The sequence below is a fragment of the Microcoleus sp. AT3-A2 genome, from assembly GCF_036705685.1.
Classification (GTDB): Bacteria; Cyanobacteriota; Cyanobacteriia; order Cyanobacteriales; family Microcoleaceae; genus Microcoleus.
This window is the reverse complement of the sequence record NZ_JAUBVF010000010.1, coordinates 107,683-154,209: the sequence shown is the minus strand read 5'-3', so window position 1 is coordinate 154,209 and position 46,527 is coordinate 107,683. Positions and strand designations below refer to the sequence as shown.

Annotated in this window: 35 protein-coding genes; 15 read left to right on the top strand and 20 right to left on the bottom strand. The window is 45.8% G+C overall.

The window, feature by feature from the left end; translation table 11 throughout:
- The 8 genes from QUB37_RS09145 to QUB37_RS09110 all read right to left on the bottom strand — a co-directional run.
- Window positions 1-1,383: PAS domain S-box protein (locus QUB37_RS09145; RefSeq protein WP_333161140.1), on the bottom strand; the 1,383-nt coding region annotated here is incomplete at its 3' end.
- A complete protein-coding gene (locus QUB37_RS09140; protein WP_333161138.1) occupies window positions 1,380-1,775 on the bottom strand; it encodes a response regulator in 396 nt (131 codons plus the stop codon). The genes QUB37_RS09145 and QUB37_RS09140, both read right to left, overlap by 4 nt.
- Window positions 1,776-2,121: 346 nt before the next feature.
- Window positions 2,122-7,743 carry an AAA family ATPase gene (locus QUB37_RS09135; RefSeq protein ID WP_333161136.1) on the bottom strand — a complete coding sequence of 1,874 codons (5,622 nt, stop codon included), beginning with the start codon at window positions 7,741-7,743 and terminating at the stop codon, window positions 2,122-2,124.
- A gap of 215 nt (window positions 7,744-7,958) precedes the next feature.
- A complete protein-coding gene (locus QUB37_RS09130) occupies window positions 7,959-8,645 on the bottom strand; it encodes a ribonuclease HII (protein WP_333161146.1) in 687 nt (228 codons plus the stop codon).
- A gap of 1 nt (window position 8,646) precedes the next feature.
- Window positions 8,647-11,007 carry an Rne/Rng family ribonuclease gene (locus tag QUB37_RS09125; RefSeq protein ID WP_333161134.1) on the bottom strand — a complete coding sequence of 787 codons (2,361 nt, stop codon included), beginning with the start codon at window positions 11,005-11,007 and terminating at the stop codon, window positions 8,647-8,649.
- 409 nt (window positions 11,008-11,416) lie between these two features.
- Window positions 11,417-11,545, bottom strand: coding sequence for a hypothetical protein (locus QUB37_RS09120; RefSeq protein ID WP_333161132.1), 129 nt, complete (start codon window positions 11,543-11,545; stop codon window positions 11,417-11,419).
- A 945-nt stretch (window positions 11,546-12,490) separates the two neighbouring features.
- A complete protein-coding gene (locus QUB37_RS09115; RefSeq protein WP_333161130.1) occupies window positions 12,491-15,316 on the bottom strand; it encodes a TIGR03960 family B12-binding radical SAM protein in 2,826 nt (941 codons plus the stop codon).
- A gap of 143 nt (window positions 15,317-15,459) precedes the next feature.
- Complete coding sequence (locus tag QUB37_RS09110; protein WP_333161128.1) at window positions 15,460-15,810, bottom strand: STAS domain-containing protein; 351 nt, start codon at window positions 15,808-15,810, stop codon at window positions 15,460-15,462.
- A gap of 383 nt (window positions 15,811-16,193) precedes the next feature.
- Here QUB37_RS09110 and QUB37_RS09105 point away from each other — a divergent pair, with 383 nt between their 5' ends.
- Window positions 16,194-16,391, top strand: coding sequence for a hypothetical protein (locus tag QUB37_RS09105; RefSeq protein WP_015176637.1), 198 nt, complete (start codon window positions 16,194-16,196; stop codon window positions 16,389-16,391).
- A gap of 1,129 nt (window positions 16,392-17,520) precedes the next feature.
- Here the strand turns inward: QUB37_RS09105 and QUB37_RS09100 are convergent.
- Window positions 17,521-20,355: a PAS domain S-box protein gene (locus QUB37_RS09100; RefSeq protein WP_333161126.1), complete on the bottom strand. Its 2,835-nt coding sequence runs from the start codon at window positions 20,353-20,355 to the stop codon at window positions 17,521-17,523.
- A gap of 1,134 nt (window positions 20,356-21,489) precedes the next feature.
- Between QUB37_RS09100 and QUB37_RS09095 the strand changes: the two genes are divergently transcribed.
- From QUB37_RS09095 to argH, 6 genes are all read left to right on the top strand, one after another.
- Window positions 21,490-22,215 (top strand): DUF502 domain-containing protein, encoded by a 726-nt coding sequence (locus tag QUB37_RS09095; protein WP_333161124.1) that lies wholly within the window; start codon window positions 21,490-21,492, stop codon window positions 22,213-22,215.
- 272 nt (window positions 22,216-22,487) lie between these two features.
- Window positions 22,488-23,120, top strand: a complete 633-nt coding sequence (gene nusB / locus QUB37_RS09090) for a transcription antitermination factor NusB (RefSeq protein ID WP_333161122.1) — start codon at window positions 22,488-22,490, stop codon at window positions 23,118-23,120.
- A 121-nt stretch (window positions 23,121-23,241) separates the two neighbouring features.
- Window positions 23,242-24,999: a signal recognition particle-docking protein FtsY gene (gene ftsY / locus QUB37_RS09085; RefSeq protein ID WP_333161120.1), complete on the top strand. Its 1,758-nt coding sequence runs from the start codon at window positions 23,242-23,244 to the stop codon at window positions 24,997-24,999.
- 677 nt (window positions 25,000-25,676) lie between these two features.
- Window positions 25,677-27,164: a PP2C family protein-serine/threonine phosphatase gene (locus QUB37_RS09080; protein WP_333161118.1), complete on the top strand. Its 1,488-nt coding sequence runs from the start codon at window positions 25,677-25,679 to the stop codon at window positions 27,162-27,164.
- On the top strand, window positions 27,154-27,393 hold the full coding sequence (locus tag QUB37_RS09075; protein ID WP_333161116.1) for a hypothetical protein: 240 nt from the start codon (window positions 27,154-27,156) through the stop codon (window positions 27,391-27,393). Before QUB37_RS09080 ends, QUB37_RS09075 begins: the two co-directional genes overlap by 11 nt.
- A gap of 288 nt (window positions 27,394-27,681) precedes the next feature.
- On the top strand, window positions 27,682-29,067 hold the full coding sequence (gene argH, locus QUB37_RS09070) for an argininosuccinate lyase (RefSeq protein ID WP_333161114.1): 1,386 nt from the start codon (window positions 27,682-27,684) through the stop codon (window positions 29,065-29,067).
- Between the two features lie 99 nt (window positions 29,068-29,166).
- Here the strand turns inward: argH and QUB37_RS09065 are convergent, their stop codons facing one another.
- Window positions 29,167-29,358: a hypothetical protein gene (locus QUB37_RS09065; RefSeq protein WP_190738786.1), complete on the bottom strand. Its 192-nt coding sequence runs from the start codon at window positions 29,356-29,358 to the stop codon at window positions 29,167-29,169.
- A 761-nt stretch (window positions 29,359-30,119) separates the two neighbouring features.
- On the opposite strand from QUB37_RS09065, the gene bcp reads away from it, so the two are divergent.
- The 4 genes from bcp to QUB37_RS09045 all read left to right on the top strand — a co-directional run bounded on the left by bcp (window position 30,120) and on the right by QUB37_RS09045 (window position 32,219).
- Entirely contained in the window at window positions 30,120-30,593 is a 474-nt protein-coding gene (gene bcp / locus QUB37_RS09060; RefSeq protein ID WP_333161112.1) for a thioredoxin-dependent thiol peroxidase, read from the top strand.
- A 77-nt stretch (window positions 30,594-30,670) separates the two neighbouring features.
- The gene (locus QUB37_RS09055) at window positions 30,671-31,126 is read left to right on the top strand and encodes an NUDIX hydrolase (RefSeq protein ID WP_333161110.1); all 456 of its coding nucleotides are present in this window, start codon (window positions 30,671-30,673) and stop codon (window positions 31,124-31,126) included.
- Between the two features lie 159 nt (window positions 31,127-31,285).
- Window positions 31,286-32,092, top strand: a complete 807-nt coding sequence (locus QUB37_RS09050) for an alpha/beta hydrolase (RefSeq protein WP_333161109.1) — start codon at window positions 31,286-31,288, stop codon at window positions 32,090-32,092.
- Window positions 32,055-32,219 carry a hypothetical protein gene (locus QUB37_RS09045; RefSeq protein WP_333161107.1) on the top strand — a complete coding sequence of 55 codons (165 nt, stop codon included), beginning with the start codon at window positions 32,055-32,057 and terminating at the stop codon, window positions 32,217-32,219. The genes QUB37_RS09050 and QUB37_RS09045 overlap by 38 nt, the downstream gene beginning before the upstream one ends.
- A gap of 31 nt (window positions 32,220-32,250) precedes the next feature.
- Here QUB37_RS09045 and QUB37_RS09040 read toward each other — a convergent pair whose 3' ends face one another.
- Entirely contained in the window at window positions 32,251-33,162 is a 912-nt protein-coding gene (locus QUB37_RS09040; RefSeq protein WP_333161105.1) for a pantothenate kinase, read from the bottom strand.
- 313 nt (window positions 33,163-33,475) lie between these two features.
- On the opposite strand from QUB37_RS09040, the gene QUB37_RS09035 reads away from it, so the two are divergent.
- The gene (locus tag QUB37_RS09035; protein ID WP_333161102.1) at window positions 33,476-35,584 is read left to right on the top strand and encodes a GAF domain-containing protein; all 2,109 of its coding nucleotides are present in this window, start codon (window positions 33,476-33,478) and stop codon (window positions 35,582-35,584) included.
- Window positions 35,585-35,677: 93 nt separating this feature from the next.
- Here QUB37_RS09035 and QUB37_RS09030 read toward each other — a convergent pair whose 3' ends face one another.
- Together QUB37_RS09030 and QUB37_RS09025 are read right to left on the bottom strand one after the other, a co-directional pair.
- Entirely contained in the window at window positions 35,678-36,466 is a 789-nt protein-coding gene (locus tag QUB37_RS09030) for an RDD family protein (protein WP_333161100.1), read from the bottom strand.
- A 218-nt stretch (window positions 36,467-36,684) separates the two neighbouring features.
- Window positions 36,685-37,548 carry a glycerophosphoryl diester phosphodiesterase membrane domain-containing protein gene (locus tag QUB37_RS09025; protein ID WP_333161097.1) on the bottom strand — a complete coding sequence of 288 codons (864 nt, stop codon included), beginning with the start codon at window positions 37,546-37,548 and terminating at the stop codon, window positions 36,685-36,687.
- Window positions 37,549-37,628: 80 nt separating this feature from the next.
- Here QUB37_RS09025 and QUB37_RS09020 point away from each other — a divergent pair, with 80 nt between their 5' ends.
- Together QUB37_RS09020 and QUB37_RS09015 are read left to right on the top strand one after the other, a co-directional pair.
- Entirely contained in the window at window positions 37,629-38,597 is a 969-nt protein-coding gene (locus QUB37_RS09020) for a stage II sporulation protein M (protein WP_333161095.1), read from the top strand.
- 203 nt (window positions 38,598-38,800) lie between these two features.
- The gene (locus QUB37_RS09015) at window positions 38,801-39,727 is read left to right on the top strand and encodes a hypothetical protein (protein ID WP_333161093.1); all 927 of its coding nucleotides are present in this window, start codon (window positions 38,801-38,803) and stop codon (window positions 39,725-39,727) included.
- On the opposite strand, the gene QUB37_RS09010 is transcribed toward QUB37_RS09015, so the two are convergent.
- The 7 genes from QUB37_RS09010 to QUB37_RS08980 form a co-directional block, all read right to left on the bottom strand.
- The gene (locus QUB37_RS09010) at window positions 39,705-41,012 is read right to left on the bottom strand and encodes a DUF58 domain-containing protein (RefSeq protein ID WP_333161091.1); all 1,308 of its coding nucleotides are present in this window, start codon (window positions 41,010-41,012) and stop codon (window positions 39,705-39,707) included. The two genes, QUB37_RS09015 and QUB37_RS09010, sit on opposite strands and share 23 nt — an antisense overlap.
- Before the next feature lie 12 nt (window positions 41,013-41,024).
- Window positions 41,025-41,414: a VOC family protein gene (locus QUB37_RS09005; RefSeq protein ID WP_333161089.1), complete on the bottom strand. Its 390-nt coding sequence runs from the start codon at window positions 41,412-41,414 to the stop codon at window positions 41,025-41,027.
- Window positions 41,411-41,710 (bottom strand): helix-hairpin-helix domain-containing protein, encoded by a 300-nt coding sequence (locus tag QUB37_RS09000; protein ID WP_333037263.1) that lies wholly within the window; start codon window positions 41,708-41,710, stop codon window positions 41,411-41,413. The genes QUB37_RS09005 and QUB37_RS09000 overlap by 4 nt, the downstream gene beginning before the upstream one ends.
- A gap of 61 nt (window positions 41,711-41,771) precedes the next feature.
- A complete protein-coding gene (locus QUB37_RS08995) occupies window positions 41,772-42,215 on the bottom strand; it encodes a GNAT family N-acetyltransferase (protein ID WP_333161087.1) in 444 nt (147 codons plus the stop codon).
- Between the two features lie 14 nt (window positions 42,216-42,229).
- Window positions 42,230-43,180, bottom strand: coding sequence for a MoxR family ATPase (locus QUB37_RS08990; protein WP_333161085.1), 951 nt, complete (start codon window positions 43,178-43,180; stop codon window positions 42,230-42,232).
- The gene (locus tag QUB37_RS08985; RefSeq protein WP_333161083.1) at window positions 43,177-44,391 is read right to left on the bottom strand and encodes a DUF4350 domain-containing protein; all 1,215 of its coding nucleotides are present in this window, start codon (window positions 44,389-44,391) and stop codon (window positions 43,177-43,179) included. Before QUB37_RS08985 ends, QUB37_RS08990 begins: the two co-directional genes overlap by 4 nt.
- 611 nt (window positions 44,392-45,002) lie before the next feature.
- Window positions 45,003-45,170: a hypothetical protein gene (locus QUB37_RS08980; protein WP_333161081.1), complete on the bottom strand. Its 168-nt coding sequence runs from the start codon at window positions 45,168-45,170 to the stop codon at window positions 45,003-45,005.
- A 37-nt stretch (window positions 45,171-45,207) separates the two neighbouring features.
- On the opposite strand from QUB37_RS08980, the gene QUB37_RS08975 reads away from it, so the two are divergent.
- Window positions 45,208-46,527 (top strand): Calx-beta domain-containing protein (locus tag QUB37_RS08975; RefSeq protein WP_333161079.1); only part of this gene is annotated, 1,320 nt, incomplete at its 3' end.

Genomic DNA, 46,527 nt, shown 5'->3' with positions numbered 1-46,527 from the left:
ATTATACTGATGATCCGTAAAAAAGTCATGCTGGAGTTGACGAGTATTTATACTCATCGCAAAAGTGACATGCTCCCGATCTCGATTGTATTCAGCCAGAGTATGCAGCATCGCAATTCCGGCTTTCACAGCATCATCCGCGCCCTCGCTAAACAAAGCCATAATTGCATCACCAATATATTTATCAATAAACCCTTTATTTTCCACAATTAGTGGTTCCATTCGACTCAGATAAGAATTGATAAATTTGAAATTTTCTGTCGGTGTCATTTGTTCCGAGAGAGTAGTGAAATCGCGGATGTCAGAAAACAAAACTGACATTTCCAACTCCACCGCTCCTCCCAATTTAATATCAACAATACTGTCACATCCCAAAAAAGCTAAAAACTCATTGGGTACAAAGCGACTTGTCGCCTCCGCAATTTCTAATTCTGCATCCAGTGAAAGCTCCAAATTGGAATTGACCTCAAAGAGATCCTGAATGAACTTTTTGCGTTCTGCCTCAGCTTCTTTGCGTTCTGTGATATCTTGAAGAGTGTTGATAGCATAAACAATATTTCCTTGTTGATCGTAGATTGGAGTAGCGAAGATTTCTAAGGGAATAATCTTGTCGCCTTGATGAACTTCTGCATCGTCAGCCCTAGCAATTTCCCCCTTCAACGCGCGCACGATGGGCAAATTTTCCGTAGGATACTTTTGATTTGTGCCTGCTTGGTAGACTTCATAAACCTCTGACAATTGCTCCGAACTCGTATTCGGCACAACTCCTTTACCAAATATCTCTTTTGCTTTCCGATTGACGTAGTAAGGTTTGCCGTCCGCACCCAGCACACCTACACCAATCGGCATTGCTTCCAAAAACTGTCTCAAGCGATTTTCGTTTTCATGCAGTTTGGCAATCAGTGCCGTTTGCTGGCTGTTTAGCTGGGCTAACTCCTGATTTATTTGGTGGAGTTTGGCATTTTGTTCGGTCAGTTGTTTATCTTGAAAATAACTATTTAGCGCTTCTTTAACCGTCAACTTCAAATCTTCAGATTGCCAAGGTTTGGTAATATAACGATATAAGTTTGCAGAGTTGATAGCATGGGCGATAGCCCCAAGATCTGCTTGTCCTGTCAGCATAATTTTTATAGTTTTAGGCAAAATTAGATGAGCCTGTTTTAACAGCTCATCTCCCTTCATTTCAGGCATAATGTGGTCAGAAATAAGTAAAGGAATTTCATCCCCATCCTCTAACAATTCTTCAATTAACTCTAATGCTTCCTCTCCCCCTTCAGCAATTTCGATTATGTAATCCTTGCCGACAGCCTCTTGCAGTTCTGCTTTGAGGCTGCTGAGTATAGTTTTCTCATCATCGACACAGATAATTACCTGCTGGGTCATAGTTTAGATAAACCAGATTTAATAGTTTCTAGCAAATGGTCTTCCGACCAAGGTTTAGATAAGCAACGATGGAGGTTCGCCTGTTTTTTTGCTCTGTCAATTGCTACTTCATCAGCTTGACCTGTGAGCATGATTTTAATAACATTGGGGTAGTTTTTGTGAATTTGAATCAGCAACTCATCTCCCCTGATACCGGGCATTAACCAATCAGAAATAATCAAAATAACGCTAATTCCCTCCTCATTGAGGTCATTGATTAGATCTAAAGCCTCCTCAGCATCCTCAGCCCCTTCATAGATGTAGGTATCCCCAAATGCTGCTGCTAGCTGCGTCCTGAGACTGTCTAACACTATTCTCTCGTCGTCAACGCACAAAATAACTGGTTTAGACATCTATTTTTTCTCGTTTTTAATTGTTTATTAGTAGCAAAAGTAGTCACAGTAGTAAAGTATATTAGTAGGCCCCATTTTATCTTAAGATGTCACAAGTCAACGCCTCGCCAAATCCTTTCTCCCTCCCCAGTCGCCGAAACCAAGAAACTTATATGCGTAGTAGCTTAGCTGAGCATAACGCATCGTACTGCTGTTTTACATCCGTTTCCTGTTGAATCGGAGTTATGAGCCTCAAAACGCTTTGACTTTTGAAATACTCCCAATGGGGTAGATTGCAGCTTAGGCGGAACCAAGTAACACCCGACCTACTTAGTAGCTTATATCGTTGGCGATCGCATTGACCTGCTTATAGACCGCTCATGGGCAGGAAAACATTAAATATAGTTTTGCCAGGAATTGATTCCACTTCAATTTTTCCCTGATGTTTGTCAACAATCTTCTTGACAATATCTAGTCCTAATCCGCTGCCTTCTCCGGCCAATTTAGTAGTAAAAAACGGGTCAAATATTTTTGTTTTTATCTCTTCTGGTATCCCGTTGCCGCTGTCGGTAATGCTAATTTTAGCCTGGTCATCTTGAACCGTTAACTCAATTGTTAGCGTGCCTCGATAATCCATTGCTTGCAAAGCATTATGAATTAAATTCGTCCAAACTTGATTGAGTTCGTCGGGATAGCACAGTATCGGCGGGATTTCGGCATAGTTTGTGATGACCTCAACTCCCTGTTTGAGGAGATTTTGATACAGAGTTAAGATTGTTTCAATACCTTCTTTAATACAGGCTGCTGTTTTTTCGCCCGACTGTTCGTAGCGGGCATAAGTTTTTAAGGCAAAAACTACTTTCGATGCTCTATCTGTGGCTGTGTTGATAGTAGCGATGCCTCTTTTTAATTCGGAAAGTTTGTAGGCGATTTCTAGGATGTGTAAACTATCGGATCTTTGCAACAAACGAACAAAGGCATCTATTTCATTATAAACACCCATAATCACTAGGCGATCGGCTACGGTATCGGCACTCTCAATTCCTAATTCTTCCAGTTGGCTTCTCAAAGCTCTCTTCAATTTGCGTTCTTCTTTGGTTGATAAGCTTGCTTCTTGTTGGAGCGATCGCTGAAGTAAACTCAAGAAATTATGTGCTTCTTCTGGGGAGAGAGATTGAAAAAGTGCGGGCAACTGTTCTAAAGTTTGATTCAAGAACTTAGAAACATTTCCTGCCGAGGAGCGAATTGCACCCAGGGGAGTGTTAACTTCGTGAGCAACTCCGGCAACCAGTTGTCCTAAAGCTGCCATTTTTTCTGATTGAATCAATCCTTCTTGGGTGGCTTCGAGATTGCTTAAAGCTTGTGATAATTCTTGGGTGCGTTCTTCGACTTTGGCTTCTAAGTTGGCATAGAGTTGGGCATTTTCTATGGAGATCGCGGCTTGGGAGGCTAAGATATTTAAGACGGCCAGCCGATCGGGAGTAAAGGCATTTGTAACGAGAGTATTTTCTAGGTAAAGAATGGCGATCGGCTTTCCTTGATGTTGAATCGGCAGACACAAAACCGACTTGGGTTGATGCTGGATGATATAAGAGTCAGCCGCAAAGGTAGCCTCAGCCGTCGCATCATGAATTACCAAGGTTTCTTGGGTGCGCGAGACATAGTTAACGATCGCGATCGGAATTTCGTTAGAGTCAACAAGGGGAGTTGATGCTAGATTGCACGATTTACTGCTCACACATAGAGCCGCGACGAAGAAAGAATCTCTTTCTCTCAAAATCATAGCTCCTTTTTTAGCTCCCACATTCTCAATCATCACTTGCATCAAAGTGGAGAGCAACTTATCGAGGTTGATTTCTCCTGACAGTGATTGAGAGGCTTTGATTACTGTTGCCAAGTCCAAAATCTCTGAAAGACCTGAAGTTGTATTTGCAACAGTTCTAGTCATCATTTGGGTAATTGTTTCTCCTGTCTTTAAGCTGATTTTTTGATTTAAAATAGGTGCAAGCAATTGGGGATAGCATTTTTCTAAATCATCAATTTTTGCCTTGGCTCCCCAGCGTGCATAGGCGTAGTAAGCCTCTGTAAGGTAGACTTGGGCAATTTTTTCTTTACCCCAAGTTAGATAGAATTTTCCTGCCAGCTCATTGCTAAGCGCTTCTTCGTTAATGTACTCATTTTCTTTAGCAAGTTTTATGGCGCGATCGTAAGAATCCATTGCGTCCATATTTTGACCTAAAACTCGATGCCGTTCTGCCTCTACTAGATAGAATTTATGTAAATAATTCATCGGGGCATGATTCGCCCAGTTTTGCATTTTGGCCTGATTGGAAATTATGGTTTCGAGGATTTGTTGTTGTTCAGAAATCTCTACATCAGAATACACCGCCAACTTAGAAAGAGAATCGTAGGTATAAAAAATCGGCACTAATATCGAAGCTACTACTGCATCTAAATACTGTTTTGCTCCGGCAGAATTCTCAACTGCTTGGTGGTACTCACCAAAAAGATAACAAAGGATTAACTTATTTAAGTAAAAATAGTAACACGCCATTCTGTGATTATTGGCAATATGAAGCGGTAACATTTTAGATTCATCACAAGCTGAACCCATTAAACGGCAAGGATTCTCTGTCATTCCCAGCAAGTTTAATACAAGTTGATGGTCAATTTGATGCACTTGAAGAATGCTATCCTGATTCATCTTTGTGAAAGCATCCCTGTAGGTTTGCATTTCTAGTTCAACCCTTGACAGTTCAGTAGAGCCACTACAGTACAAAAGGTAACAGTACCTTTGTGCTGAACAGCCAGCGTGTTCTAAATCTCCAGTTTCTAAACCTCTAAGGTAAGCAGATAACAGGGGTTTAAACGTTTCTTTAATATGATTTTTCCAAGGTTTGGTCAAGTAAGTTGCTACAAAAATAGTCATAGCCTCGAAAGGCTTGGCATCGAGCTTATTGAGCAGATTTAGTGCCAGTTCTCCAAATTGATAGCCCGATTCTAACTCTCCCATGAAGCCGCAGAGAATGACTCCATAATTCGCATAGGAATGAGTATGAGTTGGTGCATTACCATATTCAATGGCTAACTGAATCTGTTTAAAAGTAATCAGGGGCAACAGGAGGGGAGTTACCATGTAGGCAGCAGGACAGAGTTTTAACAGGATCTTACTCGCTGCCAGTTTTTGCGGGTCAGTCATGTCAGGCAAGTCAATTAAGTCTTGAATATGTTTCCCCTGTAAAGCCAATTGCGTCTCTTTAAAAGCCAGGGGAATTTCTGTCGGTTCTGGATCTTGAGGTAGATTTATCCCCAATAGTTTGAGAATGTCTAACCCAAAATTTAAAGATTGTTTGATTTGGTTCTGCGCTCTCAAAGCTTGAATTTTAACTTGATAAATTTTGATTTTATCTAAGAGCATATTTGCGTTTTGGAGGGCAATTTCTGCCAATCGCTCCATTTGCTCAAAATCACCGTTTAGATACATCGCCTCCGTGGCTTCTTCATACAGTGCCAAAGTTAGGTTATAATGGTTATTCCAACAATCAATAGCCAGAAGTGCTATACCTACAGTTAAATACTTTTTAGCAGCCGCGTAAGCCGTTGAAGATTTAGCTTTACGTCCAGCCATTAAATTCAACTGAGCCAGTTCGTCCCGTTCTATTTGAGGGGTAATTAACTCCATCCCCATATTCAATTGGTTGACAATATCAAAAATTTTCTCTTCTATTTCTGCTTCCGTAGGGGCGGTGCCTCCGTCCCCGCCCTTCCTCAACAGCATTTTCCCAATTTCGAGATGGGTGGACTGTTTCTGGGATTCGGGGATCAGAAGATATGCTGCTTGCTGCACTCGATCGTGTAAAAACTTGTAGGGAACCGATAACTCAGGCGTTTGTGCAAGTTCAACTGATTCCGAGTCTTGAAAAAATTTGTACACTTCAGCGATCGGAATAACTAACCCTTCTTGCAAAGCTTTCCACAAATCAGCCGCTGTCTCACTCTGAGATTTTTGATGAACCATTGCCAGGGTTGCTAAGTCAAATTGGTTGCCAATACACGCTGCAAGTTTCAGAACATCCTGGGTATCTCTAGGCAACTTTTGCAACTGAATCGCCATAAACTCGACAACATCATCTGTCAAAGCTAGCGTCCTCACTTGGGCTATGTCACATTGCCAATAGCCACTATTAAAATCAAAAGATATTAACCCATCTTCGTGCAGAGATTTTATAAATTGAGTAGCAAAAAAAGGATTGCCTTTAGTTTTGGTAAAAACCAGCTCTGTCAGAGGAATCGCCCGTTCTGGTGGACAGGAAAGAGTATCGACAATCAGGCGATTCAGGGAAGTTTTGTCTAAGGGTGCTAATGTAATTTGGTTGACTGTTGCCGAGTCTTTGCGAATCTCATCCAATGTCAGCATTAGTGGATGAGCGGGAAACACTTCGTTATCCCGATACGCTCCCATTAACAACAGATAGCGGGTATCTATTTCACTCATTAACAACTGCATTAGCTTCAAAGAAGCCGAATCTGCCCACTGCAAATCATCCAAGAAAATCACTAAAGGATGTTCTTTTGTTGCGAACACTCTGAGGATTTTTTTAAATAATAGATTGAAGCGATTTTGAGCGGCAGTCCCTTCTAGTTTTGGCACTTCTGGCTGCTTGCCAATTAGTCGTTCTAATTCCGGGATAACATCTATAATGACTTGACTATTTTCTCCTAACGCTTCTAATATTTTGACTTGCCATTTATGGATCTCAGCAGCACTTTCGGTGAGTAATTGCTGCATCAAATTCTGAAAGGCTTGCACCCACGACGAGAAGGGAATATCGCGCTTAAATTGGTCAAATTTACCTTTAATGAAGTAACCCCGCTGGCGGACAATAGGTTTATGAACTTCGTTAACAACCGCTGTTTTGCCAATCCCGGAAAAGCCAGCAACTAGCATGATTTCGCAACTGCCTTCGCTGACGCGATCGAAGGCATCTAATAGCGCTTTAACTTCAGTTTCTCTACCGTAGAGTTTTTCAGGAATGACGAAGCGATCGCAAATATCTCTATCCCCCAAGGCAAACTGGCTAATATTGCCATTTTCTTGCCATTGCTGCCAACAATTTTCTAAGTCATATCGCAGCCCAACAGCACTTCGATAGCGTGACTCTGGAGTTTTATTGAGCAATTTCATAATAATTTTATTCACCATCGCGCCAATAGCTGGGACCAGCTCAATTGGAGGAGTAGGAATCGTGGCCATATGACAATGGACTAACTCCATTGAATCGCTAGAGTTAAAAGGTAATTGCCCTGTCAGTAGTTCGTAAAACGTGATTCCCAGCGAGTAAAAATCTGTGCGGTAGTCGATACCCCGATTCATTCGTCCCGTCTGTTCTGGGGACATATAAGCTAGAGTTCCTTCTAAGACGTTTGGGTTGTGGATTTCCTGTTTTTCTCTGGGTAAAAGAGAGGAAATGCTGAAGTCAATTAATTTAACTTCTTTAGTTTGGGGGTTAATGATAATATTGTCGGGCTTGATATCTTTGTGAATAATTCGGTTGTGATATAATCCTTCTATGGTTTGGACAATCCGAATCGCGATGGGCATAAATTCATCGAGCGGTAGGGGCGAAGTATGGGGGGAGGAAACCTCAGAATTATTTGATAGGCGATCGCCCAAATTCTTCGCTTCAGCATTAGCAGTATACTCAGCAAGAGAAACACCCCCAACATCCTCCATTACCAGAGCAAAAGCATTGCGGTAGTTTAAGAGTGCAATGGGTTTGACAATTCCAGGAAGGTCAAGATTTTTGGTAATGGTGTACTGATTCCGCAACTGCACCAGTTCGCTAAAAGTGGGATACTCGCTCAATAGCAGTTTGATAATTACTTTTTGGCTTGACTCAGAAACTCCTCGATAAACCTGTGTTTTAGATCCATTGTAGATTTGCTCAAGGATGCGATAGCCGGGAATTGTTAACAAATTATCAGTCATGCGGAAGAGGTTAAATAAAGATTTTATAGATGCTACCGGAGGCTGAAAATGATAAATTTGGGAATAGACTAAGACAGGTCTATTGCTTAGCTAGTTTCTCTAACAGGTGATAGACATTGTTCAGCCTGTACTAACTGAATTTTTTAAGCGGAAATTCTCGGTTTTTCAAATTTTATATAATTGCGCTGGAATTAGCTAAGTTTTTCACCCTTATTTTAAGATTTTCGACAAGGACTAAAAGAGACTCGGTGAAAAGCCGATCGCCCGCAGCGTTCCAAAGCCAATTTATGTTTTGCTGTTCCATATCCCTTGTTATTTGTCAAGTCATATTCAGGATACTTAACAGCCATCCGCAGGATTAATTCATCGCGCCAAACTTTCGCCACAATACTAGCAGCAGCAATCTGAATCGATCGCGCATCACCCTTAATCATCGTCTCTTGCTTGATCACCAAATTGGGAATCCTTTGATTCCCGTCAACCAAACACAAATCCGGCGTCACCTTCAACTTCAAAATCGCCCGTTTCATCGCCAACAAAGAAGCCTGCAAAATATTGAGGCGATCGATCTCCCGCACCGAAGCCGCACCAATTTGACAGTCAACCGCCACAGCCCGGATTTTCACAGCTAACCGACTCCGGGCTGCGGCACTCAACTGCTTGCTATCTCGCACCCCGCAACTTGCTAATTCATCGAGAACTTCGTCGGGCAAAATGCAGGCTGCAGCCACCACCGGCCCGAACAAAGCGCCTCGTCCGACTTCATCCACACCCGCAATTACCAGAGCGTTCGAGGGAGAGGAGGAAAGGGGAAGATGGAAAGATGGGAAGAGAGTAAAAATTTCTACTTCTTCCTTCTTCCCTCTTCCCTCTGACTTCTTCCTTCTTCCCTCTGACTTCATATCACTCATCCACAACGGCTGACGAGCGACGGCGGCGGCGACGGTTGATAGCAGGCTCCTCGGGTTCGCTGGCTTCGCTGGGTTCGCTGGCTTCGATCGGCTCATTGAGTTCGCTGGGCTCATTGAGTTCGCTGGGCTCATTGAGTTCGATCGGCTCATTGAGTTTGATCGGCTCATTGAGTTTGATCGGTTCATAGGATTCGATCGGTTCATAGGATTCGTCCATCACATCGCTGGGTTCCTCCATCCGATCAAAATCATCAGTTTCGTCGATCAAACTCTCGCCATAAATTTGGGCATCATCATCATCATCATCATCATCATCCTCTGAAAACACAGGCTCAACTACCGACCTTTCTGGATAATAATCCCGTTCCTCAACATTCTCTTGAGGCGTCGTCGCTTCAAATTCAAATTCGAGCTGCTCGAAAGGTGGCTTGTTCGGAGCAGCTCCCGGAAGCGTCACCGAAACGATCGCATTCTTAGGATTTTTCACGCTGCGATCAGTAAGCACCAAAGGAGAAACCCCCATCAGAGCATAAACATCCTGCTCCTCCGCCGTCATTTCCACCGAAATCACCTCTGGAGGCTCCACCATCGGCTTCATCAACTCAGACTTAGCCGGACGCACGCGATCAAAATCCTCGCGCCTGCCAGCAGCAGCCATATTCACCAGCCCGAAGCCCTCCGAAGCTGCCCGGATGCCGGGGGGTGCCAGATACTCAGAGCGCGTATCCGCGACGGGCGCGCTCGAAGTATTCGGCAGCCGCAACTTGCTACGTACAGGTTCCTCCTCCGCCGGGAGAGCAAAAGGCTCTTCGCCAATCCGGCGGCGGCGGCGGCGTCTAGTTCCGTTCCCCAAATCCTGATAGCTGGGATGGTTGAGCAAGTCCAAAGGCGAGGCGTTACTGGCTGTCTCAAAATCCGAACTTTCGCTCTGACTCTGAGGTTCCCAAGCAGCCCGAGCAGGTTCGGGGGGGCGTTCTTCCCGCACCGGGGCAGGAGTTGCAGCCGCTACAGGCGTCAAGCTGCGGCGTTCCAATCCTTCGGGCAAATTCAACAAAACGCGGTTCGACGTAGCAACAGTGCGATCGCCCGATTCCCGCACCGCTGCGGCGAAGTCTTCTTCCCCGGGCAAGTGCACCAGATGACCCAACCCGCTGCAAGTAGGGCAACTGTGCCCGAACAACTCATAAATATTTTGACCTTGGCGCTTGCGGGTCAGTTCTACCAGTCCCAATTCCGACAGTTGAGCGATTTGTGGCCGAGCTTTGTCAGCCTTGAGAGCTTTATTGAAATGTTCCAGCACCTGCAACTGATCGCGGCGGGATTCCATGTCAATAAAGTCAACAATAATCACTCCGGCAATATTGCGTAACCGCAGTTGTCTCGCAATTTCCGTTGCTGCTTCGCAATTTGTCCAGAGTACCGTTTCCCTAGCCGTCGCTGATCGAGTAAACGAGCCAGAGTTGACATCTATCACCGTCAGCGCCTCAGTCGGCTCAATAATCACATAACCACCCGAAGGCAAATCCACCCTTGGTCTGAGGGCTTCTCGAATCGCAGCATTAACCCGGAAAAATTCTAAAATCGAGGCGCGCTCTCGGTGGTGGTCGATCAAAACTCCCGCAGGAAGTTTACCGCCGTTCCAGCTCATCAACTGCTGCTTCACCCGCTTAATTCCATTTTGCGAGTCCACCACAATCCGATTCACGTCACCGCTGAACATATCTCGCAGCACCCGCTGGATAAAATCGTCATCCCGGTTGAGTAGTGCCGGCGCCCGCGAAGTACCGCCTTCGAGTTGAACGGCTTCCCACTGTTTTTGGAGGACTTCCAAATCTTCCATGATCGCTTCTTCAGTCATCCCTTCAGCTTCGGTGCGTACCAGCAGCCCCATCCCGGCCGGTTTCACCAAAATAGCCAGAGCTCTGAGGCGGTTGCGCTCGGCTTCCGACTTGATTCTGCGTGACAGGTTGACTCCCCTGCCGTAGGGCATCAGTACCAAATAGCGGCCCGGCAGGGTAATGTTGCCTGTCAGCCGGGGGCCTTTGCTGCCCGTCGGTTCTTTCATTACCTGTACCACCACTTTCTGCTGGGGGGTCAGGAGTTCTGTAATTGCTCCTGCCGAGCGTTTAAGACGCAGCGGGCCGAGGTCTGTGACGTGCATAAACCCGTTACGTTCTGGATCGCCAATATTGACGAATGCCGCATCTATCCCAGGGAGTACATTTTCAACAATTCCCAAGTAAATGTCACTGACTTGGTGGCTGCCTGTTGCTACCACAAGTTCTTGGATTTGATCTTCTGAAAAGACGGCAGCAATGCGATGCTGCTCTGCTATAACTATCTGCTTTGTCATTCAATTTCCTCAAAAAACTGGCAGCAAGCTAGAGACACTTACGCACTCATAGTGCCTCTGACTTAGACTGTAATTAGTAGTAGCTTGAAGAGTTATTAGCTGTGAGTTGGTGCAGGGTGGAAGGAAAGTTAACTGTTGACCGTTCACTGTTAACTGTTAACTGTTGACTGTTCACTGTTAACTGTTACAGATAAAGTAGTTAAACCCGCCCGTACAGAGTTATGAGTTATGCTCAGCAGATAAATCTGAGAGATAGAAATAAGGAGGCTTTTATCGAGTTAGCAATATTGAGGTTTGAGTTGAGAATTGCGACATCAATACTCAAAATTCAACACTTACAACTCTTCCCTTGAACGAGCGCGAATAAATTCAGTGACACCGTACCAATTTCTTAACACACAACTTAACACTACGAACTGATAACTCCGCTTGCGTGGTGGTAGAGGGCTGGTTTTGAGGGAAAGTAGGTAGGAGTGAAAGCGCCTAGACTTTTGTTGAATTCTTGTGCGATCGCACTCAACATACCCCAGTTTGGCATTCGACTGCAACCTCCGCCCCTGCCAACCCTAAAACCTCGTCAGTCGATTTTAGATTTTAGATTTTAGATTTTAGATTTACTCCACAGATGAATCTCGGAGATTGAACTAGAGTCTAAAGTCTAAAATTTGGGTTCTCCACGAACTAAGTCGGGGGCTTATCTCCGTTTTTTGACGGGTCAGTCGATTTTAGATTTTAAATTTTAGATTTTAGATTTACTCCACAGACGAATCTGGGAGATTGAACTAGAGTCTAAAATCTAAAATTTTTGGTTCTCCACGAATTAAGTGGGGGGCTTATCTCCGTTTTTTGACGGGTCAGTCGATTTTAGATTTTAAATTTTAGATTTTAGGTTTTAGATTTACTCCACAGACGAATCTGGGAGATTGAACTAAAGTCTAAAATCTAAAATTTGTAGTTCTCCACGAATTAAGTGGGGGGCTTATCTCCGTTTTTTGACGGGTCAGTCGATTTTAGATTTTAGGTTTTAGATTTTAGATTTACTCCACAGATAAATCTCGGAGCTGGAACTTTAATCTAAAATCTAAAATTTTTGGTTCTCCACGACTTAAGTCGGGGCTTATCTCCGTTTTTTGACCCGTCAAAAACATCTATTGTTGAATACCCGCTCTGCGGTTTGAACCGTGAGATTTTTGAATAAGCCGACCACCGACAACCAGTCGATCAATCGAAATTAATCGCTAAATTTGGTTCAGACCCCGCTCCGGCGGGTTTGGCGCTAGATTTAGCCCGTGAATGTACAACAAAAAGGCTTGAAGTCTTGAACAGAAGCAAATTGCACCCAGCCCGCGTTGCTGGTTGACGAGGGCGACGAGCGACTAAAGCGCTCGAGCCGCCGCGGCTTCCATAACAAGCGATTATAGCGTGAAACGACACATCCCGATCGAGAGCCGAAGGTGAAAAATTTCACCACGACTTCCCTATCTTAACCATAACCCAGGATTAGCTGACTACGCTCAACCTGTAGAAGCTGAATTTCCTGCTGGCTGACTTGTTCGAGCATGAACACAATATGTTCTGGCTTCAGCACGTTGCCGTCGCTGCGACAACTGCCGGTAAAGCGCAAGACGGCTCTACCTTCGGATGTAGCACTCCTAGCAGAGGTGCTGCTGTCTGGTTTCTGCTCTATAAGCTCTAGTTTGTGCAGCCTTTCGCGCAAATTGACATTGTGGGTCTTTCCCGACTTAGTAGTATGCACCCGCCAAAAAGCCTCTGTTTCGACGATCGTCTTGACCCAAGCTTCCCAGTTGGCATCAGGAGCCACCGAGACAGGAGCAGCATTGTCCCGGTCTAATTCGCCATCTTCTGTCAGCGAACCCCCTACAGCGACAGTAATCACGTACTCCGCTGCTTCTAACAACTGGTTAGCAGAAGGAGCCTTGAGATCGATCGAATCAACCTTGTAAATCGGAATATTTGCCGGCAGCTTAGCGGCCAACTTTTCCCGAAAACTCTCAACATCGATCGACTCAGTGAGCTCAAAGTCAGCAATTTCCCCAGTGCTGGTAACGCCCAGAGGCAGAGCATTTGCCAGAGAAATCCGAGGGTTCGGGTGAAACCCGCCGGTAAACGAAATCGGCAAATCGGCTCTGCGGACTACTCGATCGAACAATCGGATCAAATCCAAATGACCAACCAAAGCCATATCGCCCACCTTCCCGAACCAAACCCGCACACGCTGTTTCCGCTCGGTATTCGGGACAAACTCCCCAGCAAACTCAGGAATTGGCAGCGCATCCACAACCACATTGTGTCCGAAATCGGTGCCACACACCCCGCAGCGCGAACACCCTTCAAAGGAACAGTCGGGAACCGTCGCTGCTTCCAAAGCCTTTTGCAAGTCAATTTTTAGCCAGTTTTTGTCGATTCCCGTATCTAAATGATCCCAAGGCAGGGCCTGATCGAGAGAGAGGGGGAGAGAGGGGGAAGGGGAGAGGGGGAGAGTGGGGGAGGAGGAGAGGGGGAGATCCGGAGAATTGGAAAAATCTTCCTTCTCCCTTCTTCCGACGGACATCGGACTGACATCCGTTACATCCGTTACAGAATCCGTTGCCGAACTTCCTTCTTCCTTCTCAAAAAGATTCCACTCGCCGCTTTCGACTTGGCGGTATTTCCAGGTAAGGCCCGATTCATCGATCGCCTGAGTCCAAGCTTTATATGCCTTATCCAAGCTTTCCCACCACGCATCCATACCCGCGCCAAGTTCCCAAGCGCGGCGGACTACAGCGCCCAAACGTCGATCGCCCCGTCCGACAAAATCCTCCATTGCCGAAATCCGCACATCAGTGTAATTCACCTTGACGCCCCGCATTCCCCGAAACTCTTCCTTCAGGAGTTTTTGCTTGCGGGAAAACTCAGCAGTAGAAACCGAGTGCCACTGAAAAGGAGTGTGAGGCTTAGGCGTAAAATTAGAAATTGTCAAGTTAAAATTCAGTCCCCGCCTGCCATTGATCCTGCATTCCCTGTGCAGCCAGCGGACTGTTTCGGCGATGCCGAGAACATCAAAATCTGTTTCTCCGGGCAAACCGATCATAAAATACAGCTTGATTTTATCCCAGCCGCGATCGACCGCAGTTTTGACACCCCGAAGCAATTCTTCGTTGGTCAAACCTTTGTTAACGATGTCCCGCATCCGCTGAGTACCAGCTTCCGGCGCAAAAGTCAAACCACCTTGTCGCGTCCCGCCGAGAATGTCGGCAATATTATCGTCAAATCTGTCAACCCGCTGACTGGGTAGAGATAGAGAAATATTTTTATCTTTCAGGCGATTTTTGATTTCCATGCCGACTGCTGGGAGTGCCAGATAGTCGGAACAACTCAGGGAAAGCAGGGAAAACTCGCTGTGTCCGGTGGCTTGCATCCCCTGTTCGATCGCCTCTACGACTTGCTGCGGTTCGACATCGCGCGCGGGGCGAGTCAGCATTCCCGGCTGACAGAAGCGACACCCGCGCGTGCATCCCCGGCGGATTTCTACTGTCAGTCTGTCATGTACTGTCTGGACGTAGGGAACCAGGCCGATCGAATAAGCTGGTATCGGAGTCGCCACGCGGCGCAGAATTCGTTCTGGAACTTGCGGGCGGTTGGGATGAACAGAACCGTCTGCCGCCATATCGTAGAATTGCGGGACGTAGACGCCTGGAATTTGCGCTAAATCCAGCAGCAATGCTTCTCGGCTCAAATTATTAGTTTTGCCTTCTGCCAAAATCAAGCCAATTTCTGGCAGCAACTCTTCTCCATCTCCCAAAGCGATGAAGTCAAAAAAGTCAGCGTAGGGTTCGGGGTTGGAAGTTGCCGTTTGCCCACCAGCAAAAATCAGCGGCATTTGAGCGTTTTGGGGATTGGTCGCTCTTTCTTGCCAAGTTAGGGGAATGCCAGCTAAATCCAGCATTTCCAGAATGTTTGTTGCTCCGAGTTCGTAGCTGAGGCTGAAGCCCAGAATATCAAATTCTGTGAGCGATCGCCTCGATTCTACGGCAAACAGCGGAGTTTTGGTCGATCGCAGTTTTGCTGCCAAGTCTGGTGCGGGCAAATAAGCTCGATCGCACAACTGTCTCGGCCCTGCGTTCAAAATGTTGTAAAGGATGATGTGCCCCAGATTGGAAGCACCAACTTCATACACTTCTGGGTAAGTGAGAACCCAGCGCACAGACGCCGCGTCCCAAGGCTTGTGCGTAGCCCCCAATTCGTTTCCCAGATAACGAGCAGGCTGATTAATGTCTGCTGTAAGTAATTCTTCGACTTTTACTGCCACGGCTCGACTCGCTAAATATTTGCGACTCTTAAGCAGCCTACCTTAAAATCTGCCAACACGCCAACGACAGTCGTCTGTCTTTTCGGCCATTTAACCGAATTTGCTGTGTTTTGTTGCCTGTTATCGTCGATGAGGAGGTTCTATCAGTGTTGTTTTACGCAGGAGTTTTGGGCATCAAAGCTATCGACATTTTCAAATATCTCAAAAACTCGATCGAGTTGGCTGAGTTCCAGAATCATCTTAATCCCAGGGGATACTGAGCAAAGACTAAACCTGCGCCCCATTTTTTTCGCCTGCTTGAGGCCCGAAACCAATGCCATCAAACCTGCACTGTCAATAAATTTTACTTCGGCCAAATCTACGAGTACCGCTACAACTCCGGGGGCTGCAATTGCTGCCGCTAGTTGCCGTCCGAATTCTCCGGCGGTGGCTGCATTCAGGTAGTCTAGGGGTCGAATCACCGTAATTGGTTTATGGGCAAGAAGTGTCTGCATATGTCAAACCTATGATTGCTACGTATTTTCAACTACTGCGCTGGACAGATGTAAGCCTAAACCTACTTGATTACTCTGAGCCTAACTTAAGCTGAGGCAAACTGACCAGTTGTTGTCAGTAGTTTTACTGAATCTTTATTTATTGACTCTTTTTTATGAAGTTTTGCCTAAGATTTGGGGAGGAAACGTCAGCTACTATACTATTTTTTATTTAGGCCTGCAGGTTTAGTCTTGGTAATTATAAAAATTGCGATCGAGTTTGTCCTAGCTGTTAGATGAAACTGAACAATGTAATTTAAATCACTTATTAGTTCTGATCTAGATCACCTGTTTACTCGACAGTTCAGAGGAAAATTAAACAGTACGGAGTTCTCCGACTTACTATGCAAGCAACTCATGCTATTCGTCAACTTGTAGAAAAAGCCCTCTACATTAAGCAGTTGACGCCTGACATTGAAAACGAAATCAACTACGAGCTCACCCGTTTGGGGTACATCTCCGATATTGATTATGAGGCTTTAGAGTTATTAATGGATGAAATGGATGCCGGCCGGGTGCAATTGGTATCTAGCCGTCGATAGTGGGAACCGGGCGACCAGTCCACATCCAAAAACCCAAAAATCCTTGCACGGCGCGCAATAGAGACCTGTTAGAAGCATTTACGCCGGTCCAATATTTTTCTAATGAAGTATCTCGTTGCTGAACTTGATATGTGAGGAAATAGTGTTAGGGGCGATCGTCCCTGCACCTCTGATCAAAAGCTAAAACTTTGACTTAAATTAAATCTATAACTTTTGGGGTATGACAAATTAGGTTAATTGTAGATAAGAGTCATGCTTAATGAAGCAGCTAATTACTGAACTTGATATTTGAGGAGAGACTGTTAAGGGCGATCGTCCCTGAACCTCATACAATTTTAGATTTTAGGTTTTAGATTTGAGATTTTAGAAATTGTAATACTGATGATGATAGGGGTTTGGAACTTGTCTACAGTTGCATTCCTTTTAGAAACTGCTATCAGTATCAAAAACTACATACTGTGATCTAAATTAAATTTATAACTTTTGGGGCTTGACAAATTAGCTCTAAGTCTAATTAATACTAAAAAAAGTTTTTCGGCAGGATTAGGACTAAGGGCAACTCTCACAAAGTAAAGCTTAAATTTTAAGTATCTCGTTGCGCTTGTACGCTCTTTCCTAAGCGAATAGCGCACAAGCGCAACTACATATTTTTGTTTAATCGGCCAGTTGGCCTGAGTCCTAAGAATTGTCCGATCGCTCGAATGCAAGAAAATTGATCTGTAGTTACGACATCCTTGACACTCCCCACGGTTGAAACCGGGGGATTCTCCAAGTCCAACTTGGAAGGAACAGGCAAAAGTCCCTCTAGACGCTCAAAATAACACCAGTACCAGAGGTGCTAGAATTGCCGTTACTTTTAAGTTGTTTTCGCTTTCTGAGTCCATCACTTGCGCCAGATAGGTACGCTCCTCACCCTGCCATTATTTGCCCTTTAAGTATTCCGCATCAAAGGCGGATGTCTCCGTTGCCGGGATTTCTCCGTACTAGGATGATTCCTCGCGTAGACGGTTATTCTTACTTGCTGCTTGAATTATACCAAGAATTGAAGGCGGTTGAAACCGCTGCCGACTTATCCCCGTGTCGGTAGCCCGGGGCTTGCGTCTCGTTTTTCCGTCATCGCAGAGTCAATCTAAAATCTAACCTCTAAAATCTTTGAGCGCGCCGCCAAACTTGCCACCACCGCCACCAACTCAGCAGGCTCGATCGGCTTGGGCACGTAAATTTGAAAACCTTGCTGCAGTGCCCGTATCCGTTCCTCTACCCTACCAACCGCCGTGAACGCCAACGCCGGAATTTCCTTGTCCATTATCCCTGATCGCACTTGTTGCAGCAAAGCTTCTCCATCAAGGGCCAGCAGGCCAATATCGATCGCCAACACATTCGGATTCAGCCTTTCAATCGCCTCCAGGGCATCCTTTCCAGAGCTAGCAGTCTCCACCTGGGCCCCGCAATCTTCGAGCACGGTACAGGCAAAATCCAGGGAATCCGCGTCGATATCGACCACCAATACCCGCACTCCAGAAAGATTGGTGCTGACAAAAGACTCCTTTACAGGGGCTCGCGCCTTGCTTTGAGGAATCGCAACCTCACCGAGTGGGGCAACAGAAAATCCGCCGTCGCAATGAAGCTGTTGAATTGGCAATTTCACTAAAAACCTCGAGCCTTCTCCCTTCCCGGCAGATTCGGCTTGCACCGTCCCCCCGTGCATTTCCACAAAATGCCGCACTAGGGCCAAGCCCAAACCCAATCCGTTGTACGATCGCCTTGTAGAGCTGTCAGCTTGGCTGAACCGCTCGAAAACGTGCGGCAAAAACTCTTTTGAAATCCCTTGTCCCGTGTCACTAACCTCAATTTCGATACTAGCGGGCGACAAATTTTTACAGCAAGCGGATTCGTCACCGGCAAAAGTCCTCTCCATCTTTCGCACCGCCACCCTCACCTGTCCGCCATCAGGAGTGAACTTAATTGCATTCGACAGCAAATTCCACGCTACCTGCTGCAAGCGACCGGAATCGGCAAAAATCCGCCCGGTACTGGGGTCGAAATCCGTCACCATTTCAATATTTTTGGCGGCAATCGCGGGCGCTAGAGTATCGATCGCAGCCTCAACAGTAGAAATCACATCCACCCACCGCAAATTCAGCGACAGTTTTCCGGTAATAATCTGCGACACGTCCAGCAAATCCTCGATTAGAGTTGCCAGCGAACGTGTATTGCGGTCGATCGTTTCCAGAGCCCGAACAGTCGTTTTTTCGTCAAACTTGCGGTTTCGCAGCAGTTGCGCCCATCCCAGCATCGCATTCAGTGGCGTCCGCAATTCGTGGGACAAAGTTCCTAGAAACTCGTCTTTAATCCGGTTCGCCCGCGCCAATTCCTGGGCTCGATCGTGCAGTTCTCTTTCCAACTGCTTGCCAACCGTTAAATCGAGAATAAAAGCGACAGATTCTTGCCGCTTTTGGGCCAGCAAAACATATCCGATCAACACCGGAATCCGGCTACCGTCTCTCCTCCAGAATTCCTTTTCGTAGGGAGTGCAAGCCCCCGTTGCTTGTGCCTCTGCCATCCCCTTCTTGTCGAGAGACTGGTACTCCGGCGGCGTGATGTCAATCCAGTTTAATTCCCCGCGCTGCAACTGTTCCCGCGTGTAACCAACTATCCGCAAAAATTCATCGTTGGCCTCGATGATACCGCCGTTCACATCCCCGAAGATAATTCCCATCAAGTTAGCTTCGGCTAACATTCTCAGCTTTTCTTCGCTAGCTTGGAGTGCAGCTTCTGTTTGCTTGCGCTCGGTAATGTCTTGGATGTAACCCGACAAACCAGAATCGGAAGGATAAAAACGCATCTTCAACCACTTATTCCATAACGGTACGAATTCTTCATACTCGACCGTTACCTTTTCTGCTAATGCTTTGCTCGCCATTTTGTAAAACTGTAAATCGACAGCCCAGGGAAATATATCCCAAAAATTTTTACCAATCAGTTCTGCTTTTGGTCTGCCTAACAGTTCAATAGCTTGATGGTTGACATAGGTATAGTTCCAATTTAAATCAACAGCGATAAAAGCATCGGTAATGCTTTCGAGAATGTTAGTAATTTTATAGTTTGCCGATTGCAGCGCTTTAGCTGTTTCTTCTGCTTGCAACCTCGCTGCTTGTTCGCGGGACAAAGCTGCCCCGCGTTCTTGTTCTGCCTGTTTTCGATCGCTAATATCGATGTAAGAACCGATGTAACCTGCAAAAGTGCGATCGGGCCTGTACCGGGGTACGCCTGTACCCAAAACCCAGCGGTATTCCCCGTCATAGCGTCTCAGGCGGCATTCGTGCCGATACTCACTGCCAGCGTCGAAGGCTTTTTGGTAAATATCCAGACATTCTGGTAAGTCATCTGGGTGCAAGTTTTCCATCCAACCCATGCCCATTTCTTGCGCCAAAGTTCTACCGGTAAACTCCAGCCAAACTTTATTAAAGTAATCGCCAAGTTGGTCAGTATCCGACATCCAAATCATTACCGGCGCGGTATCTGCCATGATCCGAAATCGAGCTTCACTCTCCTGCTGCTGTGCTTCGGCTTGCTTGCGCTCGTTCCGTTCTTGAACTTCCCGCAGGGCCCGCTCAATCGACGGCACCAGGCGTATCAAACGGCGTTTGAGAACATAATCAGTAGCCCCTCTTTTCAAAGTTTCGATTGCCACTTCCTCGCCCAAAGTAGCCGAAACAAAAATAAACGGCACTCCCGGACAAGTAATGTGGGCAATTTCCAATGCAGCTATCCCGTTAAAACAAGGCAGCATATAATCTGCCAAAATAATGTCAAAACGTTGTTTTTCCAGCGCCGTGGCAAAGTCTTCTCGAGTTTCCACACACACCAGAGAAAATTGGAGCCCGCCATCCATTAGATATGCCTCAATCAGTTCGGCATCTAGGGGACTGTCTTCTACTAAGAGGATACTGAGCGTTTTCACAAAAATTCCTTTTTCTTAAATATTAATTATCGGACACAAAATTTGAGCGGGCTGTGGCTTTAAGTCAAGCCCAAAAAAGTTTTGGGTTTTGAATGGCATAAAAAAATGTAAAAACCAATTGGTTTCATGAGTTGAGCATTCATATCTCAATCCTAACTTCTAATCAAGTCTATTGCTTCTTGCCGCGGGGTGAACCCCCGCTCTGACTTGATTGGCTAGTACGCTTATTTTTCCTTAACTTTCGTCGGTTTTCCAGGAATCGGTACCGCTGGAGTCTTGCTTGTATGCAGCAGTTTAGCTATACCCTGTTGAACAAATAGTTTCGCGCTTCTGGCTAGAAACAACTAGCTATGTAGTAATTTATCTCGCTTGCTCCTAACTACTGCTACCTCGTTTGGCAGATTATTTTTTTTGTAGTGATGCCCGAGTTAATTCTATATTGCTTTGCCGCTCCTCTCAAGCTCGAATTCGCTTGAATTCTGCCCTTATTTCCTGAATATGGATCAATCCTGTCAAAAAAAGTCAAAGTTGCTGGTCTGTCTGCTTTACTTTTTGCCGAATTTGCCTACCATGCAAGTGTTTCATGGTAGGTAACTGTTGCCTTGTTTATCGCACTCGCCCCTGAAAAATCACAGTTATTATAGTAGCAGCTCGTTATATTGCATCTATCCAAAGATATAATGTTGCAGACACACTGCACTCAACCTGCAGAGATTCCCCTGAATTCGGTAAAACGAACTGCCACCCCGCCGAAAATCTGAGAAAGCTCGATCGACCAATTAATTCCCCATACCAATCCCAGAAAATTTTCTCTGGACTCGCTTGACTTGGACTCCCAGGCTGCCTCTGACCGATCGGCTTATTGATTAAACCGACCCAAAATGTCTTAAAATATACAATACGGTGAGCTGCTGCACAGCCCGCATATATTAAAACTAAGCGCCAACTTGCAATAATTCTTTAAAATAAAGGTACAGCACCGGCGATCCCTAACTCTTCCCCCTCACAAAGGGTAGGGTTTAGCAGAATTGAAGACGATCATCTATGGTGACTTCCAGTAAAGCCCGTGCAGTTGCTTTAGTCTCAGGTTTATTCAGGTTATTGGCAACCAGTTACGAGGAGATTTGACCCGCCGTGCTCCAACGCATCAAACAAGACTTAAAAAACGACCTGATCGCAGGACTATTGGTAGTGATACCCTTAGCTACCACCATCTGGCTGACAATAACCGTCGCCAGTTGGGTGATCAATTTTCTCACCAAAATTCCCAAGCAGATCAACCCTTTTGATGGACTCCACCCGATTTTGGTGAATCTGCTAAATCTTTTAGTAGGGCTGGCTGTACCCCTGCTGAGCATCTTAGTCATCGGTTTAATGGCCCGCAACATTTTCGGCAAGTGGCTGCTAGATTTTGGCGAACGGGTGTTGCAGGCAATTCCCCTAGCCGGTTCGGTTTACAAAACCCTCAAACAACTGCTGGGAACCCTCCTCAAATCAAACGACAAATTTCGCCGCGTGGTGTTAGTGGAATATCCCCGGCGGGGCATCTGGACTTTAGCATTTGTGACCGGTACGATCGAGAATAACGATATTCCGCCTCACCTTTCCGGCGAAACCCCGATCGGCATTTTCATCCCCACCACTCCCAACCCCACCACCGGATGGTACGCTATAGTCCCGGAGGCAGATTTAGTCAATTTGTCAATGTCGATCGAAGATGCCTTTAAAGTCATCATCTCCGGCGGCATCGTCAACCCCAGCAACTCAGTTCCAGTAACCCCCGAAAACATTAAGGGCAAAACACTCGAACCCTTGGTATCCGAATCAAGATACCAGGCTGTCCCAGTCGAAGAAGACTAAACCAAGACATCTTTAGTGGCCCGTAAGGCCGTGTAAACTTTCCCCATAGCAGATAATATTTCGACAAAACCAGCCGAAACCAAGAAAGCCTAAACTCAGAAACCCGGTTTCGAGCATCAATCTTGGGTTTGACAGCCAAGTATCAGTAAACTACCCGCCGCTGGCGAGTCAGACGGCTTGTCTTGTACCGCTTTTAGTCGAGTTTTCTGCTAAAGTTCAAGTCCGCGCGCGATCGAAAAACTTCCTAAATTCTCAATCCCTATCTAAAAACTATGAAAAAAGCCCGCGAAACAGCACGCGAACTCGCACTCCTCGGCATCAGCCAACTGCCGACGAATCCAGAACTCTTAGAAGCCAAGAAACTGCAAGATGTTCTCCTCGCCGCCATCCGTACCCTGACAGCAGAAGTTCAAGAATCCCTAGAAGCAGCAGCATCCGAAGTGCAGCGGAGTAGCGACAAACTGCTTGCTAGCGAAATCCGTGCCGCCGATATACAAAGTGCTAGAACAATGGTACGGGAAGCAGTCGAACTCACCCAAACCGCCATCAACCGTCTCGGTTCAGCAATGGAGTTTCCAGAACTAATCCAGCTAGCCAACCAGCAAGATGTCCGCACCTATGCTTTGCAAATTCTGACGAAAGTCAGCGCCAACCGTGTTCAAATTGATGAATTGCTCTCGGAATCCCTTGTAGACTGGCAAATAGAACGGTTGCCCCGGATCGATCGAGATATCATGAGAATCGCGATCGCCGAAATGCTATATCTAGGCTTACCCGAACAAGTCAGCGTCAACGAAGCCGTCCAACTGGCAAAACGCTACAGCGGCGACGAAGGACATCGCTTCATCAACGGAGTCCTGCGCCGAGTAGTCGATAAAATCAACGCAGAAGTTGTTAGTCCCTAGTTCTTAGTCAGTAGTCCTTAGTCAGCAGTCATTGGTCATTAGTGATTGCCAATCCTCAATCGGCTCTACACTAGGGACTGAGGACTAATGACTAATAACTATTCTCTATTCCCCATCAACTATGGTATTTAATTGGTTTCGTCGCCAGTACAGCGAAAGCAAATCTTCAGAAACAGAGGCAACCCCCGAACAGCAGCAAGATGAGTCGGCAAAATCCGCACCGGTTGAGCCTCAAACAGATGCAACAGAGCAAGACTCTCCCGCTGTAGCCGAAGATTATCTCAACTGGGCAAAAGCTGCTTACAAAAATATTCAAAAACAGCAAAAACCAGAAACAGAAGTTTCCGAGACAGCAGCGCCGGATGTTCCAGCAGCCGAAGCAGAAATCGCGACGGTTGCAGAAGTTGCAGAACCGGCGACTATTGAAGCAACCGAGCCGATCGAACTTGAACCAGCACCCACAGCACCAACTGTTGCAGAAGTTCCAGAAGTTGCAGAACCCGCCGGACTTGAAGCAACCGAGGCGATGGAACTCGATGCAGCCAACCCAGCAGAAATTCCAGAAACTCTGCAACCCACAGCCGGGGCGATCGACATTGCACCTATTGCTCAAAAATTAGAAGTTACAGCAGAAAATATAGAAATTGCCGAACCTGCAACGGAGGTTGTAGAAACCGAATCACTCGTATCGGAGGGCGAATCAGCGGAAGCCCTGCCGTTTTGGGCCAGAGCTCAGGCCGATCGCATGGAGCGCATCGAACGCCTCAAAGAAACAGCCCTTGAAGAACCAGAAGTAATTGCAGCCGCCGCCGAGAGAGCGGCAATTATCGAAGAAATTCCCGGTTTCGCCTTTGACGAAGGCTTCCTGTGGTCCTCAGAAATCTTAGCCAGTCAAGGCCGCCGCCCAGACCAAGTATCCGTTGAAGAAATCACTTGGCTGCAAAAACTGCGGAAAGGCTTAGAAAGAACTCGCCGCAGCTTAATTAATCGACTCAAGGCGATCGTTGGTCAAGGCCCGCTCAATCAAGACGCGGTAGCCGAAATTGAGACTTTGCTCCTGCAAGCCGATGTCGGAGTCGCAGCCACCGACATCATTATCAGTCGCCTCCAAGAAAGACTCAAACAAGAAGTGCTGCCCCCAGAACAGGCTCTAGCCTACCTGAAAACCATCCTGCGCGACATTCTGGACGCTCCCTGTGCCGAAACCGCCGCCGGTAATCCCGCCTACAGCCTGACATTTGCCCCGGAAAAAGACACTTTTAACATCTGGTTAATCGTAGGAGTCAACGGTGCGGGCAAAACTACGACGATCGGCAAACTAGCCCACATTGCCCAAAAATCAGGCTACAAAACCCTGATTGCTGCCGCCGACACTTTCCGCGCCGCCGCCGTCGAACAGGTAAAAGTTTGGGGTTCCCGCAGTGGGGTCGAAATTATTGCCAACCCAGGGAAAAATACCGATCCGGCTGCTGTCGTGTTTGATGCGATCGCCGCTGCCAGCGCCCGCGGCACAGAACTGCTGATCGTAGACACCGCAGGCCGCCTGCAAAACAAAAAAAATCTGATGGACGAATTAAGTAAAATCCGTCGCATTGTAGACAAGAAAGCCCCAGGCGCTACCGTAGAATCTCTACTGGTCTTGGATGCCACACTGGGTCAAAATGGTTTGCGACAGGCAGAAGTGTTCGCAGAATCGGCCAAATTAAGTGGAGTAGTATTGACAAAACTTGACGGTTCTGCTAAAGGTGGTGTTGCCCTAGCAGTAGTGCAGCAGCTTGGTCTGCCAATCCGCTTTATTGGAGTCGGGGAAAGCATCGAAGACTTGCGCCCGTTTTCTAGTTACGAATTTGTGGAAGCCCTACTCGATTTTAGATTTTAGATTTTAGATTTTAGATTGATGAGGTATCTGCCAGCCGCCCCGATTTTTGGAGGCGGATACAGAGTTTCAAAATCTCAAATCGTTAACCTCAAACTACCATCGCAGGACTTGCGCCACCACGGGCGGCGAGTAAAACTAAATACCTAGAAACAATACCTTCCCCCTGTTCTTGCTGGGTTGCGTTCAAAGCGCCAGTAGTGTGTCAAATTTAGTATCAGTCTGCTGTCTGATTGCACATTCTTCCCGATCCCCCTTACCACGAATTTCTTGATGGTACCCGCCACGTGATTTATCCGTGGAATCAATCCAAAATCGAAAATCGAAAATCCTCAAGCCCCCGCATTTATCCGTGGGGTCGCCTCTAAAATCTAAAATCGATTGACCCTCCCTTTAAGAAGGGCGACAGCAACTGGTTAAAGTCCCCCTTCTTAAGGGAAGCCACTGCGGTCTTGGGGCCGCCCAAGTAAAGCAAGCGACGTGGATTTAGGGGATATAGACTCAGCTATAAACGAGATTGCTTAAGAATTTCAGACTTAAGTTGATACCAATGTCCTAGTACCCAACTTACTTGATCAAACCAAACTGCTTGCTCGAAAAAAAAACGGGTTTCTGTTCAAGTGGCCCGTAAGTCCTCAATCATTCCTCCTCCGTCTAAGATCGAAAATCACAAATTTACAATGACTGCTGTGCCTTTGCCTCGTCCCTCACCTCAACCTGCTGACCGCCCTTCGGGTCGCAATTCCACCGACGCGACGCCAGTATTTGCCCTCAAAGAACTGGTGGCGCGTTTGCACCGATATCAGCACAACGTTCAAGATATGTTGGGTTCGCTGGGATTTGCCCTGCGAAGTTTTAACAATCTCAACCAATTTTTGGAGTTGGTGCCTTTGGTGGCGACTCGCGTTACGGACGCCGATGGGGGAGCTTTAGTGCTGTTCAAACCCAACGGTCAAGTCAGGTTCCAGCAGTTGCATTGTCAGGAAGGACGGCAGTGCCAAGATATGCGAAAAGCGCTGGAAATAGCCACCAGGCAAGCTACAGCAGGTGTGGGCGCTACTGCTGGAACGTTTTCGGAAACCTCTGGGCAAACTTCTAGTCTAGACTTGCAAGTCGGTCGTTATTTGGGCCCGGATGTTCATTTGTTTGGGGCGCCAATTTTAGTCAACAATTTGGAACGCGGACGGCTTTATGTTTTTAGCAGTGATCCGCAATATCTCTGGACTCCCAGCAGACAGAAATTAGTTCGGTTGGTGGCGGATCAAACCGCTGTGGCTATTTGCAAAGACGAACTTACTGTTAAGTTGGCGGAAAAAGACCGCTTAGACAGAGAGTTAGAAATCGGGGCGGAAATTCAATTGCGGCTGCAACCCCGTAGTTGTCCGAAAATTCCCGGCCTTGACGTGGCCGCCCGCTGCCAAACTGCTAGCAGAGTCGGCGGAGATTATTATGATTTTATTCCCGCTGACTATGACCCGATCGGCAAGGAAAATGAGGGGGAACACCCCCCATCCCTAATTAAAAATCTCAAGTCCAAAATCGACAAGGGCCGCTGGAGCATTGTGATCGGCGACGTGATGGGCAAAGGAGTACCGGCTGGCCTGTTGATGACGATGACACGGGGTATGCTGCGGGCGGAGGTTTTGAACCGCCACTCGCCGTCGAGAATTTTGCAACATTTAAACCGGGTTATGCACGCGGATTTGGAAAATTCCCACCGTTTTGTGACTCTGTTTTATTCGGAGTATGACCCGAAAACTCGCGTTTTGTCTTACAGCAATGCTGCTCACCACCCGCCTTTGCTGTGGCAAGCTGCAACTAATACGATTCTTCAGCTCGATACTTTGGAGGGAATGTTAATTGGCCTGGATGCTGATTCGCATTACCAAGAAGCTCAAGTGCAATTGCAGCCAGGAGATACTATTATTTATTACACAGACGGATTTACCGATGCTTCTAATCAAAGGGGCGATCGCTTTGATGAGGATAATTTGACCTCGGCTTTTCAGTGGGCCTGTCAAAATTACCAGCAGTCTGAAGAAATTTTGGATTATTTGTTCGATCGCGTACACCAGTTTATCGGCATCGGCAATCGTAACGAAGATGACATGACACTGGTTGTACTGAGGGTAACACCTTTAGCAGGAGAAAATCACCATGATAGTTAATTTAATGCCGGAAATTACTGCTGGATTAACCAGTTCGATTAATTGGAACGATATCGCTCACGTGTTAGTTTTGAAATCTCATTTGAGTTCGACGGTGTTTTTGGCTCAAAGTTACGAAATTTTTACGAATTTCCAGAAAGCTTGGAACAATTTTGTTTCGACTGGTCAAATAGGAGCTTTTTTTATAGGTATTTTTGTGGGCTGGTTCTTTAAAGGCATTTTTCGTTAGAGTTATTGTCGAAGAAGGTATCGGTAACGGATTTGAAAGGTTTGTAGCCCAAACTTCACTTCTTTGTGATGCAGCAAAAGTTTCACAATTTTGTAGTCAAGACTTCAGTTTTTTCTGGTCAAAAGATGTATAAAAAGTTGTTAGTCAGGACTTGAGTTTTTTATTACAGAATTTGGGATGGAGGACTAAAGTGCTGACTACAAACCGGAGGAAAGACTAAAGTCTTTGCTACAAATCGGTTTTTATAGACTTCTGCAACAGAGATATAATCTAGTTTTAGCTTGAGCAATGACAACACAACAAAAAACTTGGAGTCAAAGATTTGAATCGGCGCTGCACCCGGCGATCGCCCGATTCAATGCTAGTATTGGCTTCGATATTGAATTGATTGAGTATGACTTGACTGGTTCTGTCGCTCACGCTAAAATGCTGGCCAAAACGGGGATTATTTCCGCAGCAGAAGGCGAACAGTTAGTCAATGGTTTGGAACAGATCCGCCGGGAATACCGCCAAGGACTTTTTGTTCCGGGAGTTGATGCAGAAGACGTTCACTTCGCTGTAGAGAAGCGGCTGACGGATATCGTGGGGGATGTTGGGAAAAAGTTGCACACCGCCCGATCGCGCAACGATCAAGCCGGCACTGATACTCGCTTGTATTTGCGCGATCGCATCGCCGAAATTCGCGAGCAATTACGGGAATTTCAAGGGGTTTTGCTCGATATTGCCGATCGTAATGTAGAAACTTTAATTCCCGGTTACACTCATTTGCAGCGCGCCCAGCCGATCAGTTTGGCTCATTACCTTTTAGCTTATTTTGAAATGACCGATCGCGATTGGGAACGTCTCGGCGATATCTGCAAGCGGGTGAATGTTTCGCCTTTGGGTTGTGGCGCGCTGGCGGGGACGACTTTCCCAATTGACCGACATTATACGGCAGAACTATTGCATTTTGACAAGGTTTATGCTAATAGCTTAGATGGAGTGAGCGATCGAGATTTCGCCATAGAATTTCTCGCTGCAGCCAGCTTGATTATGGTACACCTGAGCCGTTTGTCAGAAGAAATGATTTTGTGGTCTTCTCACGAATTTGGATTTATTACGCTCAAAGATAGCTGCGCTACTGGTTCTAGCATCATGCCCCAGAAAAAAAATCCCGACGTGCCGGAGTTGGTGCGGGGCAAAGCGGGGCGGGTGTTCGGTAACTTGCAAGCCTTGTTGGTAGTAGTGAAGGGACTTCCTTTGGCCTACAACAAAGATTTACAAGAAGATAAAGAGGCTTTGTTTGATACCGTAAGAACGGTACAGGGTTGCTTAGAAGCAATGACCATTTTGTTGCGCGAAGGAATCGAGTTTAATGGCGAGATCCTCGCTGCTGCTGTTACGGAAGACTTTTCTAACGCTACAGACGTAGCCGACTACTTGGCCTCGAAAGGTGTTCCCTTCCGGGAAGCTTACAACCTTGTCGGCAAAGTCGTCAAAACTTGCCTTTCGGGGGGCAAACTCCTCAAAGATTTGACACTTGAGGAGTGGAAAGACTTGCACCCAGCCTTTGAGACAGACATTTACAGCGCGATCGCACCTCAGCAAGTGGTGGCGGCTCGCAATAGTTACGGGGGTACCGGGTTTGAACAAGTGAGAAAATCACTTATCGCTGCGCGCGATCGGATCGCCTAAACATCGTTGAATTATTGGACAAATTCCCGCTGGCTATCTTTCCTTAGAACGATCGTGTTTTCCACTCTGGTTCTAAGTTCGGCAGATAGCCTGACTCAATTAATCTTCAGCAGCAGCCATGTCTTTGTCTCTGCCGCCACCGCTCATGGCGCCCATGCCACCGCCGTTACCGCCGTCAAATCGTCTTCTCTTGTTGGAGAACATATCTTGATTTCTCCGCTTGCGAAACTTGCGAGCGTATGCTTGATTTCGTTGTGCCTTTTCTTTCTTGAGATTGCGGCGCTTAGCCATTCTGACCTCACTAATAAACATTGACAGTCCCCGGGCTTTCACGCACGGGGATTCTTAAAGTTTGACACTCTGTGCACTCTTGGTGACTGAGATTCTTGGTTCAGCGAAGTCACTTGCTTGTGACAGGATTTCTCCAGCCAAAATATAGGTGTCTTCTCCCCAAGCGTAAATTCCGGTATGCCCTACCGTACTCGATCAGTTCTCTTTCTGTAGCTACGTTTTGTTCAAATTTAGCTTTCGTGACGCTCCCACAACAATCGCAAGCGATATGGTTTAGGCTTCTGAGTCCTGTTAAGGAGATCGAGAACTTCCTTCAAGGTACTCCAATCGTTTCCCTCTACGGCGTTTTAAAGTGAGGAACACGTCCAGCCCCACTTATATTATAAAAAGGAATTGGTTCGTCTCGTTGTCCACCCCTCCACGGCTCAAAGCTATGCTTATGAGATTATGAACGGGTGGAATCAGGAGTCTGACGAGCCTTTTATCCCACACTAACCTTTGATCGGTACAGTGTGGGGATTCCTGTCTGCCTAGCTAAACCGTAACACCGTTAGGTGAGACTACGCACTCAACTAATCCAGTTAAGTTTTTACGTTGGCTAGTTATACTCAATTTTAGACCGATGACGATCATAGCACACCCGGTACAAGACCCAGAAAAAAGAACACGGGGATTCAAGTCGCTGGGAATCTGGGTGCGATGGGACGCAATGTTGTCAATCTTGCAGAAGATTTCTATAAACTCTTGACAAAATACGACAAATGACTATAAATCCCGGTGACGTAGCACCTGTCTTCAGCCTGCCCGACGCGCAAGGCAATTTCGTCAGCCTTGCAGATTTTCGAGGGCGGCGAGTTGTACTTTACTTTTACCCTCGGGACAATACCCCAGGCTGTACCAAAGAAGCTTGCGGCTTTCGCGACATTTACTTACAGTACCAGTCGCGCAATATAGTAGTCCTCGGCGTCAGTACAGACGGGGCCGGGGCCCACGCCAAGTTTGCAGCTAAATATCAACTGCCTTTTCCCTTGCTGTGCGACTCAAACGCCGAAGTTGCTAGCGCCTACGGCTGTTACGGACTCAAAAAATTTATGGGAAAAGAATTTATGGGAATTACTCGATCGACTTTCGCGATCGACCCTGATGGTAGGATTGAAAAGGTTTATCGGAAAGTCAAACCAGAAACTCACGCAGCCGAGATATTAGCAGACTTGCCAGACCTCTCGCCTGAATGAAAAATTAAAAATTAAGACTTTTGAGCTGCCAGCTAAGAAACCTGAAATTACTTTCCCCTAAACAAGCTTTTGAGTTTATGCGTCGATTGTGGCAAATTGTACAAACTGTGCTGGGACTGATTTTTCGACATCCCGTCACTGGTACTGCGGTGATTCCCCTATTGCCTGACGGGCGAATTGTGTTAATTCGCCGCCGCGACAACGGTCGCTGGGCACTGCCGGGAGGTATGGTGGATTGGGGAGAGGATATTCCCACAACTGTGCGCCGGGAATTAGCGGAGGAAACAGGACTCGATTTAGTTAAAATCCGTCGCTTGGTGGGTGTTTATTCGGCTGCCGATCGAGATCCTCGCCTGCACTCGATTTGTATCGTGGTGGCAGCAGAGGTAGAGGGAAAAATGCAAGTTCAGGATACGCTTGAAGTCAGCGAGGTTGAGGCTTTTTTGCCCGCATCGCTGCCGGAGGGCGCGCTGAGCCACGATAACAACCAACACTTACAGGACTATTTTCAAGGCCTAACAACTTTGGCGTAAATCGGCGGGGCATCCAAATTCGATCAAAGTCGGAAATTACCTCGCCGTCAAAAATTTTCTGTATATAAATGTGGAATTAATTTTCACTGTTTTCCTACTTTTATTCACAAACTCTGAACATTAAATTAATCATCTTTTTATTACTAAATATTTAACCGGATGTACTCACCGCTACGTAATTCTCGGGTCAAACTCTCTGTAGGGCAAATCTTCTGGCACGAAGTCGGTCAAGGCCCGAATTTAGTATTTGTGCACGGTTCTTGGCACGACAGCAGTCAGTGGCTAAGGACGATCGAACATTTGAGCCCCTACTACCACTGCTTCGCACCGGATTTGCTGGGGTTTGGGGACTCGGAACGCCCGAATCTTCATTATTCGATCGACCTGGAAGTAGAATGTCTCGCCCAATACCTTGATACTTTGAAGTTGCGACAGGTTTATTTAATCGCTCACTCTGTGGGTGGCTGGGTGGCTACCAGCTACGCTATCAAATATCCCGATCGAGTTCAGGGTTTGGTGTTGTTGGCCCCAGAAGGCGTCAAGGTTGGCAACCGGCGGGGGCGGTGGCAGACGGCTAGCTGGCTGATCGGTCAACCTCCGCTGGCTTTGTGGTGGCTACGATCGATCTATCCAATTGCTAAGTTGCTGGGTAGCCAAAAAAAGATTGACGGATTGCTAAAGTTCAGACAGCAGTTGATGCAGTCCCCAGTTGCCGTGCAGTTGCTGTTCGGGCGGCGGCGGGCTGAAATTACAGCGGAATTAGTTGAGGAGAATTTGCCTTTGCTGAAAGCGCCTGTTTTGCTGTTGCAAGGTTCTGAAGATACTCCCGCAGCTTCGTCTTTGTGTCAATCCTATGCTGCTCTGGCTCCTAATGCCGAACTACAATTAGTCAGTCCGGGGGAAAGCAATTTGCCGCAGGAAGTCCCGGATGTTGTTGCTAACTATATTCGCGAGTTTGCTAGGTGAATTGGGAATTGGGAATTGGGAATTGGTCATTGGTCATTGGGAATTGGGAATTGGTCATTGGGCATTGGGCATCGGGCATTGGGCATTGGGCATTGGGCATCGGGCATTGGTAACAGTCAACAGTTAACAGTCAACAGTCAACAGTCAACAGCCAACAGTCAACAGTCAACAGTTAACAGGCTAATTCCCCAAAAAATAGCCTCTGGTGCGTCAATTAAGCCTGCGGCTGTATCAGGAAAGGCTGCTGTGAGGTATTTTAAAAGCATAGTGCGATCGCCCCCCGTGACCGCAATTTTGCTATCAGGAAACAAACCCCGCCAATCTTCAATAAAATCCCTAACTCCTGCCACCGTCGCATACACAACTCCGCTTTGAATTGCCCCAGCAGTGTCTTTCGCCCAGCGGTGCGGCAGATTTTGTGGTAAAGTGATTAAAGGTAATGCAGCGGTTTTTTTACCTAGCGACGATAACTGCAAACCCAAACCTGGTAAGATTGCGCCTCCAACTAAATACCTATTGACATCAGCCCCAGTAAATGTTAAAGCTGTACCAGCATCTATAAGTAAAACTGGCCAACCAAATTGGTTGCCAGCACCCAGTACAGCCAAAGCTCTGTCAATTCCCAGGGTAGGATAGACTCCCCCGATCGGCAACTGGTCTAAAGTAATAATTCGGACATCTGGATAACTCTGCCAAATTGCTGTTTGCTGGGGAACAACTGAAGCCAAAATTAGAGGCAGTGGCACGAAAGAAAGTGTGTGAGGATTAGAAAAAGCGGGAGTAGCAGGAAGACAAAGGAGATTTTGAGCAGATATTTCCTCGATCGACCTCATTACTATTTGCACCAAATATTCGGCTTTTTCCTGCTCCGAGAGCGAGGAAACAGTATCAGCATTGAGATGCTCTGTATCCCATGTTTTCTTCAGAGTTTTCCCCACAAATAATCCCCAGTGCAGTCGGGAATTGCCGATCGCCAAAGCTATTTTAATCTGGGCTTTACCTGTCAATCCAGACGTAATGTTATCGGTGCTTGCTGGCGAACTAAAATTGTCAGGAATTGAATTTTCCATGTTGATCGAGTCGGCGCAAACATTGAACTAAAGATAGATTTTAGATTAATTTTACGCTTAACCGGGCGGTTAACTCTATTTGACATCTGACCAAGTTCCATGCAGCGCACCAATTAGTATTGTGGGCGGCAGAGCGCATACTTGCTAAATATAAATATTTGTAAAGCAAATAATTGCTTTGCTCATGCTGCATCCTTTATAATGTCTTAAGATATTCCAAAAGTCCTGGTAGCTGCAATGGGGCTGTTGGCGGGGTAAGCACAGGTTTATAAAACCAGACTCAATCAAAATACTGTACAACTGCTAAGTAAATATGTCTTTAAAAATACAAGAACACGAAAACCCCTGGCACAGAGTAACTTCGCGGTTGCCTGAATCTGAAAACTGGATGCAAGAAGAAAGTCTTTCGCTGCCGGAAATAGACCAACAAAAAGCCCTAATCGTGCAGATGCAGCAGCAAGTTCAGTTATCAAACTTGCTGAACCAAATTAATAACGAAATTCGCAGTACACTTGACATAGAAGAAATTTTGACATCAGCCTGCAGATTGCTGGGGCAAGCGTTACAGTGCAGCCGCGTGAGCATTTTAGTCAAAGAATCAAATACAGAAAAAACTTTAGTCACGCGCGGAGAGTACAACGCGGGGGACTATCCGATCCAACTGGGAATGAAAGTACCGATGACTGACAACCCGCATTTGGCTGCCGTCGTGTCTCAGCAAGAGTCCCTAGCAGTGACGAAGTTTGTCGATTTTCCGGGATTGAACCCACAAACCAGAAAAATTGCCGAAGCTTTGGAGATTAAGTCAATGCTGGCAGTAGCTACTCGCTATCAAGGTGAAGTGAATGGCATAATTGGCTTGCATCAGTGCGATCGCGAACGGGAATGGACTGATTGGGAACGGCAGCTTTTAGAAGGGGTAGGATCGCAATTGGCGATCGCGATCAATCAAGCCAAACTCTACAGCAAAACCAGGCGTCAAGCCGAACGAGAATCGCTGCTACGGCTGATCGGCAACCAAATTCGCAGTACCCTGGATCTGGGAACTATCCTGGAAACAGCGGTGAGGGAAGTCCGCCAACTGTTGCAGTGCGATCGAGTAATTATCTATCAGTTTCAAGACAACTGGCAAGGAAAAGTTGTTGTTGAAAACATGACCGTTCCTTGGCCTTCAATTTTAGGAGACATGGGGGCTGATAAGTGTTTTCGGGGAGATTACGCCGATCTTTACCAGCAAGGGCGAGTCAAAGCAATTAATGATATTTTCAATGCCGGTTTAGAGCCTTGCCACGTTGATTTCTTAGACAGTTTGCAAGTAAAAGCTAACCTGATCGTGCCGATTGTTACATCCAGAAGCGAAGAAAGTTCACTCCATACAGCCGGAAGTTCTAATTTAAAATTTCCCGGTAAACTGTGGGGTTTGCTGATCGCTCACGAGTGTGGGGATACCCGCAATTGGCAGCGGCAAGAAATGGAGTTGTTGTCGCAGCTAGCCGACCAAATGGCGATCGCCATTCAGCAAGCAGAACTTTACAGTAAAGTCCGAGAAGCTGCGGTCAAATCTCAAGCTCAAACCCAGCAATTGCAAGCAGCGTTAGAAGAATTGCGATCGGCGCAGCAGCAATTGATTCAAAGCGAAAAAATGTCAGGTTTGGGGCAAATGGTAGCGGGAATTGCTCATGAAATTAACAACGCCAACAATTTCATCCACGCTAACTTGTTTCACGCTAAAGAATATTTTAAAGCCTTGAACGAAGCTCTACAACAGGCCGGAAATGCCTGCCCGGAAGCAGCAGAAGCAATTGTCAGAATCAATGAAGAACTAGAACTAGATTACATTCGAGAAGACTTTGGTAAAATGCTCAATTCAATGCGGGAAGGCAGCGGGAGGATTCGCTCTATCGTGATGACGCTGCGAAATTTTTCTCGTTTAGACCACGCTGAATTAAAACCAGTAGATTTGAATGAAGGTTTAGAAAGCAGTTTTTTGATGCTGCAAAATAAGCTAAAAACCCATATCAAAATAGACAAGCAATACGGCAGTTTGCCGCCCGTCCAATGTCATGCCAGTCAAATCAACCAAGTATTTTATAATTTGATAGACAATGCTTTAGATGCGCTCCAGTCAACGAGCAAACCGGGGGAATTAACTATTCGCAGTTGGCAAAGCGAGCCGGACTGGGTAACAATCTCTGTCCGCGACACGGGAACTGGCATTCCTGCGGAAATTCAAGACAAGATTTTTGACCCATTTTTTACTACTAAACCTGTGGGTAAAGGTACGGGTTTAGGGCTTTCAGTGTGCTATCAGGTAATTGTTCAAGCTCACGGTGGCAAGCTGAGTTGCGTCAGTCAGGTTGGCGAAGGAAGTGAGTTTATTGTAGAGTTGCCCCTGACAACTCAGAGGAGGGTAAGTGCATAATTCCTGCTTTAGTCAGATTAATGCCCAATGCCCAATTCCCCATGCCTAATTCCCCATGCCCGTGGATTTATAAGTAATTAACCCAGCTTGATATTAATTGTCAACTTGCTGCTGGTAGGCGTAATATACAGCCTCTAAAAAGAGATTAGCATCAACTTTTGTCGGCAGTTTTCCTAAACCAATAATTTCTTTAACCTGAGTAGCCAGTTGTTTGCTCAATTCATTTCTGGCATTAGGTATCATAGCTTCGCGCCGCTGCAAATACTCTCGAACTACAGCAAAATCTTCTGGCAGTAAGCGGGAGATATCGGTATCCATCAGCAATTTTTTTGCCAGGGATTGAGCCGATGTCGATACTTTCAATGCAGTAGTTGTCAGAGGTTGTTCTTCTTGAATTACCAGGGTGCCGGCTACCAAATCTCCTAAACGTTTTTCCCGCTGGCTGAACACTATAAAAAATACGCCTATAAAAAATAAGTCGTCAAAAGGCCGGATCAAAGCCCGCAGTGTTGATTGCTGAAGCCTGACTGGACGGCCGTCATCCCTAATTACTCGGATTTTGACACGACGCTTGCCTGGTGTTTGACCAGACCACACCGTTTCAAAAAATACAAAGTAACCTACATAAATGAAAAAACCAATTAATGCCTGAACTGCTATCAACCAGAGTTCTAAGCGATTGGTACTTCCTAGCAACTTTGCGATCGTCTCAAGCAACACTGAATTAAATATCAGCGCACCTAATAGAAACACTAATATCATCAAACCCAAAATGATATAGTCTATCAGCAATGCGTATGCTCGGTTGCCAATTCCCGCTAAGGTAAATTCGAGTTCTACACTTTCGGGAGTGTGGAGAGTGAAGCGATTAAAAAGTGGCATAAGTCGAAGGAAGAAGGAAGAAGGTTCGGCAACGAGCAATGTACGGGATGTAACGGATGTAAAGGATAGAAGGAAGAACGCAGAAGGCAGAGCTTAGGTTTAATTAGGTGGGCTTACTTTTCAAGAGAGAGTAAATTCGGTTAAGTTGGGCGTTTTTTCTTAAAAAAATTAATTTTTTTAAATACCAAATTTATTTAATCAATCTGGTATTGGGGCATTCATTTTTTGGTATTTGGCTTGTTTGAATCGCGTTTTTTATCGCGCATTTGCAAACCCAAACCTTCTTTGCGACTGCGGAGGTCATAGTAGATAATGGCTTTAATAGCTTGCCAAAAAGGAGTTACCAGTGCGCCAAAGCCAAAGCTCAGTCCCACAATCAAAATCCAATAAAATAAGAAGTATAGACTGGATTCTGGCCCGAAAAGTCTAAGTAAAACAATTTGAATGATCGCGGTAAGTACATTTGATACAATGTAAACCGGAAGAGAGACCAAAAAGGCAACAACAACTATCCACTGAATGCGTCCAACCGACCCCTTAGTTAACTCCCAACTGCGACTGATTGCTGAACTAGCACTCTGATTGTTCTCGATCGCCAGCGGCACCTCAACAATCAGCAAGCGAGAGAGAATTCGGATATATATAATTAAGAAAGCAATGACCCCAACGGCTACCAGCAAACCTCCAATAATTCTGCCATTTTGCCCAAAGATAGTAGCAGCCCCCACCCCCACAACTAACAGCCCGATCGCACATCCCAAGTAGACTCCAATGTAAATCAGAGATGTCAATACACCTGCCCAAAAAAAACGCCACATCCGAGGATTCACCTCACTGTTAGCATCACTGACAGTCTCAGGATTTTCCCTAACTTCACCGTAAGCCAGACGAGAAATGAGCCCTGAGATGGCAGAATATTTAGCCCAACCATAAATCGGAACTAATAACCACAGATAAGCTGTGAAAGCCAAACCAAAATATGACTTAAAATGGTCGCGGTAAATCCGCAAACTAGCGCTAACCACATTACCGACGCTCAAGGGGCCTGTTTGTCCAGAAGAACTAAGATTTTTTTTAGGCATGACTGGATGGGTATAGTTGTGTGAGGCGGAAAATTTACAACTATCTTAAGCTATATCTAATAGAACTTAGTGAAAACTTTATGAATATTAAACGTTGGATCGCGCGGCGGGAACCCAACTGGAAACGGTTGGACACTCTTTTACAGCAAGTGGAAAAAAAGGGACTAAAGTCCTTACCTGCGTCTGAAATCAGGGAATTAGCGAGTTTGTACCGTTCTGTTTCGGCGGATTTGGCTAGGGCGAGGACAAATGAAGTCGGTAATATTTTGTTACAAGATTTGCAAAGGTTAACTTCTCGTGGCTACACCCAAATTTACCAAGGTTCGCGCCGCCAAGATTGGGAAGCTATGGTGGAGTTTTGTCGCTGGGGTTTTCCGGCTACGGTACAGGAGACGTTTGGTTATACGGCGACTGCGACGGGTATTTTTTTAGTAATGGCGTTGATTGCTTGGTGGTTTGCTTGGCAAGATCCGACGTTTTTGTCCCTAGTAGTTCCTGGACATTTGATTAAAACGGTACGCGATGACGGGAAATTGTGGATGGGTTCAATTGTGGGAGTCGAACCTTTAGCTTCTAGCGGTATTATGACTAACAATCTATCCGTATGTTTTGCTGCTGTTGGGGGAGGAATAGTTGGCGGTCTTTACACTGTTTATATTATGGCATTTAATGGAGTGATCATCGGCGCGATCGCCAGTTTAGTAGCTCAGCATAATTTAGCTTACCCTTTTTGGGCTTTTGTATTTCCTCACGGTTCTCTGGAATTGCCAGCGATTTTTTTAGCTGGCGGCGCTGGTTTAATCATCGCCAGGGCAATTTTTTTTCCTGGCAAATATCGCCGTGCTGATGCCATGAAGTTTTACGGTACTCAAGCTGCACAATTGCTATTTGGGATTGTGCCGATGCTGGTAATTGCTGGTACAATCGAGGGTTTTTTCTCGCCAAATCCGGCAATTCCCGATCCGTTGAAGTATTTGGCTGGGATCGGGTTGTTTGCGCTGTTGGTGATGTATTGCAGTAAAAGGCGATCGGCTGAAGTTTCTAGATAATTTGGAGGTTGAAATCGGGGCGATCCCCCTAAATCCCCCTTCATAAGGGGGACTTTGAGGGCTTCCGGTTCCCCCGTTCTTAAGGGGTGCTAGGGGGCATCTAAATCTAACAGTCAAACAGCAGTCTGTGAATACATTTGACTTTAAATTGACCCAAATAGCACCTTACCTACCCATATCGAGCCAAATAATTAATTAAAATCATGACTCTTACTAACATCCGCTTTCCCAAAGAAAATCCTTTTTATCTAATCAAGGTTCGGCATATATTGGGATGGTGGTTTTTATTAAGTAGCGGTATTTACTTTCAGATAGCAATAATTAGCTCACGTGGGATGCTGTGTGATGGTACACAACCATTAGTTTATCAAATAGTTCCAGTTTATTTATCGATTTTGATACTGGGTTTAGTGTTGCGACAATGCAGGCTAGCGGGAATTGAAATTAAATATCTGGTTGGTAAAGTTCCCGATCGCTACCAATGGTTGCCCTTAGTATGTCTGGCGATCACTACCGTGTTTTTTTCCCTAAGTGTATTCCAAATTTTTTATTATTTTTTGTCTTTTATTGTACCTTTCTTTGTTCTAGAAATACTTAATGACGAAAGAAATAGCAGTATTTTAATTACAGCTTCAGAAACCTTTTCTCCTGCACTGTACTACTTAATTTTCGCTATAGGCTGTGCAATACAACCCATATTCTCTGCCTTTGTTTGGATAAGTATTATTCTACAAAGATGGGCTGTAAAATGGGGAAACATCCCAGCAATAATAGCTGTTTGTCTGCTGTATATAACTTTTGACTATCAGTATTTTATCTCTATAATTATTTCGTTCTTAATCCACATAATTTTGTATACAAAAAACCGTAGCTTACTTATAGTAATAATTTTTTCTGCCTGGGAAAGCCTTAGTTTTACAATGTGGAATTTAGTATTTGTTGGCAATCAAACAGGAAACGTTCTAGATGTATTTCGCTCTCAAATACAGCTAGGTGTCTTGTTTTTTGTTTTGTCAGCCCCTTGGGTAATCGGTTTCATCTATAAAAACTGGTTGGTTCTCAAAGGGCCTTTACCTTACTTGGCGAATGCTGCGGAAGCTGAGAAGATTAAAGCTGGTTCCGAGACTTAAGTTGCAGATATCTGTCAACCAATTGCTCGCTAATTTGATTGGCTGGTGCATCCAAAACCAAAACTCCTTTTTGTTTCAACTGTGCAAAAGCTACCTGACGCTGCGCTAGTAAATCTAAAGCGACAGCACGATTATAAGTAGGTGTAATTTCCACGGTGGAAGTGTGAGCGATTTTGTCAACTAGAGGGTCGCGCAAAGTTACGCAAAAAGGTAAATAACGAGGTGCTAAACGCGCTAAAGCGGAAAGCATTTCTGTAGAAGCTGTGACATCTACTAAATCAGTAATTAGCACTACTAATGCACGGCGAGTTTGTTGGCTTACTAATTTAGTTACAGCACCAACATAGTCTGGTTCTAACAAAACTGGCTGAATTGGCGCAAGGCGTTCAATTAATTTAGAATGTTGATGTTGACCGCGTTCCGGGGGTATCCAAGTGGTGATTTCTCGATCGAACACACCGACTCCCACGCGATCGCCCCGATTTAGTCCAGCCAAGGCTAAACACAGCGCTGCATTAACTCCCCAGTCAAAGCGCTTCAAACCCTGCACTCGCGCCGTCATCAGCCGTCCCCTGTCTAGTAAAATAATCAAAGTTTGCTCTTTTTCTGGTTCTAAAACTCTGACTAAAGGGCGCGATCGCCTCGCAGTAGCTTTCCAATCAATCAAGCGAGGATCGTCACCAATACCATATTCCCGCAGTTCGGCAAATTCAGTTCCCATGCCGAGTTTTCGTAACCCACGCATTGTGCCGCTATTTTCCAATGTTAGCCGAATAGAGAGTTCTTTCAACATCACTAAATCGGGATACACGGCAACTTTTTCACTAGCAGGTATTGTCCAGTCGTGCCATGCTAAACCCCAGTTTCCCAACTGCCGCACTTGAATGTCTCCCCACTTATATTCTCCGCGATTTGACGGGCGGATTGTATAAGTTAATTCCTCATCGCTGTTAGGATTGAGGTCTGCTTCCAGCATCTGTTGAGAAACATCAAACTCTAGCGGATAGGAGTCGCGCAGGCTAATTTTAGCTGCTTGATTTGCAGATCGCACTGACAGTAAAACCGGATTGTCTCGCCCAATCGAAAGTCTGTGCAACGGATGGCGTGTCACTTGCACCCGATGAGATTTTACGCGCAGTGCGTCGGTAATGGCTAGACCTAAAATTAAACAGTCAAATAGCAAAGTGCCGATAATACTTGTCTGCTGATTTACCAGCATAGCCAGCAAAAGGGCGATCGGAATGGCGATCGCTAACAGGAAATAAAGGCGAATAGCAGGAATCATTACAATTTCTGATTAAGATACTGGTGTACACAATTCAACGAGAGTTCCGTCTGGACATCTAACATAGGAAATAATCTGACCCCAAGGTTTTTGGAGAGGTGCTTTTAACTCTAATGCACCTGCTGCGATCGCTTGTTGATGAGCCATTTCTACTGAATCAGTGGTAAGTGCTATTTCAATACCCAAAGGTTTATCCGATGAATCAGCCGAAATATAACCATTTGGGAAATTTGACGCGCCTAAAGAATGTGTAGCAAAAGATAAAGTTGTTTCCCCAGTGTCAAGTTCACCATAATCTCCTGATTCATCAATGAACTTCTTTTTTAACCCAAAAGCCATTTCAAAAAAAGTCAATGAACTTAGTACGTCAGCAACGTAAATAATTGTATATCCGAATTTCATTTGCTTTCTCCCTTTACATGATTTGCAAGTAGTTTACGTCGTTCGCCAGTATACCTCCACCAAGGCTTAGCTGGTTCGCCATTGAGGAATCTTTTGACAGAAATGAGAGCGTCAAGTACACATGGATCGTGGCGATGTCCCATGACATTAGCAAGTTCGTGAAAGACTTCTAATGGCGATCGCGTTTTAAGTTGATCGGGTTGCTCAATACCAATGCTTCGCAAATCCGCACTCATTGATTTCCCAATGTTTGGCAGGTCTTCAAGCTTCTTGACTTCGTTTAGAGACTTCTTCATACTTCTGGTGTGGTATTTTTGAGATCAATTCCTACAATACTTGCGTAATAAAGATTTTTTGTCATGAATTCGATTCCTCCAAACGAAAGGTAAACATAACACAATCGCTCGGTGTTTCTGGATTACCAACAGCCGAATATAGATTCATCGCTGCTGTATTTTCGCGATCGGTCAACACCCAAGCTTCTGTACAACCAAACTCACGAGCGACCTCAAATACTGCATTCATCAAACGCTTCCCCAAACCTTGCCGACGATGAGTTTCTGCTACGCTAACCTCGTTAATCCACAGTTCGGGATGTGCCTTGTCGGGATGAACATAATGAACTGCTGAGACAAAGCCGACAACTCGATCGTCATCGATTGCAACAGCCAGATGGTGGCGCGAGTCTGTCAAAAATTCTTCAGTACGTGGGATATCGATCGAGTTGTCAAAGACATCGGGATCGACATTCTTGAGAATATTTACATCATTACGATCCAGAATTTTGATTGCAATGGTCATAGTTATATTTCTGTTTACCTCGGTACAGCAACTTGTTTTAATACCGAAGCAATTACCGAATCAATTTGCAAACCATCTAACAGCGATTCGGGTTTGAGAATCAGACGGTGACGCAAAAGTGGCAGTGCGATCGCCTTGACATCATCAGGAGTAGTATAATCCCTGCCGGCTAGCCAAGCGTGAGCTTTACTACTTTGCAACCAAGCTACTGCCGATCGCGGAGAAGCACCCAATGCCAAATCGGGATGTTTTCGCGTATTGTGTACCAAAGCTAGCACGTAATCGAGCACTTTCTCTTCTACTTTGACTGTTTGTACTGCTTGACGGGCGCTAATTATTTGCTCTACCGTTGCTAAAGACTTAATCCGAGCTAAATCGAGGCGTTTAGCGCGAAATCCTGCCTCTGCGTTCAGTAACATTTGCTTTTCGGCGGCTGCATCGGGATAATCAACCACCAGTTTAAATAAAAATCGGTCTAACTGAGCTTCTGGTAGCGGATAAGTGCCTTCAAATTCTAAGGAATTTTGAGTGGCGATCGTCCAAAATAATTCTGGCAGAGCTAAAGTCTCACCGTCTAACGTTACCTGCTGTTCTTCCATTGCTTCTAGCAGTGCTGACTGGGTTTTCGGAGGCGTGCGATTAATTTCATCCGCCAGCAAAACTTCAGTAAACACTGGTCCTTTTTTTAGGGTAAAACTCTGGCTTTCAAAATCAAAAATATTCGTTCCCAAGATATCCGACGGCAAAATATCCGGCGTTAGTTGAATGCGACGAAAATCTGCTTGAATCAATTGGGCGATCGCTTTTACAAGTAGAGTTTTCCCGGTTCCAGGGACTCCCTCAATAATCACGTGGCCGCCGCTCAAAAGTGCCACTAGCAAGTGCTGTACAGTGGAAGATTGACCCACAACTATTTTGTCGAGGGCTTGGCTGAGGCGTTTGAAAATCGAGTTTGTTTCGCTCATTTTAGATTTTTCCTGCCAGAGGGGAGATGTTGACGGATCTGCTGCCATTTACCCAACCAGGCTAGCAAATCAGAATCGCTGATTCGGCGTTTATGAGATGGCGAGGGCAGAATTTCTGACAATTCTGCCGCTTTTCGCCCTGTTTGCTCAACCCAAGCATTTGTTAGGGTGTCACTTTCCAGTGAGGTCTGTCCCAATAATAATGCTTTTTGTAGTTGTAACTGTTCTTCTTTCCCGATAATTTCTATCGCAAAATCAGTGCTGTTTGCTTTTTGCAAAACACCTGCTAATGCTTGAATGTAAGCTTCGCTGTTGTCAATCGGCGGCGCTGATATAGTTACAGGCTGTCCAAACCTGTTCCACCCGGCAAAAATAGCAACGAGTAAAATAACTGTACCCTGTATCAAAACGGGAAATAGAGGAGTTTTGGCTAAATAAGTGAATAAATTTCCCTCGTATTCGCGTTCAATAAGTTCGGCATCTTTGTAGCCGTGAATGTATTCATCTACCCAGACTTTATTGAGGAGTTTACTCGTTTGCTGGCTTTGCGGGTTGCTCGAATTTTGGATTAATTTCACTGCTAGAGCCTGCTGGGTTCCCTCTATTTCTTGTTCTCTACCTTCTTGAGTAACCAGCCCTGCTAAAAATTCATAATTACCTGGAAAATCCTGATAAGCATTAGCAGCTAAATGGGAGGTGCTGGCAAAATAAACTGTACCCTTTCCCATTGTTTTTTTCCAAACTATTGCCCCAAATTGATCCTCTAAGATTTGTTTTTTATCGCTGGGATATCTCCGCCCAGTGTCAATCTTGATTGCCCCGGATGAAGCTGGGTGAAAACTACTAAAAGGTGCTGGTGTTACTGGTGCGCGAACTCCCAAAAATACCAAAATATTGCCCTCTTCCACCCACCTTTTCTCGGTCTCAGGCACAACTTCTGGTATTAAGCTACTATAGATACGTAAAAGTGTACTAGGCGGTTTGGCATCTTGGTTTTTAGCAAAGTCTTCAAAAGGTTTTTGCCAACGCTGAACCTCGGTTCCCCGTTTTGACATAAAAGCATACCATGCTCCGTAGCCGTCCGGCGCTCTATTATAAGTAGAACCGCTGTTGACTTTGTTGTTAGCAGGAGCAAAGAACAGGGTAACGATCGTTATTGCAGTAATGGCGATCGCTCCCAACAACCATAACCTACGCTTTGACAAGTTCATCGCTCGTTAAGTAAGTAAGTAAGTAAGTAAGTACAAATAAATATAACATGAGGGCGGGTTTTGAATGGATCAACTCACTCCTCATATAGAACCCATTTGAGATATTTTAGCGATCGTCAATCACATTACGGCTCACTAATAAACTTGGTTTTTTACCATCGCATTTTTAAGGAAGTCAGATTTACAGCATATTCCATGTAAATGTAGATCGCGAAAAACCGAATTTCGAGCAACAGAATCAGTAATGATGCGGGAACTGTAAAGGAACCAGGTTTCTGGGGTGTATTTCATAAACGAATACGCTGTAACTTACGCCCGAACCTCAATTTTCAGGAATTCCCAACAGGGTTCTGCTTAGAAATATAAATTTAGAAGTATTTATACTCACGTTTTGTCAATCCAGATTTACTTTTGTCCGCAGAACCAGGTGTACGCTGCCCGTTGGGGGGTGCGGAATGTGGGATTTAAGCTCTCCTCTACAGATGTGGAAAACCCACTCTTTAGAGGGATGAAAAAATTATCGGAAAATCTTCCGGATCGAAGTTATTGATGATGAAAGTAAAGAATAAGCATCTGTATAAGTAGTTGCAAGTAATAATTACACTCAACATTTAATCACGCAGGGGCAATAAAGGCTTCAACTGCTTATTGGGCAAGCATTTTGGCAGCCTAAGCGTTTTTACTTGATTTACCTGCACGTACTTCACGTACTTAATGACGAAATTTTTCTTGCTGTGACCGATCGCTACAAGAAAGCCCAACCTCTGCTTTTCAGTCACTTCTAATCTTTAATTATTCATCATCAAAGGAGAAGCTATGGCTACTTCAATCAATGGTTCTTTGGGTCAAGACACTAATTACAGCAGCATTAGTGACCTGATCGCACAATGGCCTACTGCCGCCCAGAATCAAGGCATCCAACTGTCTGGGATAGCTTTTGATAGCTTTGAAACGAACTACACTAACCCTACTCCCATCAGCAACCTCACGTTAGCAACAAACGAAACCCCTAAAAGCGGGTTGAGCTACGGCGGTACCGGTGGTATTGGTGTCATAGGCTCTTATAGTGGTTGGTTTACCGATGTCAATAAATTGCGGGCGGAAATCAACTATGACCCCAACACCAATCTATCTCAAGCGCTGAAGGTGAAATGGGCAGATAACAAAGACATCACTAGCGCCACGATCGGCCTCAGTGGATTACTTCCCAAATCAAGTTCTACTACAGTGAACGATCAAGGTAATGAAGTTGGTTTGCTGAAACTCTTTAATAATGGGACGGAGGTATCGGCCAGCAATTTTACGATCGCTCGCGTCAACGCTCCTACCCCTCAAAAACTGATCGGTGTGTCTTCAGATGGAGTGACTTTCATTGGCGATAGTGCCGATGGCAATTACACATTCGAGATACAAGCAAATTCCACTAGCGTCGCTTTTGACGAACTGCGGTTCTCCGCCAAAGCCTACGATAGCCCCAGCACCAGTGCCTCCTTAAGCGATAGTTCCGACTACCTAGTGCGGAGTATTCAATATCAAGGCATTGATGTGACGCCAACGCCAACGCCAACGCCGACGCCGACGCCGACTCCTACATCTCCAAGTATCTTCCAGTTCCAGCAACCAAATTACACGGTGGCTGAAGGCGGCGTGGCGACGATTAACGTTACTCGCACCGGTGGCACGGAGGCCACATCGATTAACTACTCTACTCTTGACGGTTCGGCAAGTTCAACAGGCAGTGCACCTGATTACACTGGAACGTCGGCGGGAGTGTTGAATTTTGCTGCGGGGCAAACTACCGCTAGTTTCACCGTGACGGCTTTGAGTGATTTGACATTGGAATCGCCCGAAACGGTGAATTTGGTGCTCTTCGGTGGCAATGTCGGCAGTAGTCCGTCAATTTTGACGATTAATGATGTGGCGACAACTGGGACGACGCCGACGCCGACTCCGACGGCGACAACTCCAAGTATCTTCCAGTTCGCCCAACCAAATTACACGGTGGCTGAAGGCGGCGTGGCGACGATTGACGTTACTCGCACCGGTGACACGGCGGCTGCATCGATTAACTACTCTACTCTTGACGGTTCGGCAAGTTCAACAGGCAGTGCACCTGATTACACTGGAACGTCGGCG

Excerpts from the sequence above, each read along its gene's own strand:
- bcp (WP_333161112.1), top strand. The coding sequence starts at position 30,120 with ATGACTATAAATCCCGGTGACGTAGCACCTGTCTTCAGCCTGCCCGAC.
- QUB37_RS09005 (WP_333161089.1), bottom strand. The coding sequence starts at position 41,414 with ATGAAATTCGGATATACAATTATTTACGTTGCTGACGTACTAAGTTCA.
- QUB37_RS09065 (WP_190738786.1), bottom strand. The coding sequence starts at position 29,358 with ATGGCTAAGCGCCGCAATCTCAAGAAAGAAAAGGCACAACGAAATCAA.
- QUB37_RS09015 (WP_333161093.1), top strand. The coding sequence starts at position 38,801 with ATGACTCTTACTAACATCCGCTTTCCCAAAGAAAATCCTTTTTATCTA.
- QUB37_RS09000 (WP_333037263.1), bottom strand. The coding sequence starts at position 41,710 with ATGAAGAAGTCTCTAAACGAAGTCAAGAAGCTTGAAGACCTGCCAAAC.
- QUB37_RS09105 (WP_015176637.1), top strand. The coding sequence starts at position 16,194 with ATGCAAGCAACTCATGCTATTCGTCAACTTGTAGAAAAAGCCCTCTAC.
- QUB37_RS09025 (WP_333161097.1), bottom strand. The coding sequence starts at position 37,548 with ATGCCTAAAAAAAATCTTAGTTCTTCTGGACAAACAGGCCCCTTGAGC.
- QUB37_RS09020 (WP_333161095.1), top strand. The coding sequence starts at position 37,629 with ATGAATATTAAACGTTGGATCGCGCGGCGGGAACCCAACTGGAAACGG.
- QUB37_RS09125 (WP_333161134.1), bottom strand. The coding sequence starts at position 11,007 with ATGACAAAGCAGATAGTTATAGCAGAGCAGCATCGCATTGCTGCCGTC.
- QUB37_RS09135 (WP_333161136.1), bottom strand. The coding sequence starts at position 7,743 with ATGACTGATAATTTGTTAACAATTCCCGGCTATCGCATCCTTGAGCAA.
- QUB37_RS09040 (WP_333161105.1), bottom strand. The coding sequence starts at position 33,162 with ATGGAAAATTCAATTCCTGACAATTTTAGTTCGCCAGCAAGCACCGAT.
- QUB37_RS09075 (WP_333161116.1), top strand. The coding sequence starts at position 27,154 with ATGATAGTTAATTTAATGCCGGAAATTACTGCTGGATTAACCAGTTCG.
- ftsY (WP_333161120.1), top strand. The coding sequence starts at position 23,242 with ATGGTATTTAATTGGTTTCGTCGCCAGTACAGCGAAAGCAAATCTTCA.
- QUB37_RS09130 (WP_333161146.1), bottom strand. The coding sequence starts at position 8,645 with ATGAAGTCAGAGGGAAGAAGGAAGAAGTCAGAGGGAAGAGGGAAGAAG.
- QUB37_RS09050 (WP_333161109.1), top strand. The coding sequence starts at position 31,286 with ATGTACTCACCGCTACGTAATTCTCGGGTCAAACTCTCTGTAGGGCAA.
- QUB37_RS09010 (WP_333161091.1), bottom strand. The coding sequence starts at position 41,012 with ATGATTCCTGCTATTCGCCTTTATTTCCTGTTAGCGATCGCCATTCCG.
- QUB37_RS09045 (WP_333161107.1), top strand. The coding sequence starts at position 32,055 with ATGTTGTTGCTAACTATATTCGCGAGTTTGCTAGGTGAATTGGGAATT.
- argH (WP_333161114.1), top strand. The coding sequence starts at position 27,682 with ATGACAACACAACAAAAAACTTGGAGTCAAAGATTTGAATCGGCGCTG.
- QUB37_RS08985 (WP_333161083.1), bottom strand. The coding sequence starts at position 44,391 with ATGAACTTGTCAAAGCGTAGGTTATGGTTGTTGGGAGCGATCGCCATT.
- QUB37_RS08995 (WP_333161087.1), bottom strand. The coding sequence starts at position 42,215 with ATGACCATTGCAATCAAAATTCTGGATCGTAATGATGTAAATATTCTC.
- QUB37_RS09035 (WP_333161102.1), top strand. The coding sequence starts at position 33,476 with ATGTCTTTAAAAATACAAGAACACGAAAACCCCTGGCACAGAGTAACT.
- nusB (WP_333161122.1), top strand. The coding sequence starts at position 22,488 with ATGAAAAAAGCCCGCGAAACAGCACGCGAACTCGCACTCCTCGGCATC.
- QUB37_RS09055 (WP_333161110.1), top strand. The coding sequence starts at position 30,671 with ATGCGTCGATTGTGGCAAATTGTACAAACTGTGCTGGGACTGATTTTT.
- QUB37_RS09140 (WP_333161138.1), bottom strand. The coding sequence starts at position 1,775 with ATGTCTAAACCAGTTATTTTGTGCGTTGACGACGAGAGAATAGTGTTA.
- QUB37_RS09120 (WP_333161132.1), bottom strand. The coding sequence starts at position 11,545 with ATGCCAAACTGGGGTATGTTGAGTGCGATCGCACAAGAATTCAACAAA.
- QUB37_RS09030 (WP_333161100.1), bottom strand. The coding sequence starts at position 36,466 with ATGCCACTTTTTAATCGCTTCACTCTCCACACTCCCGAAAGTGTAGAA.
- QUB37_RS09080 (WP_333161118.1), top strand. The coding sequence starts at position 25,677 with ATGACTGCTGTGCCTTTGCCTCGTCCCTCACCTCAACCTGCTGACCGC.
- QUB37_RS09110 (WP_333161128.1), bottom strand. The coding sequence starts at position 15,810 with ATGCAGACACTTCTTGCCCATAAACCAATTACGGTGATTCGACCCCTA.
- QUB37_RS08990 (WP_333161085.1), bottom strand. The coding sequence starts at position 43,180 with ATGAGCGAAACAAACTCGATTTTCAAACGCCTCAGCCAAGCCCTCGAC.